A 57299-nucleotide genomic window follows, 5' to 3' on the forward strand; every position below is an offset into this window, starting at 1 on the left:
GCAAGGCGACAAGCGACGGAAAGGAAGGAGCATACTGAAGTATGTGACTGACTTTACGAGCGCAGGCAACGCAGCTGATGCGATAAAGAATTGCGTACTGAGCACAAAGAATTTGCCTGGCGGCACTAGCGCGGTGGTCCCACCTGACCCCATGCCGAACTCAGAAGTGAAACGCCGTAGCGCCGATGGTAGTGTGGGGTCTCCCCATGTGAGAGTAGGGAACTGCCAGGCATCAAATTGCAGTAAGCCGGGGTGACAACCGGTGGTAATAAAGCGAAGAAATTCGGTGGAGCGGTAGTTCAGTCGGTTAGAATACCTGCCTGTCACGCAGGGGGTCGCGGGTTCGAGTCCCGTCCGTTCCGCCACTTATTTAACATTAAGCCTGCTCAAATAGCAGGCTTAGTGGTAAGAAAATTTTAGGGGCGTAGTTCAATTGGTAGAGCACCGGTCTCCAAAACCGGGTGTTGGGAGTTCGAGTCTCTCCGCCCCTGCCATTTATAAGAATCCTTTGCTCAGGCAAAGGATTTTTTTTTATCTCTAATCTCCATTGGCAATATCCCCGACGAAAATACCTTGCTGATCTCCGTCCATGGAGAGTAGCGTTTATTCCAGAATAGGGTTTTTCAGGATCTCATGGATCTGCGCCTGCTTATCGCTATTTTGTAACCAGATCGCATAAAGTGGACGGGATAACGTAGCGCTGTCCATGACCGTATGTAACCCATGCTTCTCTTTCGCCCAGCGAACAGGTAGCCAACAGCAGCCGTTCAGGCGCGATAATTGCTGATAGATCAGTTCAGCTGAAGAGGTCGTGAGCAGCGGAACATCATCGCTTCCTATCAGTCCCACTTCGTTTTGCTGAAAATCAGGCCCCCATTCAAGGCGCAAGTAATTCAATTCATTTCTGTTTTTTGCAGGCGATGCGCAATACAGGGCAAGAGTAAAATTACCCAACAGCTGGCTGCTTAATTCATCCATCTTCGGCGATTCGGTGGTGATCAGCAGATCCAACTGGCGTTCGTGAAGCTGTTTAACCAACGACTGCCGCTGCGCGATACGGGCTTCAAACTGGAGATTGTAAGGTGCGCTGTAGAGGGTACCGAGCCAGCTGTTAAGCATACATTCCCACAGGGAGGCGCTGGCCCCAATGGAGAATTCATTATGTCGCGAAGAGTGTGCCACCTCCTTGCGCGCAGCCTGCCAGGTATTCATGAGCGTTTCGGCATAGGGGAGGAGCTTTTCGCCGGCGGTCGTCAGGCGGATGTTATTACGATGACGGGTGAACAGATTCACACCAAGTTGATTTTCCAGCTGACGAATACGAAAGCTGACTGCTGACTGTGTCAGGTAAAGCGCCTCTGCTGCTCGCCCAAAGTGACGAGTTCTACTCACTTCCAGGAAAGTCTTGAGCAATTCCGTATCCACACCGTTCTCCACAAAATTATTTGTCGTGATGATTTAAATGTTTTGTTTGACGCTCTGTCAAGCGTAACTAATACTCCGCGCCATAAATAGCTCGGCCAAAGAATCAGGAGCGTGTAGGATGGCGGAAAGCTTTACGACGACTAATCGTTTTTTCGACAATAAAAATTATCCACGCGGGTTCTCCCGTCACGGTGATTTCACCATCAAAGAGGCGCAACTGCTGGAACGTCATGGTTATGCCTTTAACGAACTGGAACTGGGTAAGCGCGAACCTGTTACCGAAGATGAAAAACAATTTGTCTCGGTGTGCCGTGGTGAACGTGAGCCGGTGACGGAAGCAGAACGCGTATGGATTAAGTATATGGCGCGTATCAAGCGGCCGAAGCGTTTCCATACTCTGTCCGGCGGCAAACCGCAGATGGAAGGCGCTGACGATTACACCGAAAGCGATGACTAAGAAAAAAGGGCGTAAGCCCTTTTTTTTACGCCATCATTTTCTGCAGATGGTTGAGCATCCGATCAATTGCCCGATAGCTGAGCGCCTCCTGCAAATGACAGCGTTCAATCTCTTCAACCTCTGCCAGATCGGCAATGGTTCTCGCAACCTTTAACAGACGCTGCCAGGCGCGAATAGAAAGCCCCAGCTGCGTTAGCGTCTGTTCCAGCCAGACAGCATCCTCCCGCCTTAAGCGGCAGCAGTTCTTCATTTCACGATTCTCAAGATGGGCATTGAGTTTATTTTGCCTGAGTATTTGTCGTTCACGCGCCGCCAGCACCCGCTGCCGGACCGTTGCGCTCGATTCTTCGCCCTGCGAGCCCTGACTCAGTATTCCTGGCGGCGGCAATGGGATCTCTAAGGAAAGATCGAAGCGGTCGAGGAAGGGGCCTGACAGGCGTCCAAGGTAGCGCAATGTCTGCTCCGGCGATGCACGATTATGTTTACCCTGATAATGTCCTGTCGGGCTTGGATTCATCGCTGCAATAAGCTGAAAGCGCGCCGGATAGTCAACTTTGGCGCGCGAGCGTGATATGTGGATCTTGCCTGACTCAATGGGTTCGCGTAGCGCATCCAGTACCCGCCGCTCAAACTCCGGCAGTTCATCAAGAAACAGCACGCCATTATGGGCCAGGGAAATCTCACCGGGGACCGGTATCGAGCCGCCGCCCACCATCGCTGCCAGCGAGGCGCTATGGTGGGGGGCGCGGAACGGCCTCTGACGCCACCGCGTCTTTGCGGTGTGGAGGTTGACCAGACTCTGTATGGCCGCGCTCTCCAGCGCTTCCTGATTGCTTAATGGCGGCAGGAGACCGGGGAGTCGGCTGGCTAGCATGGTTTTCCCGGTCCCGGGCGGGCCTATCAGGAGCAGGTTGTGACCACCGGCGGCCACAATCTCCAGCGCTCGTTTGCCCTGCTGCTGGCCGATAACATCGAGCAGATCTTCGTAGCGTTCATCCCGAGCAGGCGCCTCGGCGAGAGGCGGCGAAAGCGATGTCTGCCCCGCAAGAAATGCGCAAACCTCCTGCAGATGGTCGGCGACCAGACAATCGCTGCCGCCGATCAGGCCGACCTCCGCCGCATTGTCAGAGGAGACGACAATGCGCCGGCCGGCTTTGATGGCCTCCATTGCGCTGGGGATCGCCCCTGGAACGCCTCGTAACCCACCTGTAAGGGCGAGTTCGCCCACAAACTCATATTGATTCAGTCGCGTCGTGTTGAGCTGCTCTGAGGCAACGAGAAGCGCGAGAGCGATGGGCAGATCGTATCGTCCGCCTTCTTTGGGCAGATCCGCTGGCGCCAGGTTAATGGTTATCTTCTTCGCAGGAAAAGCGTAGCCGCTGTTGATCAGGGCGCTGCGGACCCGGTCGCGGGCCTCTTTCACGGTGGTTTCCGGCAGCCCGACCATAGTTAGACCAGGAAGACCGTTGCTGAGATGAACCTCAACGGTAATCAATGGCGCTTCGATACCGAGCGCCGCGCGAGTATAGACGATAGCGAGCGACATAAAACCTCCTGGACAGAGAAGAATTATGGTTGGCATGACGTAAAGCGAGAATGGAAAAAGTGCGAATTTAGAACTGCGTATCCATACTTTTCGCGGCATATCGTTACATTTAGCCGAAAATGGACGTTTGATCGCAAAACAGAGCTATGTTGGCAAAGAGGGCGCCGAAGAGCGCGGCAGGCGTGAGAAAACTGAATTTTTTTCATTTTTGTTTTTTTTCATATAAAACAATTATTTTTATTGAAACCGTTTGGCTGATCAGCAACGAAAATATAAAAAAATCTTGTGCTTTATGTGATGTCTGTGGTAACTCTTTAGGTATTCCTTCGAACAAGAAGCCAGAAAGTATAGAAAATGACAGCCCTTCTACGAGTGATTAGCCTGGTCGTGATTAGCGTGGTGGTGATTATTATCCCACCGTGCGGGGCTGCACTTGGACGAGGAAAGGCTTAGAAATCAAGCCTTAACGAACTAAGACCCCCGCACCGAAAGGTCCGGGGGTTTTTTTATAACTGAAATAACCTAAGCGAGGAGCAGATGATGACTTTTAGCATAAAATTCTGTTTCTCCCGATTTATGACGGGGAACTAACTATGAATGGCGCGCAGTGGGTGGTACATGCTTTGCGGACACAGGGAGTCGACACAGTTTTTGGCTATCCGGGTGGCGCAATTATGCCGGTTTACGATGCACTGTATGACGGCGGCGTGGAGCACCTGCTGTGCCGGCATGAGCAAGGGGCAGCCATGGCGGCCATTGGTTATGCGCGAGCAACCGGTAAAACCGGGGTGTGTATCGCGACATCCGGCCCGGGCGCGACCAATCTGATCACCGGCCTGGCGGACGCCCTGCTTGACTCTATTCCCATCGTAGCCATCACCGGCCAGGTGGCCGCACCCTTCATCGGCACGGATGCGTTCCAGGAAGTAGACGTTCTCGGTTTGTCACTGGCCTGTACTAAGCACAGTTTCCTTGTGCAGTCTCTGGACGAACTGCCGCGGGTTATTGCTGAGGCTTTCCAGGTGGCAAACTCAGGCCGTCCAGGTCCGGTGCTGGTTGATATCCCTAAGGATATTCAGATGGCGCAGGGCGACCTCGATCCCCATTTCTCTACCGTCGCCGATGAGATGGCATTTCCGCAGGCGGAAGTGGCGCAGGCTCTGCAGATGCTGGCCCAATCGCAGCAACCGATGCTGTATGTTGGCGGCGGGGTCGGCATGGCGCAGGCGGTACCGGCTTTGCGCGAATTCCTGGCGGTGACCAGGATGCCGGCAACCTGCACCCTGAAAGGGCTGGGCGTGGTGGATGCTGATTATCCCTATTATCTCGGCATGCTGGGAATGCACGGCACTAAGGCGGCCAACCTGGCGGTACAGGAGTGCGATCTGCTGATCGCCGTCGGCGCGCGCTTTGACGATCGCGTGACCGGTAAGCTCAATACCTTCGCACCGCATGCCAAAGTGATCCACATGGACATCGATCCGGCGGAGCTGAACAAGCTGCGTCAGGCGCATATCGGTCTGACAGGCGATCTGAACTGCCTGCTGCCGGCGCTGCAGCAGCCGTTAGCTATCGATGGCTGGCGCGAGCGGAGTGCCGCACTGCGTGCCGAGCATGCCTGGCGTTACGATCATCCCGGTGAGGCAATCTACGCGCCGCTGCTGCTGAAGCAGCTTTCCGACCGCAAGCCGGCGGACAGCGTGGTGACCACCGACGTTGGCCAGCACCAGATGTGGTCGGCTCAGCATATGACCTATACCCGCCCGGAAAACTTTATCACCTCCAGTGGCTTAGGCACCATGGGCTTTGGCCTGCCGGCCGCCGTTGGCGCCCAGGTGGCGCGCCCTAACGATACGGTGATCTGTATCTCCGGTGACGGCTCCTTCATGATGAATGTACAGGAGCTGGGCACCGTTAAACGCAAGCAGTTACCGCTGAAGATCGTGTTACTCGACAACCAGCGGTTAGGGATGGTTCGACAATGGCAGCAGCTGTTTTTCCAGGAACGTTATAGCGAAACCACTCTGACTGATAACCCTGATTTCCTCACGCTGGCCAGCGCCTTCGGTATTCCTGGCCAACACATCACCCGTAAAGACCAGGTTGAAGCGGCACTCGACACCATGCTTTCGAGCCAGGGGCCATACCTGCTTCATGTCTCAATCGACGAACTTGAGAATGTCTGGCCGTTGGTGCCGCCCGGCGCCAGTAACTCTGAAATGCTGGAGAAATTATCATGATGCAACATCAGGTCGCTTTACAGGCACGTTTCAATCCGGAAACCTTAGAGCGCGTGCTGCGCGTTGTCCGCCACCGGGGTTTCCACATCTGCGCAATGAACATGGAAACCGCGCCGGACGCACAGAACATAAATATCGAATTGACCGTTGCCAGCCCGCGGCCCGTCGAATTACTGTTTAGTCAATTAAGCAAACTGGTCGACGTTGCCTGCGTCGAGATCCAGCAACCCACATCACAACAAATCCGCGCCTGAGCGCAAAGGAAGAAAAATGACGACGAAAAAAGCTGATTACATTTGGTTCAATGGCGAGATGGTTCCGTGGGGCGAAGCGAAAGTTCATGTGATGTCCCATGCGCTGCACTACGGTACCTCGGTATTCGAGGGGATCCGTTGCTACGACTCGCACAAAGGCCCGGTGGTGTTCCGTCATCGCGAACATATGCAGCGTCTGCATGATTCAGCCAAAATTTATCGTTTCCCGGTCTCCCAGAGCGTCGACGAACTGATGGAAGCCTGCCGCGAAGTCATTCGAACCAATAATCTGACCAGCGCTTATATCCGTCCGCTGGTGTTTGTTGGCGATGTCGGCATGGGGGTAAACCCGCCTCCGGGTTACAACACTGACGTGATCATCGCGGCGTTCCCATGGGGAGCCTACCTCGGCGCAGAAGCGCTTGAGCAGGGGATCGATGCAATGGTCTCTTCCTGGAACCGCGCGGCGCCGAACACCATCCCAACCGCGGCGAAAGCGGGCGGCAACTACCTCTCCTCTCTGCTGGTTGGCAGCGAAGCGCGTCGTCACGGTTATCAGGAAGGTATCGCCCTCGATGTTAACGGTTATATCTCCGAAGGTGCAGGCGAAAACCTGTTTGAGGTAAAAGATGGCGTGCTGTTTACTCCGCCGTTCACCTCTTCCGCGCTGCCGGGCATTACCCGCGACGCGATCATCAAACTGGCGAAAGATCTTGGTATCGAAGTCCGCGAGCAGGTGTTGTCCCGTGAATCCCTGTATCTGGCGGATGAAGTCTTCATGTCCGGCACCGCGGCGGAAATCACCCCGGTACGCAGCGTGGACGGCATCCAGGTCGGCGCAGGCCGTCGCGGTCCGGTAACCAAACGCATTCAGGAAGCCTTCTTTGGCCTCTTCACCGGTGAAACAGAAGATAAATGGGGCTGGTTGGATCCGGTAAGTAAGTAATTAAAAATGGGACGGCACGCACCGTCCCATTTAATAAACACAGATGGGAGTAAAAAGAGCATGCCTAAGTACCGTTCCGCCACCACCACACATGGCCGCAATATGGCGGGCGCCCGCGCGTTGTGGCGCGCAACCGGAATGACCGATGCCGATTTCGGCAAACCGATTATCGCCGTTGTTAACTCCTTTACCCAGTTTGTCCCCGGGCACGTGCACCTGCGCGATCTCGGCAAACTGGTTGCCGAGCAGATTGAAGCCGCCGGTGGCGTGGCCAAAGAATTCAACACCATCGCAGTGGATGATGGGATCGCTATGGGCCACGGGGGTATGCTCTATTCACTGCCATCCCGCGAGCTGATCGCCGACTCGGTGGAGTATATGGTTAACGCCCACTGCGCTGATGCCATGGTTTGTATCTCCAACTGCGACAAAATCACCCCGGGGATGCTGATGGCCTCCCTGCGCCTGAATATTCCGGTGATCTTTGTTTCCGGCGGCCCGATGGAAGCCGGGAAGACCAAGCTGTCAGATAAAATCATCAAGCTTGACCTGGTGGATGCGATGATTCAGGGGGCGGATCCGAAAGTGTCCGACGAGCAGAGTAATCAGGTGGAACGCTCCGCCTGCCCGACCTGCGGCTCCTGTTCCGGGATGTTCACGGCGAACTCCATGAACTGCCTGACCGAAGCGCTGGGCCTGTCACAGCCGGGCAACGGCTCTCTGCTGGCGACCCACGCCGATCGTAAGGAGCTGTTCCTAAACGCCGGGAAACGTATCGTGGAGCTGACCAAACGCTATTACGAGCAGGATGACGCTTCCGCGCTGCCGCGCAATATCGCCAGCAAGGCGGCCTTTGAGAACGCTATGACGCTGGATATCGCCATGGGCGGCTCCACCAATACCGTTCTGCACCTGCTGGCGGCGGCGCAGGAAGCTGAAATCGACTTCACCATGAGCGATATCGATAAGCTCTCCCGCAAAGTGCCGCAGCTGTGTAAGGTGGCGCCGAGCACGCAGAAATACCATATGGAAGATGTGCATCGCGCCGGCGGCGTGCTGGGCATTCTGGGCGAGCTGGACCGCGCCGGGCTGCTGAATCGCGAGGTCAAAAACGTCCTTGGCCTGACGCTGCCGCAGACCCTGGAACAGTACGATGTGATGGTGACCCAGGACGACGCGGTGAAAAAAATGTTCCGCGCCGGCCCGGCGGGCATCCGTACCACCCAGGCGTTCTCGCAAGACTGCCGCTGGGATACCCTGGATGACGATCGCGCCGAAGGCTGTATCCGTTCTCTGGAACACGCTTACAGCAAGGACGGCGGCCTGGCGGTGCTGTACGGCAATTTCGCAGAAAACGGTTGTATCGTGAAAACCGCCGGCGTGGACGACAGCATCCTGAAATTTACCGGTCCGGCGAAAGTATATGAGAGCCAGGACGATGCGGTTGAGGCCATCCTCGGCGGTAAAGTCGTGGAAGGCGACGTCGTGGTGATCCGCTACGAAGGGCCGAAAGGCGGGCCGGGGATGCAGGAAATGCTTTACCCCACCAGCTTCCTGAAGTCGATGGGGCTGGGCAAAGCGTGCGCGCTGATCACCGATGGCCGTTTCTCCGGCGGCACCTCAGGGCTCTCTATCGGTCACGTCTCTCCGGAAGCGGCGAGCGGCGGCAACATTGCGCTCATTGAAGATGGCGACATGATCGCGATTGATATTCCGAACCGCAGCATCCAGCTGCAGCTGAGCGATGCGGAAATTGCGGCGCGTCGTGAAGCCCAGGAGGCGCGTGGCGACCAGGCGTGGACGCCGAAGAATCGCCAGCGTCAGGTCTCCTTTGCCCTTCGCGCCTACGCCAGCCTGGCGACCAGCGCCGACAAAGGCGCGGTACGCGATAAATCCAAGCTGGGTGGCTAATCATGGCGGATTCACAACCCTTGTCCGGCGCCCCTGAGGGCGCCGAGTACCTGCGAGCAGTGCTGCGCGCGCCGGTTTATGAAGCGGTGCAGAAAACGCCGCTGCAAAAAATGGATAAGCTCTCGTCGCGGCTGGATAACGTTATTCTGGTGAAGCGTGAAGATCGCCAGCCGGTACACAGCTTTAAGCTGCGCGGCGCTTACGCGATGATGTCCAGCCTGACTGCCGAACAGAAATCCCACGGGGTGATCACCGCTTCGGCGGGCAACCATGCCCAGGGCGTGGCGTTTTCCGCATCGCGGCTGGGCGTTAAGGCGCTGATCGTGATGCCGGTAGCGACCGCCGATATCAAAGTCGATGCCGTTCGCGGCTTTGGCGGCGAAGTTCTGCTGCACGGCGCCAACTTTGACGAAGCGAAGGCGAGAGCGATTGAGCTGGCGCAACAGCAGGGTTTTACCTGGGTGCCGCCGTTCGATCACCCGATGGTCATCGCCGGACAGGGAACCCTGGCGCTGGAGCTGCTGCAGCAGGATGCCCATATTGACCGCGTATTCGTCCCGGTGGGCGGCGGCGGTCTGGCAGCGGGCGTGGCGGTGCTGATCAAGCAGCTGATGCCGCAGATCAAAGTGATCGCGGTGGAGGCGGAAGATTCTGCTTGCCTGAAGGCGGCGCTGGACGCAGGCCATCCGGTGGATCTGCCGCGCGTCGGCTTGTTTGCCGAAGGCGTGGCGGTCAAACGCATCGGCGATGAAACGTTCCGTTTATGCCAGGAGTATCTGGACGATATCATCACCGTCGATAGCGATGCTATCTGTGCGGCGATGAAAGATCTGTTCGAAGATGTGCGGGCGGTGGCGGAGCCTTCCGGCGCGCTGGCGCTGGCGGGGATGAAAAAGTATATCGCCCAGCATAACATCCGCGGCGAGCGACTGGCTCATATTCTGTCCGGGGCCAACGTCAACTTCCATGGCCTGCGCTACGTGTCCGAGCGCTGCGAGCTCGGGGAACAGCGGGAAGCGCTGCTGGCGGTGACGATCCCGGAAGAGAAAGGTAGCTTTTTGAAGTTTTGCCAGCTACTGGGGGGCCGCTCAGTGACGGAGTTCAACTACCGCTTTGCCGATGCCAAAGACGCCTGTATTTTTGTCGGGGTACGCCTGAGTCGTGGCCTGGAAGAGCGCAAAGAGATCCTCCAGTTACTGAACGACGGCGGCTACAGCGTGGTGGATCTCTCTGATGATGAGATGGCTAAGCTGCATGTGCGCTATATGGTCGGCGGCCGGCCGTCAAAAGCGCTGCAGGAGCGGCTGTTCAGCTTCGAGTTTCCGGAATCGCCGGGGGCGCTGCTGAAATTCCTGCATACCCTTGGCACCCACTGGAATATTTCACTGTTCCACTACCGCAGCCACGGCACTGACTATGGTCGGGTACTGGCGGCCTTCGAGTTGGGCGAGCACGAGCCGGACTTTGAAACTCGTCTCAATGAGCTGGGCTATGAGTGCCACGACGAAACGCATAACCCGGCATTCCGCTTTTTCCTCGCGGGTTAGTGGTTGGGAAGAATTTTCCAGAAAGCATCAATAAGCGGCTCATGCAGCCGCTTTTTTTGTGCGCAAACACCCAGCTCAAACGGCGTTTGCTCATCGCTGCGCTCCAGGATCATCACCCTGTTGCGTACCGGCTCCGGACTGTTCTCCAGCACCACTTCCGGCAGCAGCGCCACGCCGCATCCCAGGGCGACCATCGACACCATCGCTTCGTGCCCGCCGACGGTGGCGTAGATCGACGGATTGCTGATTTTATGCCGCCGAAACCACAGCTCGATGCGCCGACGTACCGGCCCCTGGTCGGCCATGATAAAGGGCACTGTCGACCAGTCGGGGCGCTCGACGGTCACCTGGTTGCGCACCGGGCAGGGAAGGGCCGGGGCAATTAACACCACGGCGAGGTTCTCCAGCATCGAAAACGCCACCGACCCTGGCAGAGTCTCCGGCTTACCGGCAATCGCCAGGTCGGCTTCGCCGGTGACGACCTTCTCCATAGCGTCGGCGGCGTCGCCGGTCGAGAGCTTGATCTCCACCGAGGGGTGCGCGGCGCGAAAGCGGTCGAGGATCGGCGGCAGATGGCTATAGGCGGCGGTGACAGAGCAGAAGATGTGCAGCTCGCCGGAGAGCGAAGGGCCCTGCTGATCGATGACGTGACGAAGCTGCTGGTACTGCAATAAAGTTTGCTGGGCAAAGGTACGTAACTCTTCCCCGGCTTCGGTAAGGGTCACCGTGCGATTATCTCGCACGAACAGCGGCTGGCCGAGGTCCTCTTCCAGGCGTTGGATCTGGCGCGAAAGCGTCGACGGGCTGACGTGCATGGCCCGCGCGCTGCGGCCAAAATGGCGGCTTTCCGCCAGATGCAGAAAGGTTTTCAGATCGCGTAAATCCACGGCGCGTACTCCCCGGTTTTGTATTTCATAAAATGCAACGTGACGTTGTGAATATATCAATTTCCGCAATAAAATTCCTGTCATATAGTAAGTTCATTCTCGCAAAAGCGAACCGAACAATAAGCACGACACAACATCACGGAGTTACAGACATGGCTAACTACTTTAATACACTGAACCTGCGCCAGCAGCTGGCACAGCTGGGCAAATGCCGCTTTATGGCGCGCGACGAATTCGCCGATGGCGCAAGCTACCTTCAGGGTAAAAAAGTGGTCATCGTCGGCTGCGGCGCACAGGGCCTGAACCAGGGTCTGAACATGCGTGACTCCGGCCTGGATATCTCCTATGCGCTGCGTAAAGAAGCGATCGCTGAGAAGCGCGCCTCCTGGCGTAAAGCGACTGAAAACGGCTTCAAAGTCGGCACTTATGAAGAGCTGATCCCGCAGGCCGACCTGGTGGTTAACCTGACGCCGGACAAACAGCACTCAGACGTTGTGCGCTCCGTACAGCCGCTGATGAAAGACGGCGCAGCGCTGGGTTACTCCCACGGCTTCAACATCGTGGAAGTGGGCGAGCAGATCCGTAAAGACATCACCGTGGTGATGGTGGCGCCGAAGTGCCCGGGCACCGAAGTGCGTGAAGAGTACAAACGCGGTTTCGGCGTACCGACGCTTATCGCGGTACACCCGGAAAACGACCCGAAAGGCGAAGGCATGGCCATTGCCAAAGCGTGGGCGGCGGCGACAGGCGGCCACCGCGCGGGCGTGCTGGAATCTTCCTTCGTGGCGGAAGTGAAATCTGACCTGATGGGCGAGCAAACTATCCTTTGCGGCATGCTGCAGGCGGGTTCTCTGCTGTGCTTCGACAAGCTGGTGGCGGAAGGTACCGATCCGGCGTATGCAGAAAAACTGATTCAGTTCGGCTGGGAAACCATCACCGAAGCGCTGAAGCAGGGCGGCATCACCCTGATGATGGATCGCCTCTCCAACCCGGCGAAACTGCGCGCTTATGCGCTGTCCGAGCAGCTGAAAGAGATCATGGCGCCGCTGTTCCAGAAACACATGGACGACATCATCTCCGGCGAATTCTCCTCCGGTATGATGGCGGACTGGGCGAATGATGATAAGAAACTGCTGACCTGGCGTGAAGAGACCGGCAAAACCGCCTTCGAAACCGCGCCGCAATATGAAGGCAAAATCGGCGAGCAGGAGTACTTCGATAAAGGCGTTCTGATGATCGCGATGGTGAAAGCGGGCGTTGAGCTGGCCTTCGAAACCATGGTGGCCTCCGGCATCATCGAAGAGTCTGCTTACTACGAATCACTGCATGAGCTGCCGCTTATCGCCAACACCATCGCCCGTAAGCGTCTGTATGAGATGAACGTGGTTATTTCCGATACCGCTGAATATGGTAACTACCTGTTCTCTTACGCTTGCGTACCGCTGCTGAAAGAGTTCATGACCACCCTGCAGACCGGCGACCTGGGCACAGCGATTGCCGAAGGCGCGGTAGATAACGCGCAGCTGCGCGATGTGAACGAAGCGATTCGCAGCCACGCTATCGAGCAGGTTGGTAAGAAACTGCGCGGTTATATGACCGATATGAAGCGTATCGCGGTAGCCGGCTAATTCCTCGTCGTCTTTCGACTTGCCGATGCGTTGGCTACGGTACGTACACCCCAGTCACATAGTAATCTTTGTTGCTGGGGATGTACTTCCTTGCCGCCTTCCGGCAAGCCGAAATCCATAGAGGCATGGATTTGTTTAGTAGGCCTGATAAGCGAAGCGCCATCAGGCAAAAACCCGGAGATTAAGATCCCCGGGTTTTTTTATTATTTCCGGTACAGCACTTTGATGATGTGGTAGCCGAACTGGGTATGCAGCGGGCCGGTTGGCTCCAGTTCAGGGCAGGAGAAGACCACTTTATCGAAGGCCGGTACCATCTGGCCCTGGCGGAACTCACCCAGATCGCCGCCGCGTTTGCCTGACGGACAAATGGAGTGTTTCTTTGCCAGCTTGCCGAAATCGGCGCCGTTTTTGAGCTGCTCGAGCAGATCGAGCGCCAGTTTCTCTTCTTTTACCAGGATATGCAGTGCTGCCGCGGTTTTAGCCATGATTGCGCCTTGAGTGAGTTGGGATAAATCAGGGCGCCATAGTATCACGCGCTAGCGGCGATACAGCACCTTGATGATGTGGTAGCCGAATTTGGTTTTCACCGGGCCATAGGGTTTGAGCAGCGGACAGCTGAAGACGGCTTGATCAAACGGACCGACCATCGCGCCTTGCTGAAACTCGCCTAAGTCGCCGCCGTTGCGGCCAGACGGACATTTAGAATAGCGTTTCGCCAGATGATCGAAGCTGACGCCCCGCTCCAGTTTGGCGAGGATCTCCAGCGCCAGTTTCTCTTCTTTGACCAGGATATGCAGGGCCGCTGCGCTTTTTGCCATGACATCATTCTCAGGATGGTTTGTGTGGCTGACACTTTACCATCAGTCAGTAAATCTCGGCTCCGCTTTCTGCTACAATCCCCACCCCGTTCGAAGATTGAGCAAGACTCCCATGCGTTTAAACCCTGGCCAACAACAAGCCGTCGAATTCGTCACCGGACCGTGCCTGGTGCTGGCGGGCGCCGGTTCCGGTAAGACCCGCGTTATTACGAATAAAATCGCCCACCTGATCCGCGGCTGCGGCTATCAGGCGCGCCATATCGCGGCCGTGACCTTTACCAACAAAGCCGCGCGCGAGATGAAAGAGCGCGTTGGGCAAACGCTGGGGCGCAAAGAGGCGCGTGGCCTGATGATTTCCACCTTCCACACTTTGGGGCTGGATATCATTAAGCGCGAATACGCTGCGCTGGGTATGAAGTCTAACTTTTCCTTATTCGACGATACCGATCAGGTGGCGCTGCTTAAGGAACTGACCGAAGGGTTGATCGAAGATGACAAAGTGGTGCTTCAGCAGCTGATCTCGACGATCTCCAACTGGAAAAACGATCTAAAAACCCCGGCGCAGGCCGCCGCTGGCGCGAAAGGCGAACGGGATCGTATTTTCGCCCACTGCTATGGGCTATACGACGCGCACATGAAGGCCTGCAATGTCCTCGATTTTGACGATCTGATCCTGCTGCCAACGCTGCTGCTGCAGCGCAACAAGGAGGTGCGCGAGCGCTGGCAAAATAAGATCCGCTACCTGCTGGTAGATGAGTATCAGGATACCAATACCAGCCAGTATGAGCTGGTGAAACTGCTGGTGGGTCAGCGGGCGCGCTTTACCGTGGTGGGCGATGACGACCAGTCGATCTACTCCTGGCGCGGCGCGCGGCCGCAGAACCTGGTGCTGCTCAGCCAGGACTTCCCGGCGCTGCAGGTGATCAAGCTTGAGCAGAACTACCGCTCATCCGGGCGTATTCTGAAAGCCGCCAACATTTTGATCGCCAATAACCCTCACGTCTTTGAAAAGCGGCTGTTCTCCGAACTGGGATATGGCGCGGAGCTGAAAGTGCTCTCCGCCAACAATGAAGATCATGAAGCGGAGCGCGTGGCCGGGGAGCTGATCGCCCACCACTTCATTAATAAAACCAATTACAAAGACTACGCGATCCTTTATCGCGGCAATCACCAGTCGCGGGTCTTTGAAAAGATGCTGATGCAGAACCGCATCCCGTACAAAATCTCCGGCGGCACGTCGTTCTTTTCGCGTCCGGAAATTAAAGATCTGCTGGCCTATCTGCGCGTGCTGACCAACCCGGACGACGACAGCGCCTTCCTGCGTATCGTCAACACGCCGAAGCGCGAGATCGGCCCGGCGACGCTGCAAAAGCTCGGTGAGTGGGCGATGGGCCGCAACAAAGGATTGTTCACCGCCAGCTTTGATATGGGTCTCAGCCAGACGCTGACCGGGCGCGGCTATGAATCCCTCACCCGCTTCACCCACTGGCTACGCGAGATCCAGCAGCTGGCCGAACGCGAGCCGGTCAACGCCGTGCGCGATTTGATTCGCGGGATCGACTACGAATCCTGGCTGTATGAAACCTCGCCCAGCCCGAAAGCCGCGGAAATGCGCATGAAAAACGTCAACCAGCTGTTTACCTGGATGACCGAGATGCTGGAAGGCAGCGAAATCGATGAGCCGATGACCCTGACCCAGGTGGTCACCCGCTTTACCCTGCGCGACATGATGGAGCGCGGCGAATCGGATGAAGAGCTGGATCAGGTGCAGCTGATGACTCTCCATGCGTCAAAGGGGCTGGAGTTCCCCTACGTCTATCTGGTGGGAATGGAAGAGGGATTGCTGCCGCACCAAAGCAGCATTGATGAAGATAACGTCGATGAAGAGCGCCGCCTGGCCTACGTTGGCATCACCCGTGCGCAGAAAGAGCTGACCTTTACGCTCTGTAAGGAGCGCCGGCAATATGGCGAGCTGGTGCGTCCTGAACCGAGTCGTTTTCTGCTGGAGCTCCCTCAGGACGACCTTATCTGGGAGCAGGCACGCAAAACCATTACGCCTGAAGAGCGGATGCAAAAAGGCCAGGCCAACGTCGCTAATATTCGGGCGATGCTGGCAAAGGCGAAAAAAGCTTAGCGTCTCAGGCGATAAACTGCTGCCAGGCGGCGGAGAAGGGCATCACCAGTATTAGCGAGGGCAGCATATTGGCGGTAGGGAAGGCACGGATCCCGCACAGACGGAAACCGGTCGCCAGCATAATGATGCCGCCGCAGGCGGTGAAGTCGGCGATCATCGACGGATTGATTAACGCCATGATAAAGGTTGCCGCGAAAAACAGGATAACGAAAACAATTAGCTGGGGAATAAAGATCACGGTGATGATATACCCCAGCGTGGAGGCGAAAATCGCGGCAGTAAAAAAGTCGAGGATCGACTTGGTCAGCAGAATGGTCGGGTCGCCGGTCATCCCTTCGGTTAAGGCGCCGAAGATGCCGGTACCGCTGGCGCAGAACAGGATCAGCACGGCGATAAACTGATTCATAAAATCTTCCGCACCGACGCTGGCGCTGGACTGCGCCGGAAAGATACGTTCAATGGGGCTGCGCAGCGTTGTTCCGGCTCGTTCAATCCATTTTTCAATATTCAACAAGCCGCCGATAATCGTGCCGACAATAATAGCCAGGGCAATCGGCGGCAGGTTATGTAATTTATTGACAAAGAATATGCCCATACTGATTGAGATCAGTCCGGCGATCAACGGTAAGGTTTTTTTGAAATGTTCCGGAATAAAACGATTCAGTGAAGCGCCCGCCAGCGCACCAACGAGAAGCGAGCCGCTACAGACAAATATACCTATAGCCATAATTTATTTTCCCTAATAAAAATCAGGGCCTGAATATACAGGCCCTGAAATATTTAAATTAATTATTTAATGTTAAATACGCGGCTGGCATTACCCCAGGCGATTTTCTCTTTCAGGCCTGCTTCAAGTTCTAAAGGATCAAACCAGTCGCAGGCCTGATGAATATCTTCATACGGATAATCGACAGAGAACATCACGCGATCGGCGCCCATGACTTCAATAGCATTATTCAGTGAATGGGTATTGAAATGGCCGCTGGTGGTAACGATGAAGTTATTCTGCAGGTAGTGCATTAACGGTTTTTCCGCTTTACCCAGACCGCAGCCGAAACGCTGACGATAGAGACGATGTTGAGTGCGCGGCAGCATATGTACCAGCCCTTCGCCGAGGTGACCCAGCACCAGATTGAGGTTAGGATAACGATCGAACAGACCGCTCATCATCAGACGAATAGCATGCACTGCCGTTTCCTGAGCGAAGCCCCAGGCAGAGCCGATCAGGCTTTCGTAACCGGTATAGATGCCGCGCGCCGGGCCTTCCAGCGGTTCACGAGGATGCAGATAAACAGGCACGTTCAGCTCGTTGACCTTATCCCAGAATACCAGCATGGATTCGTCATCAAGATACAGGCCATGCTCGCTATCTTTAACGTTGGTGTAGCCGTTGATCAGCGCACCTTTCATGCCTAACTTTTTCACGGCGCGCTCCAGCTCTTCCGCCGCGGCTTCCGGGTTCTGCAATGCCAGGGTGGCGAAGGCGCTGAATTTGTCCGGATTTGGCTTAACATAATTCTCAACGATAAAATCGTTGGTATCGCGGGCAAAAGAGACGGCTTTGGCTTTATCTAAAATAGACTGGGCGCCAGGTGAAGTCAGAGAAAGAATTACATGATCAATATGACGCTGCGCCATTTCTTCCAGCTGAATGCTGCGATCCAGCAGGCGGCGTTCAACATCTTTCATATATTCTGTGCCGTTACGACCTGCTTCACCAGATGAATCCCACAGACGGTTATTTTCAGGAGTGGATACGTGTTCTTCTAAAGCAATTTTTCCGCGCATGATATTTTCCTTGCGATATGAGTCAGTGTGGCTTGATGCGAGGAGAATAAAAGCTTTCACGTATTACCAGCAATAAACCAAACGTAATAGGGGTTATTAATAAAACCAATACACGGGCGTATTTTGTTACTTAGATTTTAATAGAAGTACTCTGCTGTGCGGGATCGGCAAGCGTAGCGATCAGCGAGCGTAGCCAGATATGTCCGGGATCGCGGTGCAGCCGCTGATGCCAGACCTGACGGATGGCGATTTTGGCGAGGGGAAAAGGCAGCGGCCAGCTGCGGCAGGGATAGCGCCGGGTGATATGCCGCGCCACCTGTTCCGGGACGACGGCAATCATATCGCTTTCGGCCACCAGCTCACCGGTACCTAAAAAGCTTGGTAACGTTAGCGCAATGCGCCGGGGCATGTGGTGCTCATCAAGCAGCTTATCCATATCGCCATGGGCAGTTCCCTCCACGCGGATCGCCAGATGCTTTTCCTGGCGCCAGTCTTCGGCGCGGAGCTGTGCGCGAATGCGAGGATGGTTTTCCGCAGCCAGGCAGACATATGATTGATCGAAGAGATGTTGCTGGTAGACGCTTTCCGGAAGCTGCGTCAGATAGCCGATCGCGAGATCGCATTTCCCGGATTCGAGGGCGTTGAGGGTCTGCTCATCCAGATTCTGCACCGTAAAGGTGATCCCGTCCGCCGCCTGCTGCTGGAGCGCAATTTGCAATAAAGGCAGCAGCGTCATTTGGCTGATATCGGTCATACCGATCGTAAAATTACGCTGGCTCTGCTGGGGAAGAAATTCAGGTTTGACCGCTAAATCGTTATCGGCAAGCTGGAGAAGAGTCGAGATGGTGGGGGCGATCGCGTCCGCTCGCGGCGTCGGGATCATCCGCTGCCCGACCCGGACAAACAGCGGGTCAGCAAAATGATCTCGTAGTTTTTTCAGCAAAAGGCTGCCGGTGGGCTGGCTGATATCGAGCGCGTCCGCTGCTGGGGAAACATTGCCCAAGCGGTAGAGCGCAGAGAAAAAGCGTAGCGATTTGAAATCCAGTTCTTCCCGCATCCGCCCTCCTGGCTGGATATTATTTCAGCGTATCGCCGCTGGCGACCCGAAGTATCCAGTGGACGTAGCTTTGCCACTGACACTCCTGATCGACCATCTCCCGACCCAGCGGATGTTCATCCAGCCAGTTTCCCGGCAATATCAGCGTCAGTTGTTCGTCTTGAGCGGTCAGCTGAATGGCGGGCAACAGATCGTCGCGCCGCCGGCTGGCAAACAGGATTGCCAGTCGCAGCAGACGACACAGATGCTCAGCCACCCGCGGCGGGACGGCATTCTGTTGATGAAGCGAAGAGAGGTCGATAGCGTTAGTCTGGTTAAGGAGCAGCGTGGCAATCAGCTTCTTCTGCGCCGGGGTAAACCCCGGCAGGTCGAGGTTATTGACCAGATAGGCGGCGTGCTGCGGCGCGCGCTTAAAATCCACGCTCAGCCCAATCTCATGCAGCGCACAGGCGCTAAGGAGTAAATCACGGCTTAGCGGATCCAGCTCCCAGCTGCCATCCAACTGACTGAGCAGATGACTGGCAAGGCCGCCGACGCGCTGGGCCTGTTCGGTGTCGATCATAAAACGACGCTGAATATTACGCAGCGTGCGGCTGCGGATGTCCTGCTCAACGGAGAGATGCAGCATGCCGTACACCAGGCCTTCGCGTAACGCGCCGCCCGCGAGGGTCATACACTGAATATTCAGTTCGCTGAAGATAGCGATCAGGATCGCCAGCCCGCTAGGAAACACCAGCGCCCGCTCAAGGGTTAAGCCTTCGATCTCCAGCTCTTCCAGACGTCCGCACTGGATAGCGCGCTGTTTAAGCTGCTGGAGTTTGGCGAGGGTGATTCGTTCATCCATCCCCTGCGCCATCATAATTTCCTGCAGAGCCTGAACGGTGCCGGAGGCGCCAACGCACACTTTCCATCCGTGATAGCGCAGCACATCGGCGACGGGCAGTAGCACCTCGCGCGCAGCCGCTTCGGCGAGATCGAAATTCTCTTTCGTCAGACTACGGTCGGCAAAATAGCGTTCAAGCCAGGTCACACAGCCCATCGACAGGCTAAACAGCGAGGTTGTTTGTGCGCCGGTCCCGGTCACCAGCTCGGTGCTGGCGCCGCCGATATCGACCACCAGGCGCTGATCGGCGCCGCCGGTGGTGTGGGCGACACCCTGGTAAATCAGGCGCGCTTCTTCTTCGCCGCTGATCACTTGCACTGGAGTGCCGAGGATCTCCTGAGCTTTCGCCAGAAACTCCCCCGCATTGACGGCAAGACGCAGCGTGGCGGTGGCCACGACGCGGATTTGCGTCGGCGGAATATCCTGCAGGCGCTCGGCAAACAGGCGTAAGCACTGCCAGCCCCGTTCCATCGCTTCTGCGGAGAGGGTGTTGTCGCTATTCAGGCCGGCGGCCAGTCGAACCTTACGCTTAATGCGGCTCAGCGTCTGGATGCTGCCCGCCACCTCGCGCACCACCAACATATGGAAACTATTGGAGCCCAAATCAATGGCGGCATATAGCGAGGTGGAGCTCATACTCTTCATCGTTCAGAAGGCTCCCTGGTCGGCGGGGCGCTTAGGCCCGATCCACATCACTGAGCGGGTCGCCAGAGGAAGGTCGCCCTGGCAGATTCTGAATGACTGAGCGTATGGCATAGATCTCTTAACCTGAACGACGACGATTGCGCGGTGGACCGTTACGGCGCGGGCCGTTGCCTGGGCGCGCACGGGTCAGACGCAGCGGCTTAGGCAGGTCGGTCATCAGCGCGTCCGGGTTGTACTTACTGACCGGAATTGAGTGACCAATATAGGTTTCGATCGCCGGCAGATTCAGCGCATACTCTTCGCAGGCGAGGCTAATGGAGTGACCGCTGGCGCCAGCGCGACCGGTACGGCCGATGCGGTGAACGTAATCTTCGCAGTCGTCCGGCAGATCGTAGTTAAAGACGTGAGTCACGGCCGGAATATGTAAGCCACGGGCGGCAACATCGGTCGCGACCAGAATATCGAGGTCGCCACGGGTAAATTCTTCGAGAATGCGCAGACGTTTTTTCTGCGCCACGTCGCCGGTCAGCAGACCTACGCGATGGCCGTCGGCGGCGAGATGGCCCCAGATATCTTCGCAACGGTGCTTGGTATTGGCGAAAACGATGGCGCGATCGGGCCACTCTTCTTCCAGCAGCGTCTGCAGCAGGCGCATTTTTTCTTCATTGGAAGGGTAGAAGAGCTCTTCTTTAATACGGTGGCCTGTCTTCTGTTCCGGCTCGACTTCAACGTACTCGGCGTTATTCATTTGTTCGAACGCCAGTTCGCGGACGCGATAAGAAAGGGTCGCGGAGAACAGCATGTTCAGGCGCTGAGTGGCCGGCGGCATGCGGCGGAACAGCCAGCGGATATCTTTAATAAAGCCGAGATCGTACATGCGATCGGCTTCGTCCAGCACGACAACCTGAATGGCGCCGAGGTTAATGTGGTTCTGCTTCGCGTAATCGATCAGACGACCAGTGGTACCGATCAGAATATCGACGCCGCTTTCCAGCACTTTCAACTGCTTATCGTAGCCGTCGCCGCCGTAAGCCAGACCCAGCTTCAGACCGGTGGCCTGCGCCAGTGGCTCAGCGTCGGCGTGGATCTGTACCGCCAGTTCACGCGTCGGCGCCATAATCAGCGCGCGCGGTTGGTTAACCTGGCGATCGGCGATAGCCGGGTGAGAGAGAAGATAATGAAACGTTGACGTCAGGAACGCCATCGTTTTACCGGTACCGGTTTGCGCCTGCCCGGCGACATCGCGGCCTTCCAGCGTCAGCGGAAGGGCGAGGGCCTGAATGGGTGTGCAATTATGAAACCCTTTCTTTTCAAGGGCTTCAATGACTGCCGGGTGCAGGGCGAAGTCGGAAAACTTCTGTTCTGTTAAATGTGTTTTGCTCATAGTGTGGTAGAATATCAGCTAACTATTGCATTAAGAAAGCGTATCCGGTGAAATAACGTCAACCTTTCGTTGGCGGTGTACGAAATTATTCAAGGTACGTCTACGGTAACTGAACGAATCCAGAATAGCTTAGACTACTAAGCGAGTCGGGAGCGATAAATCTGCAGCATGCAGTTCGCGTTCGGGCACCCTGGCGTCAACAGGCGAGTCCATGATGGATTGCGCCAGTTGGCAGGCCAGAGAATTGAGGTATCCTGAAGAATAGCGTGCATAACGTAGCCGCAGCGCGTCGTTGATGGCTACGACACCAACACACCAGGCTTATTCCTGTGGAGTTAAATATGAGCGATAAAATTATTCACCTGACTGACGACAGTTTTGACACGGACGTACTCAAGGCTGACGGGCTGACCCTCGTCGATTTCTGGGCAGAGTGGTGTGGTCCGTGCAAAATGATCGCCCCGATTCTGGATGAGATCGCTGAAGAGTATCAGGGCAAACTGACCGTAGCTAAGCTGAACATTGACCAGAACCCGGGCACTGCGCCGAAATACGGCATTCGCGGTATCCCAACCCTGCTGCTGTTTAAAAACGGCGAAGTGGCGGCCACTAAAGTTGGCGCACTGTCCAAGGGTCAGCTGAAAGAGTTCCTCGACGCTAACCTGGCGTAAGCGAATTGCTGTTCCGGCGTCCAGATTCCTATTTTTTGCGGAACTCTGGACGCCCGGCTGGAGTCGTGCTAAGTTAATCCACAGACTTCGTTTTAAACATACCTTGTTTGAATCTTGTTTTACCCGAAGCATCCCGCATAAATGCGCGTGAAGCTAATAATTCCGGGCTTTTCACTCATTCCGTCTAGTCGTTTCAGTTCTGCGTTCTTTCCTGTGACCAGGCAACGTACAGACACGAGATGAAGGCCGTTAACAGGCATGGAAGTTCCTGCCATACCATTCACAACATTAAGTTCGAGATTTACCCCGAGTTTAAGAACCCACACCACTATGAATCTTACCGAATTAAAGAATACGCCGGTTTCTGAGCTGATTACTCTCGGCGAAAATATGGGGCTGGAAAACCTGGCTCGTATGCGTAAGCAGGATATTATTTTTGCCATCCTCAAGCAGCATTCGAAGAGTGGCGAAGATATCTTTGGCGACGGCGTACTGGAGATACTGCAGGATGGATTTGGATTCCTCCGCTCCGCAGACAGCTCCTACCTCGCCGGCCCTGACGACATCTACGTATCCCCCAGCCAAATCCGCCGTTTCAACCTCCGCACTGGTGACACCATTTCCGGTAAGATTCGTCCTCCGAAAGAGGGTGAACGTTACTTTGCGCTGCTGAAAGTTAACGAAGTTAACTACGACAAGCCGGAAAACGCGCGTAACAAGATCCTGTTCGAGAACTTAACGCCGCTGCACGCGAACTCTCGCCTGCGTATGGAGCGTGGTAACGGTTCTACCGAAGACTTAACCGCTCGCGTACTGGATCTGGCCTCCCCGATTGGCCGCGGCCAGCGTGGCCTCATCGTCGCGCCGCCGAAAGCCGGTAAAACCATGCTGCTGCAGAACATCGCGCAGAGCATCGCATACAACCACCCGGACTGTGTCCTGATGGTACTGCTGATCGACGAACGTCCGGAAGAAGTGACCGAGATGCAGCGTCTGGTGAAAGGTGAAGTGGTTGCTTCCACCTTTGACGAGCCGGCATCCCGTCACGTGCAGGTTGCCGAGATGGTTATTGAGAAAGCGAAACGTCTGGTTGAACACAAGAAAGACGTTATCATCCTGCTCGACTCTATTACCCGTCTGGCGCGTGCCTACAACACCGTGGTTCCGGCTTCCGGTAAAGTGTTGACCGGTGGTGTGGACGCCAACGCCCTGCACCGTCCGAAGCGTTTCTTTGGTGCGGCACGTAACGTCGAGGAGGGCGGTAGCCTGACCATCATCGCCACGGCGCTGATCGACACCGGTTCCAAAATGGACGAAGTTATCTACGAAGAGTTTAAAGGCACCGGTAACATGGAACTGCACCTCTCTCGTAAGATTGCTGAAAAACGCGTCTTCCCGGCTATCGACTACAACCGTTCCGGTACCCGTAAAGAAGAGCTGCTTACCACTCAGGAAGAGCTGCAGAAAATGTGGATCCTGCGCAAAATTATCCATCCGATGGGTGAGATTGATGCGATGGAATTCCTCATCAATAAGCTGGCAATGACCAAGACGAATGATGACTTCTTCGATATGATGAAGCGCTCGTAAGGTAAAAAAAGCCAAAAACGCCACGCCTTTGCGTGGCGTTTTCATTTTTGGGTTTGTATGATCCAGAGACAGAGAAAGCGGGACGAAAGTTGTCGTATAATGGCGCCGGATAGCAGGCGGAGACAGCTTTAACAGACTAAAATCTATACAATAAATTTGTAATGTTCTGCTTTTCCCCTTCTGGAGTTGGGGCATCATCGCTATACTTCCCGGATTAACTATGCTGAGAGCACATGCGTTGTGAATTTACTCACTGCTATTACTGAATTAATCAGTATTTTCTTATTCACGACCCTCTTTATTTTTGTCGCGCGGAAAGTGGCAAAAAAGATCGGGTTAGTGGATAAACCCAACTATCGCAAACGGCATCAGGGGTTGATTCCGTTGGTCGGTGGTATCTCAGTTTATGCAGGTATCTGTTTCACTTTCGCCATCGCCGATTATTATATTCCTCACGCCTCGCTGTATCTGGCCTGCGCGGGGGTATTGGTGCTGGTTGGCGCGCTTGACGATCGCTTCGACATCAGCGTGAAAATTCGCGCGGTCATTCAGGCCGCGATCGCCGTGATTATGATGATGGCAGGGAATCTGCATCTGAGTAGTTTGGGCTTTATTTTTGGCTCGTGGGAACTGGTGCTGGGGCCCTTCGGCTTCTTCCTGACGCTGTTTGCCGTCTGGGCCGCTATCAATGCGTTCAACATGGTCGATGGTATCGACGGCCTGCTCGGCGGACTGTCATCGGTCTCTTTTGCGGCGACCGGGATTATCCTTTGGTTTGATGGTCAGTACAGCCTGGCGATGTGGTGTTTCGCGATGATCGCCGCCATTCTACCCTATATTCTTCTCAATCTTGGCGCCCTCGGCCGCCGCTATAAAGTCTTTATGGGTGACGCCGGCAGCACGATGATTGGCTTCACCATCATCTGGATCCTGCTGGAAACCACGCAAGGTAAAACGCATCCCATTAGCCCGGTGACCGCGCTGTGGATTATCGCTATCCCGTTGATGGACATGGTGGCGATTATGTATCGCCGCCTGCGCAAAGGCATGAGTCCTTTCTCACCGGACCGTCAGCATATTCATCATTTGATCATGCGCGCCGGGTTTACTTCCCGCCAGGCGTTTGTCCTGATTACCCTGGCCGCCGCCCTGCTGGCGCTGGTTGGCGTCGTGGCGGAATACACCCGCATTGTGCCGGAATGGGTGATGTTAATTCTCTTTTTGGTAGCCTTCTTTCTTTATGGCTACTGTATTAAGCGCGCCTGGAAAGTGGCGCGCCTGGTTAAGCGCATCAGACGCAGAATTCGGCGACACAGCGGCAATAATCCGAAACTAACCAAGTAGAGCTGGGGATGTGATGACTCAACCATTACCGGGAGCACAAGCAGTGAACGTTGAGAACGAGCTGGATATTCGCGGGCTGTTTCGCGCTTTATGGGCAGGAAAAGGCTGGATAGTCGGCGGCGCCGTACTCTTCGCCGCCATCGTGCTGGTGTACACCTTCTTTGCTCGCCAGGAGTGGAGCGCCACGGCGATCACCGATCGGCCTACTGTCAATATGTTGGGGGGATACTATTCCCAACAGCAGTTCTTACGCAATCTGGACATTAAAGCCGACCTCGCCTCGGTCGACCAGCCTTCCGCCATGGATGAAGCGTATAAAGAGTTCATCATGCAGCTGGCCTCCTGGGATACCCGGCGCGATTTCTGGCTGCAAACGGACTACTACAAGCAGCGTCAGTCGGGTAATGCCCGCGCTGATGCGGCGATGCTGGATGACCTGATTAACAATATCCAGTTTATGCCAGGCGATGCGGCCAAGAGCATTAACGACAGCGTCAAACTGACCGCCGAGACCGGGCAGGATGCCAATAATCTGTTGCGTCAGTATGTGGCCTTCGCCAGCCAGCGGGCGGCAGGCCATCTTAACGACGAACTTAAAGGCGCCTGGGCGGCGCGGACGGTGCAGATGAAGGCGCAGGTGAAGCGCCAGGAAGAGGTGGCCGAGGCCATCTTCAACCGCCGGACGCACAGCGTGGAGCAGGCGCTGAAGGTGGCTCAGCAGCACAATATTTCACGTAGCGAAACGGATGTTCCTGCCGATCAGTTGCCGGATTCAGAGCTATTTTTATTGGGCAGGCCGATGCTGCAGGCCAGGCTGGAAAACCTGCAGGCCGTCGGGCCGGAATATGACCTCGATTACGACCAGAACCGCGCCATGCTGAGCACGTTGAACGTCGGTCCAACGTTAGATCCGCGTTTTCAGACTTACCGGTATTTGCGGACGCCAGAAGAACCTGTAAAACGCGATAGCCCGCGCCGTGTATTTCTGATGGTGATGTGGGGGATTGTGGGTGCGCTCATCGGCGCAGGCGTGGCGTTATCGCGTCGTCGTGTCCTGTGATTGCGGCCTGTGGTGAAGGGCAGATGACCTTCATCGCCTAATCGAAGAGAATCGATGTGAAAGTACTAACTGTATTTGGCACGAGGCCGGAAGCCATCAAGATGGCGCCTCTGGTCCATGCGCTGGCAAAGGATCCTCATTTTGAGGCGAAAGTATGCGTGACCGCGCAGCATCGGGAGATGCTCGATCAGGTGTTGAAACTTTTCTCTATTGTCCCGGACTACGATCTCAACATCATGAAGCCGGGGCAGGGGCTGACCGAGATCACCTGTCGCATCCTTGAAGGGCTGAAGCCGGTGCTGGAGTCGTTTAAACCCGACGTGGTGCTGGTGCATGGCGATACCACCACCACCATGGCGGCGAGCCTGGCGGCGTTTTACCAGCGGATACCGGTGGGTCACGTAGAGGCCGGCCTGCGCACCGGCGATTTAAGTTCGCCGTGGCCGGAAGAAGGCAACCGTACGTTGACCGGCCATCTGGCGACATACCATTTCGCCCCCACGGAAACCTCGCGGCAGAACCTGCTACGGGAAAATATTGCCGACAGTCGGATCACGGTCACCGGGAATACGGTCATTGACGCCCTGTTCTGGGTGCGGGATCGGGTGCTGGGTGATGAAGCGCTACGGGAGACCCTGCTGCAGCGCTATCCTTTCATCAGCCACGGTAAAAAGATGATTCTGGTTACCGGCCACCGGCGGGAAAGCTTTGGGCTCGGTTTTGAACAGATCTGCCAGGCGCTGGCCGAGATAGCCCATACCCACCCTGAGGTGCAGATTGTCTATCCGGTTCACCTGAATCCTAATGTCAGCGAGCCGGTGAATCGTATTCTTGGTCATATTGACAATGTGATGTTGATTGAACCGCAGGATTACCTGCCGTTCGTCTGGCTGATGGATCGCGCCTGGCTGATCCTGACCGATTCCGGCGGCATTCAGGAAGAGGCCCCCTCGCTGGGTAAGCCGGTGCTGGTCATGCGCGATATGACCGAACGTCCGGAAGCGGTGGCCGCCGGCACCGTGTGTCTGGTGGGCACCGACAGCCAGCGCATCGTCGCGGAAGTGACGCGACTGCTGGAGGATGATGCTGCATACCAGGCGATGAGCCGCGCGCATAATCCCTATGGCGATGGCGAAGCATGTCGTCGCATTTTGTCTGCACTTAAAAATAATCAGGTAACGCTATGAGTTTTTCTACCATTTCAGTGATTGGCCTTGGCTATATCGGGCTGCCAACCGCTGCCGCGTTCGCCTCCCGGCAGAAGCGGGTGGTCGGCGTTGATGTTAATCAACATGCCGTGGAGACCATTAACCGTGGAGAGATTCATATCGTGGAGCCAGATCTGGCGAGCGTGGTGAAGACCGCGGTCGAGCAGGGGTATTTAAGCGCCACCACCACCCCGGTGGAGGCGGATGCTTACCTGATTGCCGTGCCGACGCCGTTTAAAGATCGCCACGAGCCGGATATGGTGTTTGTCGAGTCGGCCGCCAAATCCATTGCGCCGACGTTAAAGAAAGGCTCGCTGGTGATCCTCGAGTCCACCTCACCGGTCGGGTCGACCGAACAGATGGCCGAGTGGCTGGCGGAGATGCGCCCGGATCTTAGCTTCCCCCAGCAGGTGGGTGAAGCGGCGGACGTGAATATCGCCTACTGCCCGGAGCGGGTATTGCCCGGTCAGGTGATGGTCGAGCTGATTAAAAACGACCGCGTTATCGGCGGCATGTCGCCGGTCTGCTCCGCTCGCGCCAGCGAGCTGTATAAAATCTTCCTTGAAGGCGAATGCGTGGTGACCAACTCGCGCACCGCCGAGATGTGCAAGCTGACGGAAAACAGCTTCCGCGACGTCAACATCGCTTTTGCCAACGAGCTGTCGCTGATTTGCGCCGACCAGGGGATTAACGTCTGGGAGCTGATCCGCCTGGCGAACCGCCATCCGCGCGTCAATATCCTGCAGCCGGGCCCGGGTGTTGGCGGCCACTGTATCGCCGTCGACCCATGGTTTATCGTGGCGCAAAACCCGCAGCAGGCGCGTCTGATCCGCACCGCTCGCGAGGTCAACGACCACAAGCCGGAATGGGTTATCGAACAGGTGAAAGCGCAGGTGGCGGACTGCCTGAATGCCACCAACAAGCGGGCCAGCGAACTGACGATCGCCTGTTTTGGCCTCGCTTTTAAACCGAATATTGACGACCTGCGCGAAAGTCCGGCGATGGAAATTGCCGCGCAGATTGCCCGCTGGCACAGCGGCACGACCCAGGTGGTTGAGCCCAACATTCACGCGCTGCCGAAGAAACTCGATGGACTGTGTACGCTGGCGCCCCTTGAGGCGGCGCTGGCCAGCGCCGATGTGCTGGTGATGTTGGTCGATCATAACCAATTTAAAGCCGTTAGCGGCGATAGCGTCACCCAGGCGTTTATCGTCGACACCAAAGGAGTGTGGCGGTGAGAACCATTCTGGTCACCGGCGGCGCGGGCTTCATTGGTTCGGCGGTAGTGCGGGAGATTATCCAGCACACCGCCGATCGCGTGGTGGTGGTGGATAAACTGACCTACGCCGGCAATTTAATGTCGCTGGCGCCGGTGGCGCAGGATGCGCGTTTCGCCTTTGAACAGGTGGATATCTGCGACCGCGCCGAGCTGGATCGCATTTTTCGTCAGCATCAACCGGATACGGTGATGCACCTGGCGGCGGAAAGCCATGTCGATCGTTCGATTGACGGCCCGGCGGCGTTTATCGAGACTAATATCGTGGGCACCTATACGCTGCTGGAGGCGGCCCGTAGCTGGTGGAATACCCTGGCTACGGCGCAAAAATCGGCGTTTCGCTTCCATCACATCTCCACCGATGAAGTGTATGGCGATCTGCACGGCAGCGATGATTTCTTTACCGAGACCACGCCCTATGCGCCAAGCAGCCCCTATTCGGCTTCGAAAGCCAGCAGCGACCACCTGGTGCGCGCCTGGCTGCGAACCTATGGCCTGCCGACGCTTATCACCAACTGCTCAAATAACTACGGCCCGTATCACTTTCCCGAGAAGCTGATCCCGCTGACGATCCTTAACGCGCTGGCGGGCAAGCCGCTGCCGGTGTATGGCAATGGACAACAGATCCGCGACTGGCTGTACGTGGAAGATCACGCCAGAGCGCTGTATCTGGTGGCGACCCGCGGCGAACCGGGCGAAACTTACAATATCGGCGGTCATAACGAACGGAAAAATATCGAGGTGGTGGAAACCATTTGTCAGCTGCTGGAAGAGCTGGCGCCGGATAAGCCGCAGGGCGTGGCGCACTATCGCGATCTGATCGCCTTCGTTACCGATCGTCCGGGCCACGATCTGCGCTATGCCATTGATGCCTCGAAGATTGCCCGCGAGCTGGGCTGGACGCCGGCAGAGACTTTCACCTCCGGTATGCGTAAGACCGTGGCGTGGTATCTGGCGAACGAGGCCTGGTGGCGTCAGGTTCAGGACGGAAGCTATCAGGGCGAGCGTCTTGGGCTGCAAAGCTAATCATCTCTGGGGGGAATGATGAAAGGTATTATTCTGGCGGGCGGTTCCGGAACGCGGCTACATCCCATCACCCGCGGCGTATCGAAGCAGCTGTTGCCGATCTACGATAAGCCGATGATCTACTACCCGCTGTCGGTATTAATGCTGGCCGGGATCCGTGAGATCCTGATTATCACCACGCCGGACGACCTACGTGATTTCCAGCGCCTGCTCGGCGATGGCTCAGAGTTTGGCATTGCGCTGCACTATGCCGTACAGCCGACGCCGGATGGTTTAGCCCAGGCGTTTATCATCGGCGAAGCCTTTCTTAACGGCGAACCGGCGTGTCTGGTGTTAGGCGACAATATCTTCTTCGGCCAAAGCTTTAGCCCGAAGCTGCGCAGCGTCGCTGCCCGCACGGAAGGGGCGACGATTTTTGGCTATCAGGTGATGGATCCTGAGCGCTTTGGCGTGGTGGAGTTTGATGATAACTTCCGTGCGCTATCGCTGGAAGAGAAGCCGAAGCAGCCGAAGTCGAACTGGGCGGTCACCGGTCTCTATTTCTACGATGGCAAGGTGACGGAGTATGCCAAACGGGTCAAGCCATCCGAGCGCGGCGAGCTGGAAATCACCTCCATCAACCAGATGTATCTGGAGGATGGCGCATTGACCGTCGAACTGCTTGGACGCGGCTTTGCCTGGCTGGACACCGGCACCCACGATAGCCTGATCGAGGCCAGCATGTTCGTGCAGACCGTCGAGAAGCGCCAGGGCTTTAAAATCGCCTGTCTGGAAGAGATCGGCTGGCGTAACGGCTGGCTGGACGACGACGGCGTCAAACGTGCGGCGAAGCGGCTGGAAAAAACCGGCTACGGCCAATATCTGCTGGATCTGCTCCGTGCCCGTCCGCGCCAGTATTGACCCCCTGGAGTGGGAGAACCGCTTCTTTGCCGTGAACAGCGCGATCGTGCGCTTTGACGAGCACGCGCCGCGGCTGACGCCTGAGGCGCTGGCGGGGTGGTCGCGAGTGCAGGCGAAGATCGCCGCCAGCGACACCGTCCGGCTGGACGCGCTGCAGCGGCTGGGTTTTCAGCTGGTGGAAGGTGAGGTCGATCTGGCGCTGCCGGTGGGCAGCCCTGCAGATGCCGGCGCAGACGTCGCCGTGGAAGCGGATATTGCGCCACTGCGCGAGCAGGCGGCGCAGGCATTTGCCATGAGCCGCTTTCGCGCTCCCTGGTACGCTGCCGACGCCAGCGGCCGCTTCTATGCCCAGTGGATTGAAAATGCGGTGCGCGGCACCTTCGATCATCAGTGCCTGATTTACCGCCATCCTGAGGGCGATATTCGCGCCTTTGTCTCCCTGCGGCAGATCACTGCGACCGAAGCGCGTATCGGCCTGCTGGCCGGACGCGGCGCCGGGGCGCAGTTGATGCAGGCGGCGCGGTACTGGGCCGCCTCGCGCGGACTTTCTACACTGCGGGTGGCGACCCAGATGGGCAACACCGCCGCGCTTAAACGTTATATTCTTAGCGGTGCTAACGTGGAAAGCACCGCCTACTGGCTATACAGGTGACCCCCATGATCCCATTTAACGCGCCGCCGGTGGTTGGAACCGAGCTTGATTACATGCAGTCTGCGATGAACAGCGGCAAGCTGTGCGGCGACGGCGGCTTTACGCGCCGCTGCCAGCAGTGGATGGAGCAGCGATTTGGCACGGCAAAAGCGCTACTGACCCCTTCCTGCACGGCTTCGCTGGAGATGGCCGCGCTGCTGCTGGATATCCAGCCGGGCGACGAAGTGATTATGCCCAGCTATACCTTTGTCTCCACCGCCAACGCCTTTGTGCTGCGCGGGGCGAAAATCGTCTTCGTTGATATCCGTCGCGATACGATGAATATCGACGAAACGCTCATCGAAGCCGCCATCACCGATAAAACCCGGGCGATTGTCCCGGTGCATTATGCCGGCGTAGCCTGCGAGATGGACACCATCATGGCCATCGCCGACAAATACAACCTGTTTGTGGTGGAAGACGCCGCACAGGGGGTGATGTCCACCTACAAGGGGCGCGCGCTGGGCACCATCGGCCATATCGGCTGCTTCAGCTTCCATGAAACCAAAAACTATACCGCCGGCGGTGAGGGCGGGGCGACGCTGATCAACGATCGCACGCTGGTGGAACGCGCGGAGATTATTCGCGAAAAAGGCACCAACCGCAGCCAGTTCTTTCGCGGCCTGGTGGATAAATATACCTGGCGGGACATTGGCTCCAGCTATCTGATGTCCGACCTGCAGGCCGCCTATCTGTGGGCGCAGCTGGAAGCGGCGGAGCGCATCAACCAGCAGCGCCTGGCCCTGTGGCAGAACTACTATGATGCGCTGCTGCCGCTGGCGCGCGCCGGGCGTATCGAACTGCCGACGGTTCCGGCCGACTGCGGGCAAAACGCGCACATGTTCTACATTAAGCTGCGTGATATCGAGGATCGCAGCAGACTGATCGCCTGGCTGAAAGAGGCGGAGATCCTCGCGGTATTCCATTACATTCCCCTGCACAGCTGCCCGGCAGGCGAACAGTTCGGCGAATTCCGCGGTGAAGACCGCTACACCACTCAGGAGAGCGAGCGTCTGGTACGCCTGCCGCTGTTTTACAATCTGTCTGTGGTGAACCAGCGGACGGTGATTAACTCGCTGCTGAGCTACTTCTCCTGATATGTCGTTAGCAAAAGCCTCACTGTGGACGGCGGCATCGACGCTGGTCAAAATCGGCGCCGGTCTGCTGGTCGTCAAGCTGCTGGCCGTCTCGTTTGGGCCGGCGGGCGTTGGCCAGGCTGGTAACTTCCGGCAACTGGTCACCGTACTCGGCGTGCTGGCCGGGGCCGGGATATTTAATGGCGTCACGAAGCTGGTGGCGCAGCATCACGACGATCCCCCGCGCCTGAAGCAGGTGGTGGGCACCTCGTCGGCGATGGTGCTTGGCTTTTCCACCCTGCTGGCGCTGGTATTTTTACTGGCGGCGGCGCCGATAAGCCAGGGGCTGTTCGGCCATACGCACTATCAGGGGCTGGTACGCCTGGTGGCGCTGGTGCAGATTGGGATCGCCTGGGCGAATTTCCTGCTGGCGCTGATGAAAGGCTTTCGCGATGCGGCGGGTAACGCCTTCTCGCTGATTGCCGGGAGCCTGATCGGCGTGGCGGCTTACTATGCTTGCTACGTGTTGGGAGGCTATCAGGGCGCGCTGCTGGGGCTGGCGTTAGTTCCAGCGCTGGTGGTGGTCCCGGCGGGTATTATGCTCTGGCGGCGGGGTAATATCCCGCTGAGCGCCCTGCGTCCGCGCTGGGATAACGGTCTGGCGGGACAGCTATCGAAATTTACCCTGATGGCGCTGATAACCTCGGTGACCCTGCCGGTAGCCTATGTGATGATGCGTAATCTGCTGGCGGCGCATTACGGCTGGGAGGCGGTCGGGATCTGGCAGGGGGTGAGCAGCATCTCCGATGCCTACCTGCAGTTTATTACCGCCTCGTTTAGCGTCTATCTGCTGCCGACGCTGTCGCGGCTGAGCGCCAAAACGGATACCACCCGCGAGATAGTCAAGTCGCTGAAATTCGTCCTGCCGGCAGTAGCGGCGGCGAGCCTGACGGTCTGGCTGCTGCGCGATTTTGCCATCTGGCTGCTGTTTTCCGATCGCTTTACCGCGATGCGTGACCTGTTTGCCTGGCAGCTGGTGGGCGACGTTTTAAAAGTAGGCGCTTACGTCTATGGCTATCTGGTGATCGCCAAAGCGTCGCTGCGTTTTTATATTCTGACGGAAATCAGCCAGTTCGCACTGCTGACCGCATTCTCACACTGGCTTATACCGGCGCACGGCGCGGTTGGCGCGGCGCAGGCGTATATGGCCACTTATATTGTTTATTTCGCCCTTTGTAGTGGCGTGTTTTTACTCTGGCGTAAACGGGCATGACAGCACTGATACATGTACTGGGATCGGATATCCCGCATCATAACCAGACCGTACTGCGGTTCTTTAACGACGAACTGGCCGCCGACCCGCAGGCCAGGAGATTTATGATCGTCGGTGATGAGGCCAGCGTGCGTGATGGGTATCCGGCGCTGGATGTCACCTGTTATCCGGGGAAAAAGGCGCTGGCGCAGGCAGTGATTGCTACCGCGAAAGCCAACCGCCAGCAGCGCTTTTTCTTCCACGGCCAGTTCAATACCGGGCTGTGGCTGGCGTTGTTGAGCGGTGGCATCCGCCCGTCGCAGTTTAACTGGCATATCTGGGGGGCGGATCTGTATGAAAATTCTGCCAGCCTGAAGTTTCGCCTGTTCTATCCGCTGCGCCGTATGGCGCAGGGGCGGGTAGGGCGCGTTTTCGCCACCCGCGGCGATCTCAGCTGGTTCGCTAACCGCCATCCGCGCGTCCCGGGCGAGCTGCTCTACTTCCCGACCCGTATGGATCCGGCGCTGAATACCCTGGCCGATAACGCTCCGCGCGGTGATACCCTGACTATTCTGGTGGGCAACTCCGGGGATCGCAGCAATGAACATATTGCCGCGCTGAAGGCAATCCATCAGCAGTTTGGCGATACGGTAAACGTCATCGTGCCGATGGGCTATCCAGCGAAAAACGACGCCTATATCAATGAGGTTCGCGAGGCGGGGGCGGCGCTGTTTAGCGGTGAGCATCTGCAGATCCTCAGCGAGAAGCTGGAGTTTCATGATTATCTGGCGCTGCTGCGCCGCTGCGATCTGGGCTATTTTCTGTTTGCCCGCCAGCAGGGGATCGGCACCCTGTGTCTGCTGATTCAGGCGGGCATCCCCTGCGTGCTCAATCGGGAAAACCCGTTCTGGCAGGATATGGCCGAGCAGCATGTGCCGGTGCTGTTCACCAGCGACGCGCTGGACGTCAGCGTGGTGCGCGAAGCGCAGCGTCAGCTGGCGAGCGTGGATAAATCCGCTATCGCCTTCTTCCGGCCGAACTATCTGACGGGCTGGCGGCGGGCGCTACGGTTAGCGGCGGAGGGGCAGGCATGACGTTAATGCAATTTAGCGGGCTGCTGGTGGTCTGGCTGCTGTCGACGCTGTTCATCGCCACCGCCACCTGGTTTGAGTTCCGTCGGGTACGCTTTAACTTCAACGTTTTTTTCTCGTTGCTGTTTCTGCTGACCTTTTTCTTCGGCTTCCCGCTGACCAGTATTCTGGTGTTCCGCTTTGACGTCAGCGTGGCGCCGCCGGAGATTTTGCTGCAGACGCTGCTGATCGCGGTGTGCTTCTACGCAGTCTACTACGTGACCTATAAAACGCGGCTGCGTTCGGCATCGCGTGAGGTTGCGCATCGCCCGCTGTTTACCATGAACCGGGTGGAAACCCATCTGGCGTGGGTCATTTTGATGGGGCTGGCGCTGCTGTGCGTCGGCATCTTCTTCGCCCACAACGGTTTCCTGCTGTTTAAGCTCAACTCCTACAGCCAGATTTTCTCTGCTGAAGTGTCCGGCGTGGCGTTGAAGCGCTTCTTTTACTTCTTTATTCCGGCGATGCTGGTGGTCTATTTTCTGCGCCAGGATTATAAGGCGTGGATCTTCTTCCTCGTCAGCACGGTGGCCTTTGGTTTGCTGACCTACGCCATCGTCGGCGGGACCCGCGCCAATATCATCATCGCCTTCGCCATCTTTCTGTTCATCGGTATTATTCGCGGCTGGATCAGCCTGTGGATGCTGGCGGCGGCGGGTGTGCTGGGTATTGTCGGCATGTTCTGGCTGGCGCTGAAGCGCTACGGGATGAACGTCAGCGGCGACGAAGCGTTTTATACCTTTCTGTATCTCACGCGCGACACCTTCTCACCGTGGGAGAACCTGGCGCTGCTGCTGCAGAACTACGACAAGATCGATTTCCAGGGTCTGGCGCCGATGATCCGCGACTTCTACGTCTTTATCCCCAGCTGGATGTGGCACGGTCGCCCGACGATGGTGCTCAATACCGCCAACTACTTTACCTGGGAAGTATTAAAAAACCATTCGGGGCTGGCGATCTCGCCGACGCTGATTGGCTCGCTGGTGGTGATGGGCGGCGTCTGGTTCGTACCGCTGGGCGCCGTGGCGGTAGGGTTGATTATTAAATGGTTCGACTGGCTGTATGAGCTGGGCAACCGGGAGAGCAATCGCTATAAAGCGGCTATCCTGCACAGTTTCTGTTTCGGCGCTATCTTCAACATGATAGTGCTGGCGCGCGAGGGGCTGGATTCGTTCGGCTCCCGCGTGGTGTTTTTCCTCGTGATCTTTGGTATCTGCTTGCTGGCGGCGAAACTGCTGTACTGGTTCCTGGATAGCGTGGGACTGATTCATAAGCGCGTAAAACCGCTTTCGCAACCGCAAGTCTGAGAAGGATGGACATGACTGGGACCATTTCCGCGCCGTTGTACCTGTTAAGAGGGCTGCAGCTCATAGGCTGGCGCGATATGCAGCACGCTCTGGATTATTTGTTTGCCGACGGCGCGCTCCGGGAGGGGACGCTGGTAGCCATTAATGCTGAGAAAATGCTGGCCGTAGAGGATAACCCGGAGGTACGGGCGCTGATTGAGGCGGCGGAGTTTAAATATGCCGATGGCATCAGCGTGGTGCGTTCGCTGCGCAAAAAATACCCGCAGGCCCAGGTATCCCGCGTCGCCGGGGCCGATCTCTGGGAAGCGTTAATGCAGCGCGCCGGCGCTGAAGGGACACCGGTGTTTTTGGTTGGTGGTAAACCTGAGGTCCTGGCGCAGACAGAATCCAGGCTGCGTCAGCGCTGGCAGGTGAACATCGTCGGCAGCCAGGACGGTTATTTCACCCCTGAGCAACGCCAGGCATTGTTCGAACGCATTCGCGACAGCGGGGCGAAAATCGTCACCGTCGCGATGGGGTCGCCGCGCCAGGAGATCTTCATGCGCGACTGCCGGCGCCTGTATCCGCACGCGCTGTATATGGGCGTCGGCGGCACTTACGATGTTTTTACCGGGCACGTCCATCGGGCGCCGAAGTTCTGGCAGGATCTGGGGCTGGAGTGGTTCTATCGCCTGCTTTTGCAGCCGAGCCGTATCAAAAGACAGTTCCGTCTGCTGCGCTATTTACGTTGGCATTATTCCGGTAAGCTCTGATATTCCACTGCAACCAGGCGAGTTTGCATACATATTCTGTGTAATCTCTTCACTCGCCTGATACTTTATTTGCCATTTCCGCAAAATTAATTAACCATTCGCAGGCTTCATACGCGCCGGGGAGACCTGCGCGTCGGCAAGGCTATGGTTTCAGTTAATAACAATAACCGGGAGTACCCGGAATACGGCAAACACAAGAGGATATATGACTGAGAAAAAAGCGGAGCTTCAGCGTGGACTGGAGGCCCGGCATATTGAACTGATCGCCCTTGGCGGGACGATTGGCGTGGGGTTGTTTATGGGGGCGGCCAGTACCTTGAAATGGGCTGGGCCTTCCGTGCTGCTGGCGTACATTATCGCTGGCCTGTTCGTCTTTTTCATTATGCGCTCAATGGGCGAAATGCTGTTCCTTGAGCCTGTCACTGGCTCCTTCGCGGTGTATGCGCATCGCTATATGAGCCCCTTCTTCGGCTATCTGACCGCGTGGTCCTACTGGTTTATGTGGATGGCGGTGGGGATCTCGGAGATTACCGCCATCGGGGTCTATGTGCAGTTCTGGTTCCCGGAGATGGCGCAGTGGATCCCGGCGTTGATTGCCGTGGGGCTGGTGGCGCTGGCGAACCTCGCGGCGGTCCGGCTGTACGGTGAAATCGAGTTCTGGTTCGCCATGATAAAAGTGACCACCATTATCGTGATGATCGTCGTGGGTCTGGGCGTCATTTTCTTCGGCTTTGGCAACGGCGGCCACTCCATCGGTTTTGGTAATCTCACCGAACATGGTGGTTTCTTTGCTGGCGGCTGGAAGGGCTTCCTGACGGCGCTGTGTATCGTGGTCGCGTCCTATCAGGGGGTGGAGCTCATCGGCATTACCGCAGGTGAAGCGAAAAACCCCCAGGTGACGCTGCGCAGCGCGGTGGGCAAAGTGCTGTGGCGGATCCTGATTTTCTACGTCGGCGCGATTTTCGTTATCGTCACTATCTTCCCGTGGGATCAAATCGGCTCCAATGGCAGCCCGTTCGTACTGACGTTTGCCAAAATCGGTATTACCGCGGCGGCGGGAATTATCAACTTCGTGGTGCTGACGGCAGCGCTTTCCGGCTGCAACAGCGGAATGTACAGCTGCGGACGTATGCTGTACGCCCTGGCGAAGAACCGTCAGCTGCCGGCGGCGATCGGTAAGGTATCGCGCAACGGCGTTCCGTCCGTCGGTGTGGCGCTGTCGATTCTGATCCTGCTGGTGGGCTCCTGCCTGAATTACATTATTCCTAATCCGCAGCGGGTGTTCGTCTATGTCTATAGCGCCAGCGTCCTGCCGGGGATGGTGCCCTGGTTTGTGATCCTGATTAGTCAGCTGCGTTTCCGTCGCGTGCATCAGGCGGCGATTGCCAGCCATCCGTTCCGTTCGCTGCTGTTTCCGTGGGCCAACTATTTCACGATGGCCTTCCTGATCTGCGTGCTGGTCGGGATGGGACTGAATGATGAAACCCGCATGTCGCTCTTCGTCGGCATTATTTTTCTGGCCGCCGTCACCCTGATTTATAAGGTGTTTGGCCTCGGAAGACAGGGGCAAGTCAATAATACGGCTGAATAACCGTCAAAACGAACAAAGCATGAGCAAACGATAATTTTCTTTAAAAAGGCACTAGACAGCGGGGTAGGAAGTCCGTATTATCCGACCCCGCAACGGCGCTAAGCGCCCGTAGCTCAGCTGGATAGAGCGCTGCCCTCCGGAGGCAGAGGTCTCAGGTTCGAATCCTGTCGGGCGCACCATTAACCCGGTGCTGGAGCTGCGGTGGTTTTAATACCGCGTAAAAGGTTTGCAGTGGTGGCTATAGCTCAGTTGGTAGAGCCCTGGATTGTGATTCCAGTTGTCGTGGGTTCGAATCCCATTAGCCACCCCATTATTTGATAGAGTTGTGAATTTGCGAAGGTGGCGGAATTGGTAGACGCGCTAGCTTCAGGTGTTAGTGTTCTTACGGACGTGGGGGTTCAAGTCCCCCCCCTCGCACCACGACTTTAACGAATTGAACTAAAAATTCAAAAAGCAGTATTTCGGCGAGTAGCGCAGCTTGGTAGCGCAACTGGTTTGGGACCAGTGGGTCGGAGGTTCGAATCCTCTCTCGCCGACCAATTTTGAACCCCGCTTCGGCGGGGTTTTTTGTTTTCTGCTGCCGTCCGCCATCTCTTATTTCTCTGATCTTGCTGATAAAAAATCTTCTCTTTGCTTAAGAATACGCGTCAGGAAAACTCTCAATTCATCACTGTGGTAGATGCAATTTCCCCGGATCCTGTGCGATAATAACCGGGTAGATGCTCATTCCATCTCTTATGTTCGCCTTCGTGCCTCATAAACTCCGGAATGATGCAGAGCCGTTCTTACGGTGCTTATCGTCCACTGACAGATGTCGCATTTATGCCTCATCAAACACCATGGACATTACGTTGAGTGAAGCACCCAATTTGTTGTCAAACAGACCTGTTTTAACGCCTGCCCTGATTTCAGCGCAGGCGTTTTTTTCTTTCGGGGATCCGTCAATGTGAAGGCGGGGGAGAAGGGCTATCGCCCCGCAGGAGGCGATAGCCATGCCAGGTTATGGCTGAGGATTATTCTGCAGCGTCAGCAGCAGTCCATCTCGGCGCATAGCGGCGGCTTCTTCCGGCTGATGCAGGCGGTCCAGGACATCCGCCAGCCAGGCGTAATCAAAGGCATCCGGACGCTGCTTAAGCGCGGCGCGGAAGGCGATGCTGGCCTCCTGCCATTCGCCGTGCCGCATCAGCGACTGGCCCAGGGTGCTCCACAGCAGCGGACGGTCGCCAACGGCTTTGATCTGCTGGCGCAGCACTTTCTCAAGCTGTTCCGGGTTATTGGTCTTCAGACGCGGGATCGGCATCACCAGACGGTCATCATACTGTTTCTTCAGACCATCAATGATAATTTGCTGCGCGGTATCGTGATCGTCGCTCTCGATGAGGCGCTCGGCCATCGCCACCTGCAGCGGCACCAGCGCCCGCGTTTTACGGCTCTGGTTGCGCCACCATTCGCGTAGTCCTTCGCTGCCGCCATCGGCCAGCGCTTTATCCATCAGGCCAACCCAGGCCAGCTGTTCCAGCGCCGCGCGGTGCGCTTCATCGCCGACGTTAGCTTTCGCCATCGACGGAATGATGTCCAGCAGCGACTGCCAGGCGCCGGTGCGGGTGTATGCCTGTTCGGCGAGGCGCAGCACTTCCGGATGACGCGGGGTAATTTCCAGCAGCTTATCGATGCCATGGCGCGCAGCGTGATTTTCATTACGCGCCAGCTGCAGGCGAACGCGAGTGATTTCCACCGGGATCAGGTCATCGCCCGCCAGCTCGGTGGCGCGCTCCAGATGCTGGTTGGCCCGCGCTTCATCGCCGCGCTGCTGGGCCGCTTCCGCCGCCAGCAGATAGTTCACCACCGGCTGTTCGGCGTGATCGGCATTTTTCGCCATCAGCTTCTCAACCTGCTGGTAATCACCTTCCGCCAGCTTAAGCAGCGCCTGCTCGGTTTGCTTACGCGCGCGACGGCGTTTACGGCCGACAAACCAGCCGCGCGTATGCGCCCCGGTGCGGAAAATGCGGCGCAGCAGCCATTCAATGGCGAACAGCACCACCATGGCGAGGATCAGGATGATCACCAGCCCGGTCACGCTGGTCTCGATATTGTAATTATCGGTCTGGATCAGGACGTAGCCCTGATGCCCGGCGATCATCGGGCCAAGCACGATCCCGGCGATCAACAGTGCGAAGAGTAAAAGAATTTTCAGCATGCGTTACTCTCCTTGCGGCGCAGCGGGGGCGGCCGGCGCAGCAGGTGCGGGCGAAGGCGCGCCGCCCGCGGTAACGGCAGGCTGCGCCATCAGGTTGCGCACTCGGGTCTGCATCAGTTTTTCCAGCAACGCCTGGCTCTGCAGCGTTTCCGGCACCGTCATGGTAATGCTTTGCTGACTGAGCTTATCCACCTCGTCGAGGAAGGCTTTGGTGGTGGCGTCATCGGTATCATAATAGGCGCGTACCCAGGTCGAGACGTTATCCAGCGACTGTTTCCAGGTCTCTTCCTGATGGCGCGGAACTGCCTGCGCGGCGACCAGCAGGCGAGAGCGAATATTTTCCCGCAGATAGATATCCTGATTCGGCGCCAGCAGCGGGACCGCCGTTTCATCGCGGCGGCGCACGGTGATAAAGCTGTCCATAAAGTTCTGCCAGCTTTTCTGCAGGTTGACGCGCCATTCGCTGATAGAGCTGGAAAGCTCATCGCTATCAGCGTCCATCGGCGAATCGTCATCGTTATTATCGGCCAGCCGCAGGTTATCGATTTGGTTCGCCAGCTGATTAACCTTGAGGATCATGCCGTCGTAGTCCACCTGGCTTACCGCGGAGAGGGTGGCGATGTCGTCGGTGATCGCCCGGCGGGCGCCGATGAGGCTTGGGTCGTTCATGTCGGCGAGGCTGGCGTCAGCGCTTTTCAGCAGCGCGGCGGCGGTGGTGACATCCTGATCGCTCCACAGCTTACGTCCCGCCAGCTTGACGAGGAAGTCGGCCTGGGCCAGCAGCCAGGTTTTGGCATCGCTACCGGAAATCACCGCCACTTTTTGCTGCAGCTCATCCAACTGTTTGGCCAGCGTCTCCTGCTGATGTTTGGCTTCGTTTAGCTGGTCGGCCTGCTGTTTGATAACACCTTCCAGTTCACTTTTTTGATTTTCCTGCGCTTTTTGCAGCGCCGCGACCTGGCTTGCTAATTCAGAGGTAGTTGCGTTTTGCCGCGTGGCCTGTTGTTTGTTCAGGCCATACAGGCCGATGCCGGCGGCTATCGCAATGGCGATAGCGATCGCGCTGAGCGCCAGGCTGGTTTTATTGCCTGCCTTCTTCTTCTCAGTGTTCTCTGGCTGTGGTGTGGTCTCCACGGCCTCCCTGGTCTCTTCAACCACGGCGGATTGATTTTGTTGTTCCGTCATTATGGCTTCCAATGTTGAGAGTTATTGTAATGCGCGTAGCAGCGCATCGTTGTCGGCGCTATCGGCAACCTGAATCTCCTGCCAGCCCAGTTCCCGGGCCTGAAGGGCCAGACGTTCGCTGACAACGACAACGCGGCAGTGCAGGAGCCACTGTTCGCGATACCATTGCGGTATTAACGACCATAGCTGCTGCAGCATCTCGCCGCTGGTGACCACCAGCGTGGTGACTCCGCGAGATTGCCAGCGCATCGCTTCTTCTGCGCCATCGTAATGTTTTGCACTACGTTGATAACATTCACAAAATGTGACCCTGGCGCCGCGCTCGGTCAGCGTCGCGCCTAAGAGTTCCCGCCCGCCATTGCCGCGTAGGATCAGCGCATTTTTCCCGGCAATGTTTTGTAATTCAGGTAATTGTAGCAAGACTTCGCTAATTTCCCGATCTAACGGGTAATAGATATGCTGCCCACTGACCGTATGCAGGGCCAGCGCCGTCGTGCGGCCAATGGCAAAATAGCGCGGAGAAGTGGGCCAGAGCAGGCCCTGCTGCTGCAGACGGGCATGGGCGAATTCCACCGCATGCTGGGATAGCGCAAATAGCAGATCGTCGGGTCCCAGTCGGGCAAGCGCATCGCCCAGCGCGGGAAGCTCCCTGCCGGGCGTAAATTCTATCAGCGGAAAGCTCCAGGCCACGCGTCCCATGGCCCGCAGACGGCTGACCAGCGCTTCTCCTTGCGGTAGTGGACGAGTGACCAGGATGCTCATCGCGGGGCTTCTCCATCATAAACCGCCGCGAGAATCTCGCGGGCGCCATTATCCAGAAGCTCTTCCGCCAGCGAGATGCCGAGGGCTTCCGCTTGTTCCGCTGGCCCGCGTCGTTCGCCGCGCACCAGCTGTGAACCATCCGGAGCGCCAACCAGCGCCCGCAGCCACAGTTCCCCGTCCTTCAGTTCCGCATAGCTGCCGATCGGCACCTGGCAGCCGCCTTCGAGGCGGGTGTTCATCGCCCGCTCGGCGCGCACGCGCACCGCCGTTTCCGTATGGTTGAGAGGCGCTAACAGCCCCCGGGTCCATGCATCATCAAGACGGCATTCGATACCGACCGCGCCCTGGCCGACCGCCGGCAGAGATTGCTCAGGCGACAGCGGCTGGCGAATACGCGCTTCCAGCTGCAGACGCTTCAGGCCGGCGGCGGCGAGGATGATGGCGTCGTACTCGCCGTTATCCAGCTTACTCAGCCGGGTACCGACGTTACCGCGCAGAGAGCGGATCGCCAGATCCGGACGGGTGGCGGCCAGCTGGCACTGACGGCGTAAACTTGACGTGCCAACGACGCTGCCGGCCGGCAGTTCGTCAATCGAGGCATAGCGATTGGAGACAAACGCGTCGCGCGGATCGTCGCGCTCGCAGATAGTCACCAGCCCCAGGCCCTCCGGGAATTCCACCGGCACATCTTTCATCGAATGGACGGCGATATCGGCGCGCCCTTCGAGCATGGCGAGCTCTAACTCTTTCACAAATAAGCCTTTGCCCCCCACCTTTGCCAGCGGAGTATCAAGGATGACATCCCCGCGCGTGACCATCGGCACCAGCTCGACCTTCAGTCCGGGATGCGCTTGTTCCAGGCGCGCTTTAACATACTGCGCCTGCCATAGCGCAAGCGGGCTTTGCCGTGTGGCAATTTTCAAAACTTTGTCTAACATGCTTGTTACCGTCATTATCGACCACTATCCATCCTAACATTGTTGTCTTACGGATGTTAGTTTTCACGGTTTATGTGGGAGGTGGCTCCGGCCCACTCTTTTTTAACCTTTCATGCGCGTGGCGGTTGCCGGAGGCGTAGTGAGGAATTTACAGGTAATAAACGGTGCTACACTTGTATGTAGCGCATCTTTCTTTACGGTCAATGAGCAAGGTGTTAAATTGATCACGTTTTAAACCATTTGTCAGTCCGCTGCTCATCACAACCACACCGACGACGAATGGTGACGGTTTTTGTTGAAATACTGAAATCCTCCGTACTATTGTACCTCGGGTTTTTGAACATCAGGCGATATGTCTTGTACCTCTATATTGAGACACTGAAACAGAGACTGGATGCCATCAACCAATTGCGCGTGGATCGCGCGCTTGCTGCCATGGGACCCGCTTTCCAGCAGGTTTACAGTCTACTGCCAACGTTATTACATTATCATCACCCGCTGATGCCGGGTTACCTTGACGGTAACGTTCCCCGTGGCATTTGCCTCTACACGCCTGATGAAACCCAACGCCACTATCTTGAAGAACTGGAACTGCATCGCGGTATGCAGACTCAGGAGCCGCCGAAAGGCGAGCTGCCGATCACCGGCGTCTACTCGATGGGCAGTACTTCCTCCGTCGGCCAGAGCTGCTCTTCCGATCTTGATATCTGGGTATGTCACCAGGCCTGGCTGGATAGCGAAGAGCGTCAGCTGCTGCAGCGAAAATGCAGCCTGCTTGAGAGCTGGGCTGCCTCGCTCGGCGTGGAAGTCAGCTTCTTCCTGATCGACGAAAACCGTTTCCGTCATAACGAAAGCGGTAGCCTCGGCGGCGAAGACTGCGGTTCGACCCAGCATATCCTGTTGCTTGATGAGTTCTACCGCACCGCGGTGCGCCTCGCCGGCAAGCGTATTCTGTGGAATATGGTGCCGTGCGATGAAGAAGAGCATTACGATGATTACGTGATGGGGCTGTATGCCCAGGGCGTGCTGACGCCTAACGAATGGCTCGATCTCGGCGGCCTCAGTTCGCTGTCGGCGGAAGAGTACTTCGGCGCCAGCCTGTGGCAGCTGTATAAAAGTATCGACTCCCCCTATAAAGCGGTGCTGAAAACGCTGCTGCTGGAAGCCTACTCCTGGGAATACCCCAATAACCGCCTGTTAGCGAAAGATATCAAACAGCGTCTGCACGACGGGGAGATTGTCTCCTTCGGCCTCGACCCGTACTGCATGATGCTGGAGCGCGTGACCACCTATCTGCAGGCCATCGAAGATGAAACCCGCCTCGATCTGGTGCGCCGCTGCTTCTACCTGAAAGTTTGTGAAAAACTCAGCCGCGAACGCGCCTGCGTCGGCTGGCGTCGCGAAGTTGTCAGCCAGTTGGTGAATGCCTGGGGCTGGGACGAAAAGCGTCTGATGATGCTCGACAACCGCGCCAACTGGAAAATCGATGAAGTGCGCAAGGCGCACAACGAACTGCTCGACGCCATGATGCAGAGCTATCGTAATCTGATCCGCTTCGCGCGGCGCAATAACCTTAGCGTCTCCGCCAGCCCGCAGGATATTGGCGTGCTGACCCGTAAGCTGTATGCGGCCTTTGAAGCGCTGCCGGGGAAAGTGACGCTGGTAAACCCGCAAATTTCGCCGGATCTGTCGGAACCGAACCTGACCTTTATCCACGTGCCGCCGGGCCGCGCCAACCGTACCGGTTGGTATCTGTACAACCGCGCGCCGGACATGGAATCGATCATCAGCCATCAGCCGCTGGAATATAACCGTTATCTTAATAAGCTGGTGGCCTGGGCCTGGTTTAACGGCCTGCTGACCTCACGCACCCGCCTGTTTATTAAGGGCAACGGCATCGTCGATCTGGCGAAGCTGCAGGAGATGGTGGCCGACGTGTCGCACCACTTCCCGCTGCGCCTGCCGGCGCCGACGCCAAAGGCGCTGTACAGCCCGTGCGAAATCCGCCACCTGGCGATTATCGTCAACCTCGAATATGACCCAACCGCGGCCTTCCGCAACCAGGTGGTGCACTTCGATTTCCGTAAGCTGGATGTTTTCAGCTTCGGCGAAGAGCAAAAATGCCTGATCGGCAGCGTCGACCTGCTGTATCGCAACTCGTGGAACGAAGTGCGTACGCTGCACTTTAACGGCGAACAGGCGATGATCGAGGCGCTGAAAACGATCCTCGGCAAAATGCACCAGGACGCCGCGCCGCCGGACAGCGTGGAGGTGTTCTGCTATAGTCAGCACCTGCGCGGCCTGATCCGCACCCGCGTGCAGCAGATGATCTCCGAATGTATCGAACTGCGTCTCTCCAGTACCCGCCAGGATACCGGGCGCTTCAAAGCGCTGCGCGTCTCCGGCCAGACGTGGGGGCTGTTCTTCGAGCGGCTTAACGTTTCGGTGCAGAAGCTGGAAAACGCCATTGAGTTCTACGGCGCTATCTCGCACAACAAGCTGCACGGGCTGTCGGTGCAGGTGGAAACCAATCACGTTAAGCTGCCGGCGGTGGTGGATGGCTTCGCCAGCGAAGGGATTATTCAGTTCTTCTTTGAAGACGCGGATAACAACGACAGCGGCTTTAACATCTATATTCTTGATGAGAGCAACCGCGCCGAGGTCTATCATCACTGCGAGGGCAGTAAAGAGGAGCTGGTGCGCGACGTCAGCCGCTTCTATTCGTCATCGCACGATCGTTTCACCTACGGCTCCAGCTTTATCAACTTCAACCTGCCGCAGTTCTATCAGATTGTCGAGGTAGACGGGCGCACCCAGGTGATCCCTTTCCGCACTCAGGCGATTGCCGCCGCGATACCCACCAGCCAGGACGTTACCGCCTCGCCGGTGCTGCAGCAGCGCTACTCGTAGATTTGGCCCGGATAAGGCGCGATGCGCCGCTATCCGGGAAACACGTCATTAACGGAATTTCACCGTCTCACCGGCCTGCTGGCTCGCCGCCTGCTCCAGCAGATCCCAGAAGGTTTCGCCGCTGCGATCGCAGATCCACTCGTCGCCTTTGAGATCGAAGTGATAGCCGCCCTGTTTGGTGGCCAGCCACACCTGGTGCAGCGGCTCCTGACGGTTAATAATGATTTTGCTGCCGTTTTCAAAGCTGATGGTCAGCACGCCGCCGTTGATTTCGCAGTCGATGTCGCTATCGCCGTCCCAGTCGTCCAGACGTTCTTCGATGGTCATCCACAGGCTATCGGCCAGGCGATGGAATTCACTGTCGTTCATAATTTGATTCTGCTTTTTTGATTTTTGAAGATGGGTCGCAGTATAGCGCGAAACAAAAGCGCGCGCAGTCGGATGCTAAAGGCTTGCTTTTACGTCTTCTCCTGCGATGATAGAAAGCAGAAAGAATAAATCACGGGCAACTATCAATGAAAAACGTTTTTCCTACGCTTGCCGTTTTGTTTGCGATCTTCAGCCTGACCGGCTGCGGTCTGAAAGGGCCTCTCTATTTCCCACCGGCGGACAAAACCGCGCCGCCGCCGACCAAACCGGTTAACCCTGGCATTCAGAGCGCAACGCCGGATCGTAACGATCGTGGCGATACCGGTGGTCCGAGCCAGGTCAATTACTAACGATAACGTTCTGTTCCGCGCAACTGGAGTAGATGATGCAGTTCTCTAAAATGCATGGCCTTGGCAACGATTTTATGGTCGTTGACGCGGTAACGCAGAATGTTTTTTTCTCGCCGGAGCTGATTCGCCGCCTGGCGGATCGCCACCTTGGCGTCGGGTTCGATCAGCTATTGGTCGTCGAACCGCCCTACGATCCGGATCTGGATTTCCACTACCGGATCTTTAACGCCGACGGCAGCGAAGTGTCGCAGTGCGGCAACGGCGCACGCTGTTTTGCCCGCTTCGTCCGGCTGAAAGGCCTGACCAATAAACGTGATATCCGCGTGAGTACGGCTAACGGGCGTATGGTATTAAGCGTAACGGAAGACGATCTGGTGCGGGTGAACATGGGCGAGCCCAACTTCGAGCCGTCCCAGGTGCCGTTCCGCGCCAACAAAGCGGAAAAGACCTATATCATGCGTGCCGCCGAGCAGACAGTATTGTGCGGCGTGGTGTCCATGGGAAATCCGCACTGCGTCATCCAGGTTGATGATGTGGATACGGCGGCGGTGGAAACTCTCGGCCCGGTGATGGAAAGCCATGAGCGTTTTCCGGAGCGCGCCAATATCGGCTTTATGCAGGTGGTCGGTCGGTCTCATATCCGTCTGCGCGTCTACGAACGCGGCGCGGGGGAAACCCAGGCCTGCGGCAGCGGCGCTTGCGCCGCGGTGGCGGTGGGGATCCAGCAGGGGCTGCTGGCGGAAACGGTACGCGTGGAATTACCCGGCGGTCGTCTTGATATCGCCTGGAAAGGCCCGGGCCAGCCGCTGTTTATGACCGGCCCGGCGGCCCATGTCTATGATGGATTTATTCATTTATGAAACCAATCGGGGAAGAACAGCAGGAGGTTGCCAGCGCGTTGAACGATCGCGCAGTGGTGGACTATCTGTTGCAACATCCTGAATTTTTTATTCGTAATGCCGCCCAGGTCGAACATCTCCGCGTCCCGCATCCGGTACGCGGTACGATTTCGCTGGTGGAGTGGCACATGATGCGGGCGCGTAACCATATTCATGTGCTGGAAGAGAATATGTCGCTGCTGATGGAGCAGGCGGTCGCTAATGAAAGCCTGTTCCAGCGTCTGCTGCAGCTGCAAACGCGGCTGGCGGCGGCGGAGAGCCTCGACGATATGCTCAACCGCCTTCACCGCTGGGCACGCGAGCTGGGGCTGGCGGGCGCCACGGTGCGCCTGTTTCCTGACTGCTGGCGCCTCGGCGCGCCCTCGAAGTTTACCCATCTGGCATTAAACCGGCAGGCGTTTGAGCCGATCCGTATTCAACGTCTGGGCCAGGCGCGCCACTATCTTGGACCGCTGAACGGCCCGGAGCTGCTGGTGGTGCTGCCGGAGGCGAAGGCCATTGGGTCTGTGGCGATATCGCTGCTGGGGGGCGATAATGCCCCGGGGGTGATGCTCTTCAGCAGCCGCGATGCGCAGCATTATCAGCCAGGGCAGGGGACGCAGCTGTTGCAGGAGATTGCCCAGATGCTGCCCGGCCTGCTGGAGCGCTGGATTGAACGCGCATGACCGATTCTCCTCTCTTCTCCGCCGTCGCCCGCTTTCTTCGCCATCTTGGCGTTGAACGCCAGCTCAGCCCGATCACGTTACTGAATTACCAGCGACAGCTGGACGCGCTGATCGCCCTGGCGGATGAGGCGGGCCTGAAAAGCTGGTCGCAGTGCGATGCCGCTCAGGTGCGAAGCTTTGCGGTGCGTAGTCGCCGCGCGGGGTTAGGCCCGGCAAGCCTGGCGCTTCGCCTGTCGGCGCTGCGCAGTTTCTTCGACTGGCTGGTCGGCCAGGGCGAGCTCAGCGCCAATCCGGCGAAGGGGATTGCCGCGCCGAAAATTCCCCGCCACCTGCCAAAAAATATTGACGTCGATGACGTCAATCGACTGCTGGATATCGATCTCAACGATCCGCTGGCGGTGCGCGATCGGGCGATGCTGGAGGTGATGTACGGCGCGGGATTGCGTTTGTCCGAACTGGTCAACCTGGATATCAAACACCTCGATCTCGAAAGCGGTGAGGTCTGGGTGATGGGCAAAGGCAGTAAGGAGCGTCGTTTGCCGATCGGTCGCAACGCGGTGGCATGGATTGAGCACTGGCTGGATTTGCGCGGCCTGTTCGGTACCGACGACGACGCGCTGTTTTTGTCGAAGCTGGGCAAACGTATTTCGGCGCGCAACGTACAGAAGCGATTCGCCGAGTGGGGCATTAAGCAGGGGCTGAACAGCCATGTGCACCCGCACAAGCTGCGCCACTCCTTTGCCACCCATATGCTGGAGTCGAGCGGCGATCTGCGCGGCGTGCAGGAGCTGCTGGGGCATGCTAACCTCTCCACCACCCAAATCTATACCCATCTTGATTTTCAACACCTTGCCTCGGTGTACGATGCCGCGCATCCGCGCGCTAAACGGGGGAAATAATGCGTTTTTACCGACCTCTGGGCCAGATTTCCGCGCTGACGTTTGACCTGGACGATACCCTTTACGATAACCGCCCGGTGATTGACCGGACGATGCACGAGTCGCTGGCCTTTGTGCGCAGCTACCATCCTTCGCTCAGCCAGTTCGACGCCCATGAGCTTAATCAGCTGCGTCAGACGCTGCTGGCTGCTGAACCTGAGATTTATCATGACGTGACCGTCTGGCGCCACCGTGCGCTGGAGTTAGGTATGCGTAATGCCGGGCTCTCCGCCGAAGCGGCGAAAGCGGGGGCCGATGCGGCGATGGAACACTTCGCCCACTGGCGCAGCCGCGTCGATGTCCCGCAGGAGACCCACGATACGCTGGCGAAGCTGGCGGAGAAGTGGCCGCTGGTGGCGATTACCAATGGCAACGCCCGCCCGGAACTGTTCGGTCTGAGCGACTATTTCCGCTTCGTGCTGCGCGCCGGGCCGGATGGCCGCTCCAAGCCGTTTGCCGACATGTACCACCTTGCGGCGGAGCGTCTGAATGTGCCGCTCGGGCAGATTCTGCACGTCGGCGATGATCTGACTACCGACGTGGCCGGCGCTATTCGCTGTGGGATGCAGGCCTGCTGGATCAAACCGCAAGGCGCGGACCTGATGCACACCGCGGACAGCCGCCTGCTGCCGCATATTGAAATTTCACGGTTGGCATCTCTGACCTCGCTGATATAATCACCAGTCACTCTGTATATATTAACAGGGGTTCGTGGAACCCCTTCTCTTCCGGCGGTGCCAATGGACGTTTCTTACCTGCTCGACAGCCTTAATGACAAACAGCGTGAAGCCGTAGCGGCCTCGCGCACCAATATGCTGGTTCTGGCAGGGGCGGGCAGTGGTAAGACGCGCGTTCTGGTGCACCGTATCGCCTGGCTGCTGAGCGTGGAGAACTGTTCCCCGTATTCCATTATGGCGGTGACCTTTACCAACAAAGCGGCGGCGGAGATGCGTCACCGTATCGGCCAGCTGATGGGCACCACCCAGGGCGGCATGTGGGTGGGCACCTTCCACGGCCTGGCGCACCGTTTGCTGCGCGCGCACCATCTGGATGCCAACCTGCCGCAGGACTTCCAAATCCTCGACAGCGAAGACCAGCTGCGTCTGCTGAAGCGTCTGATTAAGGCGATGAACCTCGATGAGAAACAGTGGCCGCCGCGCCAGGCAATGTGGTACATCAACAGCCAGAAAGATGAAGGACTGCGCCCGCATCATATTCAGAGCTACGGCAATCCGGTCGAGCAGACCTGGCAGAAGGTCTATCAGGCCTATCAGGAAGCCTGCGACCGCGCCGGGCTGGTGGACTTCGCCGAGCTGCTGCTGCGCGCCCACGAGCTGTGGCTGAACAAACCGCATATCCTGCAGCACTACCGCGAGCGCTTCACCAATATTCTCGTCGATGAATTCCAGGATACCAACAACATTCAGTACGCCTGGATCCGCCTGCTGGCGGGCGATACCGGCAAGGTGATGATCGTCGGCGATGACGATCAGTCTATCTATGGCTGGCGCGGCGCGCAGGTCGAGAACATTCAGCGCTTCCTTAACGACTTCCCCGGCGCGGAAACCATCCGCCTGGAGCAGAACTATCGCTCGACCAGCAATATTCTCAGCGCTGCCAACGCCCTGATTGAAAACAACAACGGTCGGCTGGGCAAAAAGCTGTGGACCGACGGCGCCGACGGCGAGCCGATTTCGCTGTACTGCGCCTTCAACGATCTCGACGAAGCGCGCTTTGTGGTGAACCGAATTAAAACCTGGCAGGAGAACGGCGGTGCGCTGGAGCAATGCGCCATTCTCTATCGCAGTAACGCCCAGTCGCGCGTGCTGGAAGAGGCCCTCCTGCAGGCCAGCATGCCGTACCGTATCTACGGCGGCATGCGCTTCTTCGAGCGTCAGGAAATCAAAGACGCGCTCTCTTACCTGCGCCTTATCGCCAACCGCAACGACGACGCGGCGTTCGAGCGAGTGGTTAATACGCCGACCCGCGGCATTGGCGACCGCACGCTGGACGTGGTGCGCCAGACGTCGCGCGATCGCCAGCTGACGCTGTGGCAGGCCAGTCGCGAGCTATTGAAAGAAAAAGCGCTGGCCGGTCGCGCCGCCAGCGCCCTGCAGCGCTTTATGGAGCTGATTGACGCGCTGGCGCAGGAGACCACCGATATGCCGCTGCACGTTCAGACCGATCGGGTGATTAAAGACTCCGGCCTGCGCGCGATGTACGAGCAGGAGAAAGGCGAGAAGGGCCAGACCCGTATTGAAAACTTAGAGGAGCTGGTGACGGCGACGCGCCAGTTCAGCTACAACGAAGAAGATGAAGATCTGATGCCGCTGCAGGCGTTCCTCTCCCACGCCGCGCTGGAAGCGGGCGAGGGGCAGGCGGACACCTGGCAGGACGCGGTTCAGCTGATGACCCTGCACTCGGCGAAAGGGCTGGAGTTCCCGCAGGTGTTCATCGTCGGCGTCGAAGAAGGGATGTTCCCGAGCCAGATGGCCCTAGATGAAGGCGGCCGCCTGGAGGAGGAGCGTCGCCTGGCCTACGTCGGCGTAACGCGCGCCATGCAGAAGCTGACGCTGACCTATGCGGAAACCCGCCGTCTGTACGGGAAAGAGGTTTATCACCGCCCGTCGCGCTTTATCGGCGAGCTGCCGCAGGAGTGCGTAGAAGAAGTGCGTCTGCGAGCCACGGTGAGCCGCCCGGTAAACCATCAGCGACTGGGCGCGCCGATTGCCGAGAGCGATACCGGCTACAAGTTAGGCCAGCGCGTACGGCATCCGAAGTTTGGCGAAGGCACTATTGTCAACCTCGAAGGCAGCGGCGAGCACAGCCGACTGCAGGTGGCTTTTCAGGGCCAGGGAATCAAATGGCTGGTGGCGGCTTACGCCCGGCTGGAGGCAGTGTAACTTTAAGAAAAATATCATTATTTTGTAATATTCTGCTACCTTTATACGTTAAGGCGCCTGATTTGCGCTTTCGCGTTCCGTTGCGTGTTGACGCCGATTTTGCGCTGGCGTAACATGCGCGCACGATTACGCTAAGAGGACATTCGCCTTGGACACACCCAGTAGATGCTGGCTCAACTTCCTGTCATTCAGGAACAACTCCTAAGGCTATCCTCTTATGCTGATAGCCTTAGCGGTTGTCAGCGACCTGCCCCATTCCCGTCGCGCTGAGTCAGGCTTAATGGTCTGAAACCCAATTTGTTTCTGTGTGCCCACCGAACTGTCCGATAATTTTTTTGCATTGGGAGTCCCGGTCATGCTGAGCGCATTTCAACTGGAAAACAATCGTTTAACGCGCCTGGAAGCCGATGAGATCAAACACCTCGCCAGCTCGGTGTGGGTCGATCTGGTCGAGCCTGACGACGATGAGCGAAGCCGCGTGCAGACGGAACTGGGTCAAAACCTGGCGACGCGCCCGGAACTGGAAGATATCGAAGCCTCCGCGCGTTTCTTTGAAGATGAAGACGGGTTACACATCCACTCGTTCTTCTTTTTTGAAGATGCCGACGATCACGCCGGCAACTCTACCGTGGCGTTTACCATCCGCGAAGGCCGCCTGTTCACACTGCGCGAGCGCGAACTACCCGCTTTCCGCCTCTACCGTATGCGCGTGCGTAACCAGACGCTGGTCGACGGCAACGCCTACGAACTGCTGCTCGACCTGTTCGAGACCAAAATCGAGCAGCTGGCGGATGAAATTGAAAACATCTACAGCGACCTGGAAAAGCTGAGCCGCGTCATTATGGAAGGCCATCAGGGCGACGAGTACGACGAAGCGCTGTCGACGCTGGCGGAACTGGAAGATATCGGCTGGAAGGTGCGCCTCTGTCTGATGGATACCCAGCGCGCGCTGAACTTCCTCGTGCGCAAGGCGCGCCTGCCGGCGGGCCAGCTGGAGCAGGCGCGGGAGATCCTGCGCGATATCGAATCTCTGCTGCCGCACAACGAATCGCTGTTCCAGAAGGTGAACTTCCTGATGCAGGCGGCGATGGGTTTTATCAATATCGAGCAGAACCGCATTATCAAGATCTTCTCGGTGGTCTCGGTGGTATTCCTGCCGCCAACTCTGGTGGCCTCCAGCTACGGGATGAACTTTGAATTTATGCCGGAGCTGCATTGGAGCTTTGGTTATCCGGGAGCCATCGTGTTTATGATGTTGGCCGGCCTGGCGCCATATCTCTACTTCAAGCGTAAAAACTGGCTGTAAAAAAAGGGAGCGTCGGCTCCCTTCTTTACTGGCTGATGCAGGCTTAGCCTCTGCGCAACCGGCGTTGGGTATACAGCGCATCGACGATAAACACCGCCAGCGCGACCCAGATAAAGCCAAAGGTCACCATTTTATCCTTGCCCGGCACTTCGCCGTAGAATGTCACCGCCAGCAGGAACATCAGCGTTGGACCGATGTACTGGAAAAAGCCCAGCGTGGAGAGCCGCAGACGCGTTGCCGCCCCGGTAAAGCACAGCAAAGGGATGGTGGTCACCACGCCCGCGGCCATCAGCAGCAGATTGAGCGACCAGGGGTTCTCGCCCATATGGCTGGTCGGGCTGTCGGTGATGCCGAACAACCAGATTGCCGCCACCGGCAGCAGCCACAGCGTTTCCACCAGCATGCCGGTTTGCGCATCGACAGCAATTTTCTTTCGCACCAGGCCGTAAAAGGCAAAGCTGAAAGCCAGCCCAAGGCCGATTATCGGCAGCGAACCAAAGGTCCACAGCTGGACCAGCACGCCGCAAAAGGCGAGGAGCACCGCCAGCCACTGCAGACGACGGAAGCGTTCGCCGAGGAAAATCATCCCCAACAAAATATTCACCAGCGGGTTGATAAAGTAGCCGAGGCTGGCTTCCAGCATATGGTGGTTATTCACCGCCCAGATGAACAACAGCCAGTTACCGCCGACCAGCACTGCCGAGAGCGCCAGCAGGAAGATCTTGCGCGGCGTTTTCAACAGCTTTTTCACCTGTGGCCACTGGCGGCTGACGCTGATGAGCGCCACCATGAAGAAGAAAGACCAGATCACGCGATGGGTCAAAATTTCATCGGCGGGAACATAGTAGATAAGTTTGAAGTACGCTGGCGCGATACCCCAGATAAAGTAGGCGGCGAGGGCCAGAATGATCCCCAACCGCGTCTGTTTCGCATCCATCGGTAAAATCCATTGCCAAAGAGAGTGATGTTACTCGATTTTGGCCAATCAACCCACCATATAGGTGGCCGTTGCGCTGGCAATATAGACCTGAGCTTCGTTATGCAGTTCCACGCGGGCAACCGCCACTTTATTGCCGGCGCGCAGCAGGGTGCTGGTGGCGGTAAAACGTTCGCCGCGGCCCGGACGCAGGTAGTCCACGCGCAGGTCGATGGTTCCCATACGGGAAAGCCGCTGGCGCAATTCTTCTTCGTTGATGGTGTCATGGCGGGTAAGGGTACTGCCGACGCAGACCAGGCCAGCGGCAACGTCCAGCGCGGAGGCGATCACCCCGCCATGCAGAATGCTTTGCGCCCAGTTGCCGACCATCATCGGCTGATTATTAAAGCTAAGCTGGGCAAACGCTTTTTCGTAGCGTTCCAGTTCTAGACCGAGGGCGCGGTTAAACGGCATGTGATAGACGAAAATCTCCCCTACCAGTTTCAGGGCTGCTTCGGCAGTAAGTTCAGACATAACACCGGTTCCATTCGTTAATAAAATGTTGATTTTATGCTTCTAAAATATTGATTTCCACTTTCGGAGCGGATTAGGGGGCAGGTGATTAATAAACAGGTAGAATGGCTTCAGGTTAAACAAAAATAAAAACTATTTTTCAGGAGACCAGCATGCGTATCTCTTTGGCCTGCCTGGTGGCGCTGTGCGCGCTACCGGCCGGTGTTATGGCGCAGGACGCGTCGGTACACGACAAACCGGCAGTGCGCGGCAGCATTATCGCCAACCTGCTCCAGGACCATGATAATCCTTTCCTGCTCTACCCTTATGAGAGCAACTATCTGCTCTATACGTGGACCAGCGACCTCAATAAAGAGGCGATCCGCAGCTATGACTGGGCCGAAAATGCCCGTAAAGATGAAGTGAAGTTTCAGCTAAGCCTGGCGTTCCCGCTGTGGCGCGGTATCCTGGGCGATAATTCGCTGCTGGGCGCGTCCTATACCCAGAAATCCTGGTGGCAGCTCTCTAACAGCAAAGAGTCGGCGCCGTTTCGCGAAACCAATTATGAACCCCAGCTGTTTTTGGGCTTTGCGACCGACTACCAGTTTGCCGGCTGGACGCTGCGCGATATCGAGATGGGGTATAACCACGACTCGAATGGGCGTTCCGACCCCACCTCGCGCAGCTGGAATCGGCTTTATGCCCGCCTGATGGCGCAAAACGGTAACTGGCTGGTGGAAGTGAAGCCCTGGTATGTGGTGGGCAACACCGATGATAACCCGGATATCACCAAATATATGGGCTATTACCGGCTGAAGGTGGGCTACCAGCTGGGAGAGGCGATCCTCAGCGCGCAGGGGCAATACAACTGGAACACCGGCTACGGCGGGGCGGAACTTGGCGTGAGCTATCCCATTACCAAACATGTTCGCGCCTATACGCAGATCTACAGCGGCTATGGCGAGTCGCTTATCGACTATAACTTTAACCAAACGCGCGTCGGCGTCGGGCTAATGCTCAACGATCTGTTTTAATCGTTGCACTCTGGCTCGCAGGCGCTGAAAATAGCGCCTGTTTTCTTTTCAGGCAAATGGGGTCAACGTGGCACAGGCGGAAGTATTAAATCAGGAATCGCTGGCTAAGCAGGTTTTACAAGAGACCTTCGGCTACCAGCAGTTCCGTCCTGGCCAGGAAACGATTATCGAGACGGCGCTCGAAGGCCGGGACTGCCTGGTGGTCATGCCGACCGGTGGCGGCAAGTCGCTGTGCTATCAGGTGCCGGCGCTGGTCATGGGCGGTCTGACGGTCGTGGTCTCACCGCTGATCTCGCTGATGAAGGACCAGGTCGATCAGCTGCTGGCCAACGGCGTGGCGGCGGCTTGTCTGAACTCGACGCAAAGCCGTGAGCAGCAGCAGGAGGTGATGGCCGGCTGCCGCAGCGGGCAGGTTCGTCTGCTGTATATCGCGCCGGAACGGCTGATGCTGGATAACTTTCTTGAGCATCTGGCGAACTGGAACCTGGCGATGCTGGCGGTAGACGAGGCGCACTGTATCTCGCAGTGGGGCCATGACTTCCGTCCGGAATATGCCGCGCTGGGCCAGCTGCGTCAGCGGATGCCGCAGATCCCGTTTATGGCGTTGACCGCCACCGCCGATGATACCACCCGCCGCGATATCGTCCGCCTGCTGGGGCTTAACGATCCGCTGATTCAGGTCAGCAGCTTCGACCGGCCAAACATCCGCTATATGCTGATGGAGAAATTCAAGCCGCTCGATCAGCTGATGCGCTACGTTCAGGATCAACGCGGCAAATCGGGCATTATCTACTGCAACAGCCGTTCGAAAGTGGAAGACACCGCCGCCAGGCTGCAAAGCCGCGGTATTAGCGCGGCGGCTTACCATGCCGGTCTGGAAAACGACGTGCGCGCCGAGGTGCAGGAGAAATTCCAGCGCGACGATCTGCAGATCGTGGTGGCGACGGTGGCCTTCGGGATGGGCATTAACAAGCCGAACGTCCGCTTTGT

General features: G+C 57.2%; 53 protein-coding genes, 6 tRNA genes and 1 rRNA gene (1 of these 60 running past the window's edge). 43 read left to right on the forward strand and 17 right to left on the reverse strand.

The features are described from left to right. The first annotated feature begins 115 nt into the window (after window positions 1-115). The 3 genes from rrf (at window position 116) to HMPREF1024_RS02605 (ending at window position 494) form a co-directional block, all read left to right on the forward strand. Window positions 116-231: ribosomal RNA gene (gene rrf / locus HMPREF1024_RS02615) — 5S ribosomal RNA — on the forward strand. Between the two features lie 57 nt (window positions 232-288). After that, window positions 289-365, forward strand: a tRNA-Asp gene (locus HMPREF1024_RS02610). 53 nt (window positions 366-418) lie between these two features. After that, window positions 419-494 (forward strand) — tRNA-Trp (locus HMPREF1024_RS02605). 109 nt (window positions 495-603) lie between these two features. Here the strand turns inward: HMPREF1024_RS02605 and hdfR are convergent. Continuing rightward, on the reverse strand, window positions 604-1425 hold the full coding sequence (gene hdfR / locus HMPREF1024_RS02600; RefSeq protein WP_004181639.1) for an HTH-type transcriptional regulator HdfR: 822 nt from the start codon (window positions 1423-1425) through the stop codon (window positions 604-606). 118 nt (window positions 1426-1543) lie between these two features. On the opposite strand from hdfR, the gene HMPREF1024_RS02595 reads away from it, so the two are divergent. Next, window positions 1544-1882: a DUF413 domain-containing protein gene (locus tag HMPREF1024_RS02595; protein ID WP_004146520.1), complete on the forward strand. Its 339-nt coding sequence runs from the start codon at window positions 1544-1546 to the stop codon at window positions 1880-1882. Window positions 1883-1907: 25 nt separating this feature from the next. On the opposite strand, the gene HMPREF1024_RS02590 is transcribed toward HMPREF1024_RS02595, so the two are convergent. Next, on the reverse strand, window positions 1908-3428 hold the full coding sequence (locus HMPREF1024_RS02590; RefSeq protein WP_009309739.1) for a YifB family Mg chelatase-like AAA ATPase: 1521 nt from the start codon (window positions 3426-3428) through the stop codon (window positions 1908-1910). A 354-nt stretch (window positions 3429-3782) separates the two neighbouring features. Here HMPREF1024_RS02590 and ilvL point away from each other — a divergent pair, with 354 nt between their 5' ends. From ilvL to ilvA, 7 genes are all read left to right on the forward strand, one after another. Then, window positions 3783-3881, forward strand: coding sequence for an ilv operon leader peptide (ilvL, locus tag HMPREF1024_RS29450; protein WP_001311244.1), 99 nt, complete (start codon window positions 3783-3785; stop codon window positions 3879-3881). An 87-nt stretch (window positions 3882-3968) separates the two neighbouring features. Next, window positions 3969-4019: a peptide IlvX gene (gene ilvX, locus HMPREF1024_RS32195; protein WP_175426296.1), complete on the forward strand. Its 51-nt coding sequence runs from the start codon at window positions 3969-3971 to the stop codon at window positions 4017-4019. A 2-nt stretch (window positions 4020-4021) separates the two neighbouring features. Next, window positions 4022-5668, forward strand: a complete 1647-nt coding sequence (ilvG, locus tag HMPREF1024_RS02585; RefSeq protein WP_002883142.1) for an acetolactate synthase 2 catalytic subunit — start codon at window positions 4022-4024, stop codon at window positions 5666-5668. Further along, complete coding sequence (gene ilvM / locus HMPREF1024_RS02580; protein ID WP_002883170.1) at window positions 5665-5922, forward strand: acetolactate synthase 2 small subunit; 258 nt, start codon at window positions 5665-5667, stop codon at window positions 5920-5922. The genes ilvG and ilvM overlap by 4 nt, the downstream gene beginning before the upstream one ends. Window positions 5923-5938: 16 nt before the next feature. Beyond that, window positions 5939-6868 (forward strand): branched-chain-amino-acid transaminase, encoded by a 930-nt coding sequence (gene ilvE, locus HMPREF1024_RS02575; RefSeq protein WP_002883171.1) that lies wholly within the window; start codon window positions 5939-5941, stop codon window positions 6866-6868. Window positions 6869-6928: 60 nt separating this feature from the next. After that, window positions 6929-8779: a dihydroxy-acid dehydratase gene (gene ilvD / locus HMPREF1024_RS02570; RefSeq protein ID WP_002883173.1), complete on the forward strand. Its 1851-nt coding sequence runs from the start codon at window positions 6929-6931 to the stop codon at window positions 8777-8779. Window positions 8780-8781: 2 nt separating this feature from the next. After that, on the forward strand, window positions 8782-10326 hold the full coding sequence (gene ilvA / locus HMPREF1024_RS02565; protein WP_002883174.1) for a threonine ammonia-lyase, biosynthetic: 1545 nt from the start codon (window positions 8782-8784) through the stop codon (window positions 10324-10326). Here the strand turns inward: ilvA and ilvY are convergent. Next, a complete protein-coding gene (ilvY, locus tag HMPREF1024_RS02560; RefSeq protein ID WP_002883176.1) occupies window positions 10323-11213 on the reverse strand; it encodes an HTH-type transcriptional activator IlvY in 891 nt (296 codons plus the stop codon). The two genes, ilvA and ilvY, sit on opposite strands and share 4 nt — an antisense overlap. Window positions 11214-11365: 152 nt before the next feature. Here ilvY and ilvC point away from each other — a divergent pair, with 152 nt between their 5' ends. Next, complete coding sequence (gene ilvC / locus HMPREF1024_RS02555; protein WP_002883178.1) at window positions 11366-12841, forward strand: ketol-acid reductoisomerase; 1476 nt, start codon at window positions 11366-11368, stop codon at window positions 12839-12841. 203 nt (window positions 12842-13044) lie between these two features. Here the strand turns inward: ilvC and ppiC (HMPREF1024_RS02550) are convergent, their stop codons facing one another. Together ppiC (HMPREF1024_RS02550) and ppiC (HMPREF1024_RS02545) are read right to left on the reverse strand one after the other, a co-directional pair. Then, complete coding sequence (ppiC, locus tag HMPREF1024_RS02550; RefSeq protein WP_002883180.1) at window positions 13045-13326, reverse strand: peptidylprolyl isomerase PpiC; 282 nt, start codon at window positions 13324-13326, stop codon at window positions 13045-13047. 51 nt (window positions 13327-13377) lie between these two features. After that, window positions 13378-13659, reverse strand: coding sequence for a peptidylprolyl isomerase PpiC (ppiC, locus tag HMPREF1024_RS02545; RefSeq protein ID WP_002883181.1), 282 nt, complete (start codon window positions 13657-13659; stop codon window positions 13378-13380). A gap of 112 nt (window positions 13660-13771) precedes the next feature. On the opposite strand from ppiC (HMPREF1024_RS02545), the gene rep reads away from it, so the two are divergent. Next, window positions 13772-15793 carry a DNA helicase Rep gene (gene rep / locus HMPREF1024_RS02540; protein WP_009309743.1) on the forward strand — a complete coding sequence of 674 codons (2022 nt, stop codon included), beginning with the start codon at window positions 13772-13774 and terminating at the stop codon, window positions 15791-15793. A 4-nt stretch (window positions 15794-15797) separates the two neighbouring features. Here the strand turns inward: rep and HMPREF1024_RS02535 are convergent, their stop codons facing one another. The 5 genes from HMPREF1024_RS02535 to rhlB form a co-directional block, all read right to left on the reverse strand. Next, window positions 15798-16520 (reverse strand): DUF554 domain-containing protein, encoded by a 723-nt coding sequence (locus tag HMPREF1024_RS02535; protein WP_002883185.1) that lies wholly within the window; start codon window positions 16518-16520, stop codon window positions 15798-15800. 62 nt (window positions 16521-16582) lie between these two features. Beyond that, window positions 16583-17581, reverse strand: coding sequence for an amidohydrolase family protein (locus HMPREF1024_RS02530; protein WP_004181642.1), 999 nt, complete (start codon window positions 17579-17581; stop codon window positions 16583-16585). Between the two features lie 130 nt (window positions 17582-17711). Next, on the reverse strand, window positions 17712-18638 hold the full coding sequence (locus tag HMPREF1024_RS02525; RefSeq protein WP_002883211.1) for a LysR family transcriptional regulator: 927 nt from the start codon (window positions 18636-18638) through the stop codon (window positions 17712-17714). A 19-nt stretch (window positions 18639-18657) separates the two neighbouring features. Beyond that, on the reverse strand, window positions 18658-20166 hold the full coding sequence (gene gppA / locus HMPREF1024_RS02520) for a guanosine-5'-triphosphate,3'-diphosphate diphosphatase (RefSeq protein WP_004150419.1): 1509 nt from the start codon (window positions 20164-20166) through the stop codon (window positions 18658-18660). 118 nt (window positions 20167-20284) lie between these two features. After that, window positions 20285-21550 carry an ATP-dependent RNA helicase RhlB gene (gene rhlB / locus HMPREF1024_RS02515; protein WP_002883222.1) on the reverse strand — a complete coding sequence of 422 codons (1266 nt, stop codon included), beginning with the start codon at window positions 21548-21550 and terminating at the stop codon, window positions 20285-20287. 341 nt (window positions 21551-21891) lie between these two features. Between rhlB and trxA the strand changes: the two genes are divergently transcribed. The 19 genes from trxA to HMPREF1024_RS02420 all read left to right on the forward strand — a co-directional run bounded on the left by trxA (window position 21892) and on the right by HMPREF1024_RS02420 (window position 38963). Then, window positions 21892-22221 carry a thioredoxin TrxA gene (gene trxA / locus HMPREF1024_RS02510; protein WP_002883224.1) on the forward strand — a complete coding sequence of 110 codons (330 nt, stop codon included), beginning with the start codon at window positions 21892-21894 and terminating at the stop codon, window positions 22219-22221. A gap of 330 nt (window positions 22222-22551) precedes the next feature. Continuing rightward, on the forward strand, window positions 22552-23811 hold the full coding sequence (gene rho / locus HMPREF1024_RS02505; RefSeq protein ID WP_002883293.1) for a transcription termination factor Rho: 1260 nt from the start codon (window positions 22552-22554) through the stop codon (window positions 23809-23811). 240 nt (window positions 23812-24051) lie between these two features. After that, window positions 24052-25155, forward strand: coding sequence for a UDP-N-acetylglucosamine--undecaprenyl-phosphate N-acetylglucosaminephosphotransferase (gene wecA / locus HMPREF1024_RS02500; protein ID WP_002883295.1), 1104 nt, complete (start codon window positions 24052-24054; stop codon window positions 25153-25155). A gap of 13 nt (window positions 25156-25168) precedes the next feature. Beyond that, the gene (gene wzzE, locus HMPREF1024_RS02495; RefSeq protein WP_002883296.1) at window positions 25169-26215 is read left to right on the forward strand and encodes an ECA polysaccharide chain length modulation protein; all 1047 of its coding nucleotides are present in this window, start codon (window positions 25169-25171) and stop codon (window positions 26213-26215) included. A gap of 56 nt (window positions 26216-26271) precedes the next feature. After that, complete coding sequence (wecB, locus tag HMPREF1024_RS02490) at window positions 26272-27402, forward strand: non-hydrolyzing UDP-N-acetylglucosamine 2-epimerase (RefSeq protein WP_002883297.1); 1131 nt, start codon at window positions 26272-26274, stop codon at window positions 27400-27402. After that, the gene (gene wecC / locus HMPREF1024_RS02485; RefSeq protein WP_004181644.1) at window positions 27399-28661 is read left to right on the forward strand and encodes a UDP-N-acetyl-D-mannosamine dehydrogenase; all 1263 of its coding nucleotides are present in this window, start codon (window positions 27399-27401) and stop codon (window positions 28659-28661) included. The genes wecB and wecC overlap by 4 nt, the downstream gene beginning before the upstream one ends. After that, window positions 28658-29725 (forward strand): dTDP-glucose 4,6-dehydratase, encoded by a 1068-nt coding sequence (rffG, locus tag HMPREF1024_RS02480; RefSeq protein ID WP_009309746.1) that lies wholly within the window; start codon window positions 28658-28660, stop codon window positions 29723-29725. Before wecC ends, rffG begins: the two co-directional genes overlap by 4 nt. Window positions 29726-29743: 18 nt before the next feature. Further along, window positions 29744-30625, forward strand: coding sequence for a glucose-1-phosphate thymidylyltransferase RfbA (rfbA, locus tag HMPREF1024_RS02475; protein WP_002883307.1), 882 nt, complete (start codon window positions 29744-29746; stop codon window positions 30623-30625). Further along, the gene (gene rffC / locus HMPREF1024_RS02470; RefSeq protein WP_004146507.1) at window positions 30603-31277 is read left to right on the forward strand and encodes a dTDP-4-amino-4,6-dideoxy-D-galactose acyltransferase; all 675 of its coding nucleotides are present in this window, start codon (window positions 30603-30605) and stop codon (window positions 31275-31277) included. The genes rfbA and rffC overlap by 23 nt, the downstream gene beginning before the upstream one ends. 5 nt (window positions 31278-31282) lie before the next feature. Beyond that, window positions 31283-32413 (forward strand): dTDP-4-amino-4,6-dideoxygalactose transaminase, encoded by a 1131-nt coding sequence (rffA, locus tag HMPREF1024_RS02465; protein ID WP_002883310.1) that lies wholly within the window; start codon window positions 31283-31285, stop codon window positions 32411-32413. A 1-nt stretch (window position 32414) separates the two neighbouring features. Beyond that, window positions 32415-33665 carry a lipid III flippase WzxE gene (gene wzxE / locus HMPREF1024_RS02460; protein WP_009309747.1) on the forward strand — a complete coding sequence of 417 codons (1251 nt, stop codon included), beginning with the start codon at window positions 32415-32417 and terminating at the stop codon, window positions 33663-33665. Next, on the forward strand, window positions 33662-34738 hold the full coding sequence (locus HMPREF1024_RS02455) for a TDP-N-acetylfucosamine:lipid II N-acetylfucosaminyltransferase (protein WP_004146501.1): 1077 nt from the start codon (window positions 33662-33664) through the stop codon (window positions 34736-34738). The genes wzxE and HMPREF1024_RS02455 overlap by 4 nt, the downstream gene beginning before the upstream one ends. After that, entirely contained in the window at window positions 34735-36081 is a 1347-nt protein-coding gene (gene wzyE / locus HMPREF1024_RS02450) for an ECA oligosaccharide polymerase (RefSeq protein WP_009309748.1), read from the forward strand. The genes HMPREF1024_RS02455 and wzyE overlap by 4 nt, the downstream gene beginning before the upstream one ends. An 11-nt stretch (window positions 36082-36092) precedes the next feature. Beyond that, on the forward strand, window positions 36093-36833 hold the full coding sequence (gene wecG, locus HMPREF1024_RS02445) for a lipopolysaccharide N-acetylmannosaminouronosyltransferase (RefSeq protein WP_004181648.1): 741 nt from the start codon (window positions 36093-36095) through the stop codon (window positions 36831-36833). A gap of 205 nt (window positions 36834-37038) precedes the next feature. Continuing rightward, complete coding sequence (locus tag HMPREF1024_RS02440; protein WP_002883322.1) at window positions 37039-38424, forward strand: amino acid permease; 1386 nt, start codon at window positions 37039-37041, stop codon at window positions 38422-38424. A gap of 102 nt (window positions 38425-38526) precedes the next feature. Further along, window positions 38527-38603 (forward strand) — tRNA-Arg (locus tag HMPREF1024_RS02435). A 55-nt stretch (window positions 38604-38658) separates the two neighbouring features. Beyond that, a tRNA-His gene (locus HMPREF1024_RS02430) sits at window positions 38659-38734 on the forward strand. A 23-nt stretch (window positions 38735-38757) separates the two neighbouring features. Then, window positions 38758-38844 (forward strand) — tRNA-Leu (locus HMPREF1024_RS02425). 42 nt (window positions 38845-38886) lie between these two features. After that, a tRNA-Pro gene (locus tag HMPREF1024_RS02420) sits at window positions 38887-38963 on the forward strand. Between the two features lie 461 nt (window positions 38964-39424). Here the strand turns inward: HMPREF1024_RS02420 and hemY are convergent. Genes hemY through hemC form a run of 4 tightly spaced genes read right to left on the reverse strand, consistent with a single transcriptional unit; the run spans window position 39425 to window position 43506 of the window. Further along, the gene (hemY, locus tag HMPREF1024_RS02415) at window positions 39425-40621 is read right to left on the reverse strand and encodes a protoheme IX biogenesis protein HemY (protein ID WP_004152054.1); all 1197 of its coding nucleotides are present in this window, start codon (window positions 40619-40621) and stop codon (window positions 39425-39427) included. Between the two features lie 3 nt (window positions 40622-40624). Beyond that, entirely contained in the window at window positions 40625-41806 is a 1182-nt protein-coding gene (hemX, locus tag HMPREF1024_RS02410) for a uroporphyrinogen-III C-methyltransferase (protein WP_004150429.1), read from the reverse strand. Window positions 41807-41827: 21 nt separating this feature from the next. After that, complete coding sequence (gene hemD, locus HMPREF1024_RS02405) at window positions 41828-42568, reverse strand: uroporphyrinogen-III synthase (RefSeq protein WP_009309749.1); 741 nt, start codon at window positions 42566-42568, stop codon at window positions 41828-41830. Next, a complete protein-coding gene (gene hemC / locus HMPREF1024_RS02400) occupies window positions 42565-43506 on the reverse strand; it encodes a hydroxymethylbilane synthase (RefSeq protein WP_002883381.1) in 942 nt (313 codons plus the stop codon). Before hemC ends, hemD begins: the two co-directional genes overlap by 4 nt. Window positions 43507-43863: 357 nt before the next feature. Here hemC and cyaA point away from each other — a divergent pair, with 357 nt between their 5' ends. After that, on the forward strand, window positions 43864-46416 hold the full coding sequence (cyaA, locus tag HMPREF1024_RS02395; RefSeq protein ID WP_002883383.1) for a class I adenylate cyclase: 2553 nt from the start codon (window positions 43864-43866) through the stop codon (window positions 46414-46416). A gap of 48 nt (window positions 46417-46464) precedes the next feature. Here the strand turns inward: cyaA and cyaY are convergent, their stop codons facing one another. Further along, window positions 46465-46785 (reverse strand): iron donor protein CyaY, encoded by a 321-nt coding sequence (gene cyaY / locus HMPREF1024_RS02390; protein WP_002883389.1) that lies wholly within the window; start codon window positions 46783-46785, stop codon window positions 46465-46467. 146 nt (window positions 46786-46931) lie between these two features. On the opposite strand from cyaY, the gene HMPREF1024_RS02385 reads away from it, so the two are divergent. The 8 genes from HMPREF1024_RS02385 to corA all read left to right on the forward strand — a co-directional run bounded on the left by HMPREF1024_RS02385 (window position 46932) and on the right by corA (window position 53846). Further along, window positions 46932-47135 (forward strand): lipoprotein, encoded by a 204-nt coding sequence (locus tag HMPREF1024_RS02385; RefSeq protein ID WP_002883392.1) that lies wholly within the window; start codon window positions 46932-46934, stop codon window positions 47133-47135. A 35-nt stretch (window positions 47136-47170) separates the two neighbouring features. Next, on the forward strand, window positions 47171-47995 hold the full coding sequence (dapF, locus tag HMPREF1024_RS02380; protein ID WP_002883394.1) for a diaminopimelate epimerase: 825 nt from the start codon (window positions 47171-47173) through the stop codon (window positions 47993-47995). Next, window positions 47992-48699 (forward strand): DUF484 domain-containing protein, encoded by a 708-nt coding sequence (locus tag HMPREF1024_RS02375; protein ID WP_002883395.1) that lies wholly within the window; start codon window positions 47992-47994, stop codon window positions 48697-48699. The genes dapF and HMPREF1024_RS02375 overlap by 4 nt, the downstream gene beginning before the upstream one ends. After that, window positions 48696-49598, forward strand: coding sequence for a tyrosine recombinase XerC (xerC, locus tag HMPREF1024_RS02370; RefSeq protein WP_002883396.1), 903 nt, complete (start codon window positions 48696-48698; stop codon window positions 49596-49598). Before HMPREF1024_RS02375 ends, xerC begins: the two co-directional genes overlap by 4 nt. After that, complete coding sequence (yigB, locus tag HMPREF1024_RS02365) at window positions 49598-50314, forward strand: 5-amino-6-(5-phospho-D-ribitylamino)uracil phosphatase YigB (protein ID WP_004146477.1); 717 nt, start codon at window positions 49598-49600, stop codon at window positions 50312-50314. Before xerC ends, yigB begins: the two co-directional genes overlap by 1 nt. 63 nt (window positions 50315-50377) lie before the next feature. Beyond that, window positions 50378-52540, forward strand: coding sequence for a DNA helicase II (gene uvrD / locus HMPREF1024_RS02360; RefSeq protein WP_002883398.1), 2163 nt, complete (start codon window positions 50378-50380; stop codon window positions 52538-52540). Between the two features lie 148 nt (window positions 52541-52688). Beyond that, window positions 52689-52745, forward strand: coding sequence for a YsgD/CorL family protein (gene ysgD, locus HMPREF1024_RS32200; protein WP_349815745.1), 57 nt, complete (start codon window positions 52689-52691; stop codon window positions 52743-52745). A gap of 150 nt (window positions 52746-52895) precedes the next feature. Further along, complete coding sequence (gene corA / locus HMPREF1024_RS02355) at window positions 52896-53846, forward strand: magnesium/cobalt transporter CorA (protein WP_002883400.1); 951 nt, start codon at window positions 52896-52898, stop codon at window positions 53844-53846. 43 nt (window positions 53847-53889) lie between these two features. Here the strand turns inward: corA and rarD are convergent, their stop codons facing one another. Both rarD and yigI read right to left on the reverse strand, forming a co-directional pair. Continuing rightward, window positions 53890-54783 carry an EamA family transporter RarD gene (rarD, locus tag HMPREF1024_RS02350; protein WP_004187777.1) on the reverse strand — a complete coding sequence of 298 codons (894 nt, stop codon included), beginning with the start codon at window positions 54781-54783 and terminating at the stop codon, window positions 53890-53892. 48 nt (window positions 54784-54831) lie between these two features. Further along, window positions 54832-55296 (reverse strand): acyl-CoA thioesterase YigI, encoded by a 465-nt coding sequence (gene yigI / locus HMPREF1024_RS02345; protein ID WP_002883404.1) that lies wholly within the window; start codon window positions 55294-55296, stop codon window positions 54832-54834. A 152-nt stretch (window positions 55297-55448) separates the two neighbouring features. On the opposite strand from yigI, the gene pldA reads away from it, so the two are divergent. Beyond that, window positions 55449-56309, forward strand: coding sequence for a phospholipase A (gene pldA / locus HMPREF1024_RS02340; protein ID WP_002883408.1), 861 nt, complete (start codon window positions 55449-55451; stop codon window positions 56307-56309). Window positions 56310-56376: 67 nt separating this feature from the next. Next, a protein-coding gene (gene recQ, locus HMPREF1024_RS02335; RefSeq protein WP_004152055.1) for an ATP-dependent DNA helicase RecQ crosses the window boundary here: on the forward strand, window positions 56377-57299 show its 5' portion. The gene runs 904 nt beyond the window's last position; only the first 923 of its 1827 coding nucleotides appear in the window; the start codon lies at window positions 56377-56379; its stop codon lies off the right edge, out of view.

Origin of the sequence: Klebsiella sp. 4_1_44FAA (genome assembly GCF_000238715.1) — a bacterium.
Lineage (GTDB): Bacteria > Pseudomonadota > Gammaproteobacteria > Enterobacterales > Enterobacteriaceae > Klebsiella > Klebsiella pneumoniae.

Bases quoted from the DNA above. Each gene is read 5' to 3' on its own strand.
- HMPREF1024_RS02595 (WP_004146520.1), top strand. From the start codon at position 1,544: ATGGCGGAAAGCTTTACGACGACTAATCGTTTTTTCGACAATAAAAAT.
- HMPREF1024_RS02590 (WP_009309739.1), bottom strand. From the start codon at position 3,428: ATGTCGCTCGCTATCGTCTATACTCGCGCGGCGCTCGGTATCGAAGCG.
- ilvL (WP_001311244.1), top strand. From the start codon at position 3,783: ATGACAGCCCTTCTACGAGTGATTAGCCTGGTCGTGATTAGCGTGGTG.
- ilvG (WP_002883142.1), top strand. From the start codon at position 4,022: ATGAATGGCGCGCAGTGGGTGGTACATGCTTTGCGGACACAGGGAGTC.
- ilvM (WP_002883170.1), top strand. From the start codon at position 5,665: ATGATGCAACATCAGGTCGCTTTACAGGCACGTTTCAATCCGGAAACC.
- ilvE (WP_002883171.1), top strand. From the start codon at position 5,939: ATGACGACGAAAAAAGCTGATTACATTTGGTTCAATGGCGAGATGGTT.
- ilvD (WP_002883173.1), top strand. From the start codon at position 6,929: ATGCCTAAGTACCGTTCCGCCACCACCACACATGGCCGCAATATGGCG.
- ilvA (WP_002883174.1), top strand. From the start codon at position 8,782: ATGGCGGATTCACAACCCTTGTCCGGCGCCCCTGAGGGCGCCGAGTAC.
- ilvC (WP_002883178.1), top strand. From the start codon at position 11,366: ATGGCTAACTACTTTAATACACTGAACCTGCGCCAGCAGCTGGCACAG.
- ppiC (WP_002883180.1), bottom strand. From the start codon at position 13,326: ATGGCTAAAACCGCGGCAGCACTGCATATCCTGGTAAAAGAAGAGAAA.
- ppiC (WP_002883181.1), bottom strand. From the start codon at position 13,659: ATGGCAAAAAGCGCAGCGGCCCTGCATATCCTGGTCAAAGAAGAGAAA.
- rep (WP_009309743.1), top strand. From the start codon at position 13,772: ATGCGTTTAAACCCTGGCCAACAACAAGCCGTCGAATTCGTCACCGGA.
- HMPREF1024_RS02535 (WP_002883185.1), bottom strand. From the start codon at position 16,520: ATGGCTATAGGTATATTTGTCTGTAGCGGCTCGCTTCTCGTTGGTGCG.
- HMPREF1024_RS02530 (WP_004181642.1), bottom strand. From the start codon at position 17,581: ATGCGCGGAAAAATTGCTTTAGAAGAACACGTATCCACTCCTGAAAAT.
- HMPREF1024_RS02525 (WP_002883211.1), bottom strand. From the start codon at position 18,638: ATGCGGGAAGAACTGGATTTCAAATCGCTACGCTTTTTCTCTGCGCTC.
- gppA (WP_004150419.1), bottom strand. From the start codon at position 20,166: ATGAAGAGTATGAGCTCCACCTCGCTATATGCCGCCATTGATTTGGGC.
- rhlB (WP_002883222.1), bottom strand. From the start codon at position 21,550: ATGAGCAAAACACATTTAACAGAACAGAAGTTTTCCGACTTCGCCCTG.
- trxA (WP_002883224.1), top strand. From the start codon at position 21,892: ATGAGCGATAAAATTATTCACCTGACTGACGACAGTTTTGACACGGAC.
- rho (WP_002883293.1), top strand. From the start codon at position 22,552: ATGAATCTTACCGAATTAAAGAATACGCCGGTTTCTGAGCTGATTACT.
- wzzE (WP_002883296.1), top strand. From the start codon at position 25,169: ATGACTCAACCATTACCGGGAGCACAAGCAGTGAACGTTGAGAACGAG.
- wecC (WP_004181644.1), top strand. From the start codon at position 27,399: ATGAGTTTTTCTACCATTTCAGTGATTGGCCTTGGCTATATCGGGCTG.
- rfbA (WP_002883307.1), top strand. From the start codon at position 29,744: ATGAAAGGTATTATTCTGGCGGGCGGTTCCGGAACGCGGCTACATCCC.
- rffA (WP_002883310.1), top strand. From the start codon at position 31,283: ATGATCCCATTTAACGCGCCGCCGGTGGTTGGAACCGAGCTTGATTAC.
- wzxE (WP_009309747.1), top strand. From the start codon at position 32,415: ATGTCGTTAGCAAAAGCCTCACTGTGGACGGCGGCATCGACGCTGGTC.
- HMPREF1024_RS02455 (WP_004146501.1), top strand. From the start codon at position 33,662: ATGACAGCACTGATACATGTACTGGGATCGGATATCCCGCATCATAAC.
- wzyE (WP_009309748.1), top strand. From the start codon at position 34,735: ATGACGTTAATGCAATTTAGCGGGCTGCTGGTGGTCTGGCTGCTGTCG.
- wecG (WP_004181648.1), top strand. From the start codon at position 36,093: ATGACTGGGACCATTTCCGCGCCGTTGTACCTGTTAAGAGGGCTGCAG.
- HMPREF1024_RS02440 (WP_002883322.1), top strand. From the start codon at position 37,039: ATGACTGAGAAAAAAGCGGAGCTTCAGCGTGGACTGGAGGCCCGGCAT.
- hemY (WP_004152054.1), bottom strand. From the start codon at position 40,621: ATGCTGAAAATTCTTTTACTCTTCGCACTGTTGATCGCCGGGATCGTG.
- hemX (WP_004150429.1), bottom strand. From the start codon at position 41,806: ATGACGGAACAACAAAATCAATCCGCCGTGGTTGAAGAGACCAGGGAG.
- hemD (WP_009309749.1), bottom strand. From the start codon at position 42,568: ATGAGCATCCTGGTCACTCGTCCACTACCGCAAGGAGAAGCGCTGGTC.
- hemC (WP_002883381.1), bottom strand. From the start codon at position 43,506: ATGTTAGACAAAGTTTTGAAAATTGCCACACGGCAAAGCCCGCTTGCG.
- cyaY (WP_002883389.1), bottom strand. From the start codon at position 46,785: ATGAACGACAGTGAATTCCATCGCCTGGCCGATAGCCTGTGGATGACC.
- HMPREF1024_RS02385 (WP_002883392.1), top strand. From the start codon at position 46,932: ATGAAAAACGTTTTTCCTACGCTTGCCGTTTTGTTTGCGATCTTCAGC.
- dapF (WP_002883394.1), top strand. From the start codon at position 47,171: ATGCAGTTCTCTAAAATGCATGGCCTTGGCAACGATTTTATGGTCGTT.
- HMPREF1024_RS02375 (WP_002883395.1), top strand. From the start codon at position 47,992: ATGAAACCAATCGGGGAAGAACAGCAGGAGGTTGCCAGCGCGTTGAAC.
- xerC (WP_002883396.1), top strand. From the start codon at position 48,696: ATGACCGATTCTCCTCTCTTCTCCGCCGTCGCCCGCTTTCTTCGCCAT.
- yigB (WP_004146477.1), top strand. From the start codon at position 49,598: ATGCGTTTTTACCGACCTCTGGGCCAGATTTCCGCGCTGACGTTTGAC.
- uvrD (WP_002883398.1), top strand. From the start codon at position 50,378: ATGGACGTTTCTTACCTGCTCGACAGCCTTAATGACAAACAGCGTGAA.
- corA (WP_002883400.1), top strand. From the start codon at position 52,896: ATGCTGAGCGCATTTCAACTGGAAAACAATCGTTTAACGCGCCTGGAA.
- rarD (WP_004187777.1), bottom strand. From the start codon at position 54,783: ATGGATGCGAAACAGACGCGGTTGGGGATCATTCTGGCCCTCGCCGCC.
- yigI (WP_002883404.1), bottom strand. From the start codon at position 55,296: ATGTCTGAACTTACTGCCGAAGCAGCCCTGAAACTGGTAGGGGAGATT.
- pldA (WP_002883408.1), top strand. From the start codon at position 55,449: ATGCGTATCTCTTTGGCCTGCCTGGTGGCGCTGTGCGCGCTACCGGCC.